The organism is Saliniramus fredricksonii (assembly GCF_900094735.1).
In the GTDB taxonomy this organism is placed as follows: domain Bacteria; phylum Pseudomonadota; class Alphaproteobacteria; order Rhizobiales; family Beijerinckiaceae; genus Saliniramus; species Saliniramus fredricksonii.
In genome coordinates this window covers 279,638-337,308 of the sequence record NZ_FMBM01000002.1, presented here as the reverse complement: position 1 = coordinate 337,308, position 57,671 = coordinate 279,638, and the positions used below count along the sequence as shown (strand labels likewise).

At 63.6% G+C, this 57,671-nt stretch carries 50 protein-coding genes (2 of these 50 running past the window's edge); 17 read left to right on the top strand and 33 right to left on the bottom strand.

All coding sequences use genetic code 11. The annotated features are described in order from the left end of the window. A protein-coding gene (gene purU / locus GA0071312_RS08180) for a formyltetrahydrofolate deformylase (RefSeq protein ID WP_074444563.1) crosses the window boundary here: on the top strand, positions 1–455 show its 3' portion. Its footprint begins 394 nt before the window's first position; only the last 455 of its 849 coding nucleotides appear in the window; the start codon falls outside the window, past its left edge; the stop codon is at positions 453–455. Here purU and GA0071312_RS20285 read toward each other — a convergent pair. The 5 genes from GA0071312_RS20285 to glpD form a co-directional block, all read right to left on the bottom strand. Continuing rightward, on the bottom strand, positions 432–1,760 hold the full coding sequence (locus tag GA0071312_RS20285) for a hypothetical protein (protein WP_238947156.1): 1,329 nt from the start codon (positions 1,758–1,760) through the stop codon (positions 432–434). The genes purU and GA0071312_RS20285 overlap by 24 nt on opposite strands. Continuing rightward, positions 1,757–2,509, bottom strand: a complete 753-nt coding sequence (locus GA0071312_RS08170; protein ID WP_074444562.1) for an ABC transporter ATP-binding protein — start codon at positions 2,507–2,509, stop codon at positions 1,757–1,759. The genes GA0071312_RS20285 and GA0071312_RS08170 overlap by 4 nt, the downstream gene beginning before the upstream one ends. Continuing rightward, positions 2,506–3,558, bottom strand: a complete 1,053-nt coding sequence (locus GA0071312_RS08165) for a FecCD family ABC transporter permease (RefSeq protein ID WP_108721848.1) — start codon at positions 3,556–3,558, stop codon at positions 2,506–2,508. Before GA0071312_RS08165 ends, GA0071312_RS08170 begins: the two co-directional genes overlap by 4 nt. Then, positions 3,555–4,628: an ABC transporter substrate-binding protein gene (locus GA0071312_RS08160; RefSeq protein WP_108721847.1), complete on the bottom strand. Its 1,074-nt coding sequence runs from the start codon at positions 4,626–4,628 to the stop codon at positions 3,555–3,557. The genes GA0071312_RS08165 and GA0071312_RS08160 overlap by 4 nt, the downstream gene beginning before the upstream one ends. A 524-nt stretch (positions 4,629–5,152) precedes the next feature. After that, a complete protein-coding gene (gene glpD, locus GA0071312_RS08155) occupies positions 5,153–6,739 on the bottom strand; it encodes a glycerol-3-phosphate dehydrogenase (protein WP_074444561.1) in 1,587 nt (528 codons plus the stop codon). Positions 6,740–6,993: 254 nt separating this feature from the next. On the opposite strand from glpD, the gene GA0071312_RS08150 reads away from it, so the two are divergent. After that, positions 6,994–7,767 (top strand): DeoR/GlpR family DNA-binding transcription regulator, encoded by a 774-nt coding sequence (locus GA0071312_RS08150; protein ID WP_074444560.1) that lies wholly within the window; start codon positions 6,994–6,996, stop codon positions 7,765–7,767. A gap of 64 nt (positions 7,768–7,831) precedes the next feature. Here the strand turns inward: GA0071312_RS08150 and arsB are convergent, their stop codons facing one another. From arsB to GA0071312_RS08125, 5 genes are all read right to left on the bottom strand, one after another. Then, on the bottom strand, positions 7,832–8,914 hold the full coding sequence (gene arsB, locus GA0071312_RS08145; protein ID WP_074444559.1) for an ACR3 family arsenite efflux transporter: 1,083 nt from the start codon (positions 8,912–8,914) through the stop codon (positions 7,832–7,834). A gap of 15 nt (positions 8,915–8,929) precedes the next feature. Then, entirely contained in the window at positions 8,930–9,310 is a 381-nt protein-coding gene (locus GA0071312_RS08140) for an ArsR/SmtB family transcription factor (RefSeq protein WP_083204434.1), read from the bottom strand. A gap of 277 nt (positions 9,311–9,587) precedes the next feature. Then, positions 9,588–12,548 carry an isoleucine--tRNA ligase gene (ileS, locus tag GA0071312_RS08135; protein WP_074444558.1) on the bottom strand — a complete coding sequence of 987 codons (2,961 nt, stop codon included), beginning with the start codon at positions 12,546–12,548 and terminating at the stop codon, positions 9,588–9,590. Positions 12,549–12,847: 299 nt separating this feature from the next. Next, positions 12,848–14,641 carry a methyl-accepting chemotaxis protein gene (locus GA0071312_RS08130; RefSeq protein ID WP_083204433.1) on the bottom strand — a complete coding sequence of 598 codons (1,794 nt, stop codon included), beginning with the start codon at positions 14,639–14,641 and terminating at the stop codon, positions 12,848–12,850. A 224-nt stretch (positions 14,642–14,865) separates the two neighbouring features. Continuing rightward, complete coding sequence (locus GA0071312_RS08125) at positions 14,866–16,347, bottom strand: MDR family MFS transporter (RefSeq protein WP_074444557.1); 1,482 nt, start codon at positions 16,345–16,347, stop codon at positions 14,866–14,868. Between the two features lie 296 nt (positions 16,348–16,643). Between GA0071312_RS08125 and GA0071312_RS08120 the strand changes: the two genes are divergently transcribed. Then, positions 16,644–18,014, top strand: a complete 1,371-nt coding sequence (locus GA0071312_RS08120) for a hypothetical protein (RefSeq protein WP_074444556.1) — start codon at positions 16,644–16,646, stop codon at positions 18,012–18,014. A 353-nt stretch (positions 18,015–18,367) separates the two neighbouring features. Here the strand turns inward: GA0071312_RS08120 and GA0071312_RS08115 are convergent, their stop codons facing one another. After that, positions 18,368–18,739 carry a hypothetical protein gene (locus GA0071312_RS08115; RefSeq protein WP_074444555.1) on the bottom strand — a complete coding sequence of 124 codons (372 nt, stop codon included), beginning with the start codon at positions 18,737–18,739 and terminating at the stop codon, positions 18,368–18,370. Positions 18,740–18,899: 160 nt separating this feature from the next. Here GA0071312_RS08115 and GA0071312_RS08110 point away from each other — a divergent pair, with 160 nt between their 5' ends. Together GA0071312_RS08110 and darG are read left to right on the top strand one after the other, a co-directional pair. Further along, positions 18,900–19,790, top strand: coding sequence for a DarT ssDNA thymidine ADP-ribosyltransferase family protein (locus GA0071312_RS08110; RefSeq protein ID WP_131817747.1), 891 nt, complete (start codon positions 18,900–18,902; stop codon positions 19,788–19,790). An 18-nt stretch (positions 19,791–19,808) separates the two neighbouring features. Beyond that, entirely contained in the window at positions 19,809–20,858 is a 1,050-nt protein-coding gene (darG, locus tag GA0071312_RS08105) for a type II toxin-antitoxin system antitoxin DNA ADP-ribosyl glycohydrolase DarG (protein WP_074444553.1), read from the top strand. On the opposite strand, the gene GA0071312_RS08100 is transcribed toward darG, so the two are convergent. Then, a complete protein-coding gene (locus tag GA0071312_RS08100; RefSeq protein WP_074444552.1) occupies positions 20,859–21,515 on the bottom strand; it encodes a DNA-3-methyladenine glycosylase family protein in 657 nt (218 codons plus the stop codon). A 59-nt stretch (positions 21,516–21,574) separates the two neighbouring features. Between GA0071312_RS08100 and gluQRS the strand changes: the two genes are divergently transcribed. Both gluQRS and GA0071312_RS08090 read left to right on the top strand, forming a co-directional pair. Then, positions 21,575–22,465, top strand: coding sequence for a tRNA glutamyl-Q(34) synthetase GluQRS (gluQRS, locus tag GA0071312_RS08095; protein WP_074444551.1), 891 nt, complete (start codon positions 21,575–21,577; stop codon positions 22,463–22,465). Between the two features lie 34 nt (positions 22,466–22,499). Continuing rightward, the gene (locus tag GA0071312_RS08090; RefSeq protein ID WP_238947155.1) at positions 22,500–23,732 is read left to right on the top strand and encodes an acetoin utilization protein AcuC; all 1,233 of its coding nucleotides are present in this window, start codon (positions 22,500–22,502) and stop codon (positions 23,730–23,732) included. On the opposite strand, the gene serB is transcribed toward GA0071312_RS08090, so the two are convergent. Then, positions 23,702–24,631 (bottom strand): phosphoserine phosphatase SerB, encoded by a 930-nt coding sequence (gene serB / locus GA0071312_RS08085; RefSeq protein WP_074444549.1) that lies wholly within the window; start codon positions 24,629–24,631, stop codon positions 23,702–23,704. The genes GA0071312_RS08090 and serB overlap by 31 nt on opposite strands. A 193-nt stretch (positions 24,632–24,824) precedes the next feature. Between serB and GA0071312_RS08080 the strand changes: the two genes are divergently transcribed. Continuing rightward, on the top strand, positions 24,825–25,067 hold the full coding sequence (locus GA0071312_RS08080) for a hypothetical protein (protein WP_074444548.1): 243 nt from the start codon (positions 24,825–24,827) through the stop codon (positions 25,065–25,067). A gap of 4 nt (positions 25,068–25,071) precedes the next feature. On the opposite strand, the gene GA0071312_RS08075 is transcribed toward GA0071312_RS08080, so the two are convergent. Together GA0071312_RS08075 and GA0071312_RS08070 are read right to left on the bottom strand one after the other, a co-directional pair. After that, complete coding sequence (locus tag GA0071312_RS08075; RefSeq protein ID WP_338056819.1) at positions 25,072–26,166, bottom strand: acyltransferase family protein; 1,095 nt, start codon at positions 26,164–26,166, stop codon at positions 25,072–25,074. 157 nt (positions 26,167–26,323) lie between these two features. Next, a complete protein-coding gene (locus GA0071312_RS08070) occupies positions 26,324–26,863 on the bottom strand; it encodes an SH3 domain-containing protein (RefSeq protein ID WP_420819968.1) in 540 nt (179 codons plus the stop codon). A gap of 271 nt (positions 26,864–27,134) precedes the next feature. On the opposite strand from GA0071312_RS08070, the gene GA0071312_RS08065 reads away from it, so the two are divergent. Together GA0071312_RS08065 and GA0071312_RS08060 are read left to right on the top strand one after the other, a co-directional pair. Beyond that, positions 27,135–28,136 carry a 2-hydroxyacid dehydrogenase gene (locus GA0071312_RS08065; protein WP_074444546.1) on the top strand — a complete coding sequence of 334 codons (1,002 nt, stop codon included), beginning with the start codon at positions 27,135–27,137 and terminating at the stop codon, positions 28,134–28,136. A gap of 73 nt (positions 28,137–28,209) precedes the next feature. Then, complete coding sequence (locus tag GA0071312_RS08060; RefSeq protein WP_074444545.1) at positions 28,210–30,747, top strand: mechanosensitive ion channel family protein; 2,538 nt, start codon at positions 28,210–28,212, stop codon at positions 30,745–30,747. A gap of 54 nt (positions 30,748–30,801) precedes the next feature. Here the strand turns inward: GA0071312_RS08060 and ppdK are convergent, their stop codons facing one another. Together ppdK and GA0071312_RS08050 are read right to left on the bottom strand one after the other, a co-directional pair. Then, positions 30,802–33,480, bottom strand: coding sequence for a pyruvate, phosphate dikinase (gene ppdK / locus GA0071312_RS08055; RefSeq protein ID WP_074444544.1), 2,679 nt, complete (start codon positions 33,478–33,480; stop codon positions 30,802–30,804). A 133-nt stretch (positions 33,481–33,613) separates the two neighbouring features. After that, entirely contained in the window at positions 33,614–34,843 is a 1,230-nt protein-coding gene (locus GA0071312_RS08050) for a hypothetical protein (protein WP_074444543.1), read from the bottom strand. 296 nt (positions 34,844–35,139) lie between these two features. Between GA0071312_RS08050 and kce the strand changes: the two genes are divergently transcribed. Next, complete coding sequence (kce, locus tag GA0071312_RS08045) at positions 35,140–36,072, top strand: 3,5-dioxohexanoate:acetyl-CoA acetone transferase (protein ID WP_074444542.1); 933 nt, start codon at positions 35,140–35,142, stop codon at positions 36,070–36,072. A gap of 51 nt (positions 36,073–36,123) precedes the next feature. Here the strand turns inward: kce and GA0071312_RS08040 are convergent, their stop codons facing one another. Next, the gene (locus tag GA0071312_RS08040; RefSeq protein ID WP_074444541.1) at positions 36,124–36,954 is read right to left on the bottom strand and encodes a sulfite exporter TauE/SafE family protein; all 831 of its coding nucleotides are present in this window, start codon (positions 36,952–36,954) and stop codon (positions 36,124–36,126) included. A 452-nt stretch (positions 36,955–37,406) separates the two neighbouring features. Between GA0071312_RS08040 and GA0071312_RS08035 the strand changes: the two genes are divergently transcribed. After that, positions 37,407–40,127, top strand: coding sequence for an FtsB/FtsL family cell division protein (locus tag GA0071312_RS08035; protein ID WP_131817746.1), 2,721 nt, complete (start codon positions 37,407–37,409; stop codon positions 40,125–40,127). A 75-nt stretch (positions 40,128–40,202) separates the two neighbouring features. Here GA0071312_RS08035 and GA0071312_RS08030 read toward each other — a convergent pair whose 3' ends face one another. The 3 genes from GA0071312_RS08030 to GA0071312_RS08020 all read right to left on the bottom strand — a co-directional run bounded on the left by GA0071312_RS08030 (position 40,203) and on the right by GA0071312_RS08020 (position 42,238). Then, entirely contained in the window at positions 40,203–40,655 is a 453-nt protein-coding gene (locus GA0071312_RS08030; RefSeq protein ID WP_074444539.1) for a PaaI family thioesterase, read from the bottom strand. Continuing rightward, complete coding sequence (gene dusA, locus GA0071312_RS08025) at positions 40,652–41,686, bottom strand: tRNA dihydrouridine(20/20a) synthase DusA (RefSeq protein WP_074444538.1); 1,035 nt, start codon at positions 41,684–41,686, stop codon at positions 40,652–40,654. The genes GA0071312_RS08030 and dusA overlap by 4 nt, the downstream gene beginning before the upstream one ends. Before the next feature lie 294 nt (positions 41,687–41,980). Beyond that, positions 41,981–42,238: a hypothetical protein gene (locus tag GA0071312_RS08020; RefSeq protein ID WP_131817745.1), complete on the bottom strand. Its 258-nt coding sequence runs from the start codon at positions 42,236–42,238 to the stop codon at positions 41,981–41,983. A 206-nt stretch (positions 42,239–42,444) separates the two neighbouring features. Here GA0071312_RS08020 and GA0071312_RS19150 point away from each other — a divergent pair. Beyond that, a protein-coding gene (locus tag GA0071312_RS19150) for an IS630 family transposase (RefSeq protein ID WP_420819944.1) occupies positions 42,445–43,505 on the top strand; the annotation gives its coding sequence in 2 pieces (ribosomal slippage) (positions 42,445–42,934 and positions 42,934–43,505; 1,062 coding nt in all). Positions 43,506–43,707: 202 nt separating this feature from the next. Here GA0071312_RS19150 and GA0071312_RS19645 read toward each other — a convergent pair. Continuing rightward, complete coding sequence (locus tag GA0071312_RS19645; protein ID WP_074444537.1) at positions 43,708–44,154, bottom strand: hypothetical protein; 447 nt, start codon at positions 44,152–44,154, stop codon at positions 43,708–43,710. Between the two features lie 257 nt (positions 44,155–44,411). On the opposite strand from GA0071312_RS19645, the gene GA0071312_RS08000 reads away from it, so the two are divergent. From GA0071312_RS08000 to GA0071312_RS07990, 3 genes are all read left to right on the top strand, one after another. After that, on the top strand, positions 44,412–44,639 hold the full coding sequence (locus GA0071312_RS08000; protein WP_074446002.1) for an AbrB/MazE/SpoVT family DNA-binding domain-containing protein: 228 nt from the start codon (positions 44,412–44,414) through the stop codon (positions 44,637–44,639). 235 nt (positions 44,640–44,874) lie between these two features. Then, positions 44,875–46,851: a type I restriction-modification system subunit M gene (locus GA0071312_RS07995; protein ID WP_238947154.1), complete on the top strand. Its 1,977-nt coding sequence runs from the start codon at positions 44,875–44,877 to the stop codon at positions 46,849–46,851. 92 nt (positions 46,852–46,943) lie between these two features. Further along, complete coding sequence (locus GA0071312_RS07990) at positions 46,944–48,287, top strand: restriction endonuclease subunit S domain-containing protein (protein ID WP_074444536.1); 1,344 nt, start codon at positions 46,944–46,946, stop codon at positions 48,285–48,287. A 31-nt stretch (positions 48,288–48,318) separates the two neighbouring features. On the opposite strand, the gene GA0071312_RS07985 is transcribed toward GA0071312_RS07990, so the two are convergent. From GA0071312_RS07985 to ftsY, 11 genes are all read right to left on the bottom strand, one after another. Beyond that, entirely contained in the window at positions 48,319–48,699 is a 381-nt protein-coding gene (locus GA0071312_RS07985; protein WP_074444535.1) for a nuclear transport factor 2 family protein, read from the bottom strand. A 136-nt stretch (positions 48,700–48,835) separates the two neighbouring features. After that, a complete protein-coding gene (locus GA0071312_RS07980; RefSeq protein WP_074444534.1) occupies positions 48,836–49,147 on the bottom strand; it encodes a hypothetical protein in 312 nt (103 codons plus the stop codon). Positions 49,148–49,178: 31 nt separating this feature from the next. After that, a complete protein-coding gene (locus tag GA0071312_RS07975; protein WP_074446000.1) occupies positions 49,179–50,225 on the bottom strand; it encodes a hypothetical protein in 1,047 nt (348 codons plus the stop codon). Between the two features lie 11 nt (positions 50,226–50,236). Further along, a complete protein-coding gene (locus GA0071312_RS07970; protein ID WP_074444533.1) occupies positions 50,237–50,644 on the bottom strand; it encodes a hypothetical protein in 408 nt (135 codons plus the stop codon). Continuing rightward, the gene (locus GA0071312_RS07965; RefSeq protein WP_074444532.1) at positions 50,641–52,149 is read right to left on the bottom strand and encodes an FAD-binding oxidoreductase; all 1,509 of its coding nucleotides are present in this window, start codon (positions 52,147–52,149) and stop codon (positions 50,641–50,643) included. Before GA0071312_RS07965 ends, GA0071312_RS07970 begins: the two co-directional genes overlap by 4 nt. A 174-nt stretch (positions 52,150–52,323) precedes the next feature. Further along, positions 52,324–53,253: a lysophospholipid acyltransferase family protein gene (locus GA0071312_RS07960; protein ID WP_108721844.1), complete on the bottom strand. Its 930-nt coding sequence runs from the start codon at positions 53,251–53,253 to the stop codon at positions 52,324–52,326. 3 nt (positions 53,254–53,256) lie between these two features. Continuing rightward, positions 53,257–53,736: a GNAT family N-acetyltransferase gene (locus GA0071312_RS07955; RefSeq protein ID WP_074444530.1), complete on the bottom strand. Its 480-nt coding sequence runs from the start codon at positions 53,734–53,736 to the stop codon at positions 53,257–53,259. Positions 53,737–53,739: 3 nt separating this feature from the next. Beyond that, positions 53,740–54,423, bottom strand: a complete 684-nt coding sequence (gene tsaB, locus GA0071312_RS07950) for a tRNA (adenosine(37)-N6)-threonylcarbamoyltransferase complex dimerization subunit type 1 TsaB (protein ID WP_074444529.1) — start codon at positions 54,421–54,423, stop codon at positions 53,740–53,742. Between the two features lie 40 nt (positions 54,424–54,463). Then, positions 54,464–55,090 carry a malonic semialdehyde reductase gene (locus tag GA0071312_RS07945; RefSeq protein WP_074444528.1) on the bottom strand — a complete coding sequence of 209 codons (627 nt, stop codon included), beginning with the start codon at positions 55,088–55,090 and terminating at the stop codon, positions 54,464–54,466. Positions 55,091–55,251: 161 nt separating this feature from the next. Continuing rightward, a complete protein-coding gene (locus GA0071312_RS07940) occupies positions 55,252–55,815 on the bottom strand; it encodes a NifU family protein (RefSeq protein WP_074444527.1) in 564 nt (187 codons plus the stop codon). A gap of 139 nt (positions 55,816–55,954) precedes the next feature. Next, entirely contained in the window at positions 55,955–57,064 is a 1,110-nt protein-coding gene (gene ftsY / locus GA0071312_RS07935; RefSeq protein WP_083204663.1) for a signal recognition particle-docking protein FtsY, read from the bottom strand. 134 nt (positions 57,065–57,198) lie between these two features. On the opposite strand from ftsY, the gene GA0071312_RS07930 reads away from it, so the two are divergent. Then, positions 57,199–57,671, top strand: partial view of an RluA family pseudouridine synthase gene (locus tag GA0071312_RS07930; protein WP_420819967.1) — the 5' portion only. Its footprint extends 175 nt past the window's final position; 473 of the gene's 648 nt are visible here — the first part of the coding sequence; it begins with the start codon at positions 57,199–57,201; the stop codon falls past the right edge of the window.

Here is a 57,671-nt window from a genome sequence, read left to right as displayed (position 1 = left end):
ACGACGTGCCCTTCCACCATCTGCCGGTACGGGCGCAGAACAAGTCCGAGCAGGAGGCAAAGCTGCGTGATCTGATCGCGGATCAGGGTATCGATCTCGTCGTGCTCGCGCGTTACATGCAGGTCTTGTCGCCGGGATTCTGCGAAACCATGCCGGGGCGGATCATCAACATCCACCACTCCTTCCTGCCCAGCTTCAAGGGTGCGGCCCCCTATAGCCAGGCGCACAAGCGCGGGGTGAAGCTGATCGGCGCAACGGCGCATTACGTCACCGCCGATCTCGACGAGGGCCCGATCATCGAGCAGGACGTCACCCGCGTTGATCATACGATGAGCGCCGACGAACTGATGGCGGCGGGCCGTGACGTCGAGTGCTCGGTCCTCGCCCGCGCCGTGCGCTATCATCTGGAGCGCCGTGTCCTTCCGAACGGCTCACGCACCGTGGTTTTCCGCTGAAATTTCCAGCAGGCCGCGCAGATTGGGCAGGAACCGGTCGAGAAACCGCGTCGTTGCCGGCATGAAGCGGCTGCCATGGTGATACATCGGATCGAGCGAGGTGACGATCATGCGCCCGGGCGTGGAGACGCGATCATCATAGGCGATCACACGACCTTCGTCGTCCGTGACGAGGACCTCGGCACCCTCCGGCGGCACGAACCAGCCATGCAGATGCCAGGTGACATCGCGATCCACCATGCCCGACATCAGCGGGTGCTCCGGCGCGGCGATGCGCAGACCGAGATCCGCCCCCGGCGTGAGCCACCACCAGAAATTCGTCTCGACCGGCGTGAACGCGACATGCGGCAACCAGAGATCGCTGCGGCTCTCTCCCATGGCGATGACGGTGCCGCCGGCTTCGAGATGCCGGGCGACCCGCTCGCGCTGCGCAATCATGCGCGTTGGCGGCGTGCGACAGGAGACCAGCAGGGTATCATCGGGGGTCAGCACCCGGTCGAGCGCCTCCGGGGCGACGACATCGTCAAAAATCGCGCGATAGCGCGCCCCTTCCAGCGCCTCGATCTGATAATAGGTCCCGGCATTGGTCGCGATCAGGCGCGGATGGGCGCCCGGCGCCCGGGATGCATCGATGCCGGGCGTGTCATGCAGCAGCCAGCGGCCATCGCAACTGACGGCACCGACCCGGGCTTCATCGCCGCTGATGCAGGCGCCGCCGGCGGCCCATGCGACGATGTTCTGCCAGATCTGCGCGCCGATCCCGTGCATCGTGGCGATCTGGGCGAGATCGTTGCCCGCATGGCTGAAGAAGGCGCCGCCGCCCGGCCTGTGCCAGACCCAGTCCACCGCGACGTCGCGCGGGCCGAGCGTATTGATCACGACGGCCCCGGGCGGCGGCGGATTGCAGCCTCGGCCATAGAAACCCGCCACGCCCCTGTTGGTCTCCAGCGACGCGATATCGATGCCGGCGAAGACCGGGTGCGGATGGCGGGCAATGAGCGCGAAATCGCTGCGCTTCGGCGCCGTCATGGCCTGGTATGGCATCAGGCCGTCGAGGAGCGGGCGCATCACATGACCGTTGAAGAACCAGCGCCCGCCGGCATCGAGAAACCGCTCCAGCGCTGGTCGCAACGCCATCGCGGCATCCTGATCGAACAGCATGCCCGTGACGAGGCCGCAATGGCGCATCAGAACCGCTTCCGACAGATCGGCCTGGGCGAGCGGCGTCACCGCGCCACGCGCTACCGCAGCGCGCAGCCCTTCCGGAATATCCACCCCTCCCGGATGCAACCAGATAACACTCATGCGACGTCCCTTCCCGTGAATGCCGGCAGCATGGCGCGCCGTGTCTCCCGTTCCGCAATGCGCGCCCAGTGCATGGGCACGCCATAGAGCCGCGACATCAGATCCGGCGTGATCATCTCCCCGACCGGCCCCTGCACGATCTCACCATCCGGCATCATCAGGGCGACATCGTCGGCGACGGCGAGGGCGTGGTTGGGATCGTGGGTGGTGAAGAGGATGGTGCGCTCCCGCGCCTGCCCCAGGCCCGCGATCAGGCTCAGCGTGCGCGCCTGGTTGCCGAGATCCAGTGCGGATGTGGGCTCGTCGAGCACCAGAGCGGGCGATCCCGTCGCCAGCGCGCGGGCGATCAGCACCATCTGACGCTGGCCGCCCGACATGCGGTCATAGCTCTGATCAGCCAGATGACAGGCCCCGACCTGAACCAGCGCGGCGCGGGCGGCATCCGCATCGGTACCATCTGGCTGGCCGAACAGGCCGCGGCGTGCGGCACGGCCCATGGTAACCACTTCGAGCCCCGACAGCCTGACCTGCGAAGCGCCGTGCTGGGGCACATAGCCGACGATGTCGGGCGCATGCCGCCGTCCCCGGTCGAGCTTCTGGAAGCCGAGGATGGCACGCAGAAGGGTTGTCTTGCCGCGTCCGTTAGGCCCGAGGATCGCCATGGTCCGGCCGCTTGCGACATTGAGCGTCAGGCGCGCGAAGAGGCGCAGATTGCCGAAGGACAGGGATGCGTCAGTGATCCCGATCATGGCTGCCCCACACGCGTGAAGTGTCGCCGCAGCAGCACGGCGAAGACCGGGGCGCCGATCAGCGCGGTCAGGACGCCGAGGGGGATCTCGGCTGCGGTCACTGTACGTGCAAGGGTATCGACGAGCACGAGATAGGTCGCCCCGAGAAGCGCCGATGCGGGGATCAGCAGGCGATGGTCCTCGCCCACGATCAGACGCGCGGCATGGGGGATGACCAGCCCGATCCAGCCGATCACGCCGGCGACGGCAACGCTCGTCCCCGTCATCAGCGTTGCGGCAACGAAGACGAACCAGCGCTCGCGATCGGGATCGACACCCAGCGACCGCGCCTCGCTTTCCTCCAGCGCGAGGAGGTTGAGGCGATAACGCAAAGCCCACAGCATCACCAGACCGATCACCATGCCCGGCACGGCGAGACCGAGGCGCGGCCAGGTTGCGGTCGAGAAGGAGCCCATCAGCCAGTAGACGATGGCCGGCAACGACGAATTCGGATCAGCGAGGAATTGCAGCACGGAGACGAGGGCGGCAAAGAACGCACCCACGATCATGCCGGCGAGGATCACGGTCAGAACCTCGGTGCGCCCGTTGATCCGCGCGAGCAGGCCGACGAGCACGAGGGCAAGCAGGCCGAAGGTGAACGACATGCCAAGCAGCACAACGCCGTGATAGCCGAGCAGGATCGCGAGCGCGCCACCGAATGCGCCGCCCTGGCTGATCCCCAGAACCTGCGGGCTGACCAGCGGATTGCGAAACACGCCCTGCAAGGCCGCGCCGCCGACGGCCAGGGCAGCGCCCGACAGCGCGGCGAGCAGCACGCGCGGGAGGCGGACCAGTTCGACGATGCGCGCATCCATCGTCTCCGGATGGCCGGTCGGATCCCAGGCTCGCAGCCACAGGATCTCGATGATCCGGGCCCAGTGCACGTCGAACCGGCCCGCGCCGATCGCATAGAGCATCGCGATCAGCAAACCGATCAGCATGACCGGGAATGCGCCGAGCGGCAGGGCCCCCGCCCCGATACCCGGCACGGAGAGGGCCCGGCTGCTCATCGGGCCGCGAACTGATCGTAATGCGCCATGCCGCCCTGCATCTCGATCCAGAGGATCTCGTCGATATCGGCATCGCTCAGCTCGTAATCGTAGAGCACGCGATAGGCTTCGCGCATTTCGGCGCGCAGATCGTAATCGAACACCTCCGGATGCAGCAGATTGGCCGTCCACATCCAGGTCAGCGGGCTCTCCTGGTTGGGCGGATCCCAGCGATAACCGCCGAGCGGCATCTTGTAGACGCGCCCTGATTGCGCGGCACTGGTGAGCGACAGGATCGGATCGTCGAGGATGCGCGCGAGTGTCAGATCGGCCTCGAAGGAATTGAGGAAGATCACTTCCGGATCCCAGGCGGCGATCTGTTCGACGCTGATATCCGACCAGCCCCCGACCAGATCATCGGCGGCATTCCGACCGCCTGCGAGCATGTGATACCAGGCATTGTAATTGTTTTCCGTTCCGGAGGCGCGCAGGTTTTCCTGAGCACGCAGCAGGTAGAGGACCGTGGGGCGCTCATCCTCCGGGATCGTCGCCGTGCGCGCCGCGATATCGGCCTCGACCGCCGCGCGCCAGTCGATGATCTGCTCGATGCGCTCCGGCTTGCCCATGGCTGTTGCGGCCATGGTCATGTATTCGCGCGTACGCGCCTCGGTCCCGTACATGATCGTCATCAGGTCAAGGCCCGCATTGGTGATCGGATCGACGTAATCCGGCCCGCGTCCGGCCCATTGGATCACGAGATCGGGATTGACCCGGGCCAGTTCCTCGACATTCGGGATGAAGTTCGGCGCCGTGATGTCCGAGGGGATCTCGCGGGCTTCAGGGAATATCCGCCCGAGAATCCCCTCCATGATGGCGGATTTCGCCGTCGGATTCATCCCCACGAGCCGTTCCGTGCCGCCATCGATCGCGATCAGGGTCGAGGCCATCGGAATCGGGATCGAGGCGATCCGCTCCGCCGGGGCGGACAGGGTTACCACGCGCTCTTCGTGATCGGTGAAGCGGATTTCGTCCGCCATGACCGGCGTGATGGCGAGCGCGCATAGCGCAGCGAGGGCGAAAGTGCTCTTCATGGCGTTTCTCACATCTGTTTCGCGGACCCGTCGAAGATACACCCGGTGATATTTGGGATCGGGAACGAACCCCCCATGGATCATCGAACCAGCCACCGGGCTGACAGAAGTGATTATTGATTCATTACTGATAGTCAACAATAAATATTATTCCATTTCTAAATTAATACAATTCTAAAGCAGAGTATATTGATTATATTCATTCCAATTTAGAGTGAACGCCGATCTGAAGGAGCCAGACCGGGTGCTCCACGTTATTGTTCGACACATCATTTCTTTCCGTCAGCCGGCATCCACCTGACGCAATGATGCCTTGGACCAAGAAGCCGGTTTGTTATTGCCATAAGCCACCGGAATCATCGGAAAACACCGCCACCATGACGCTCTCAAGCGAGCTGCCAGCGGCTATTTTCCCCAGCGGTATTTGTGCTGTGAACACTGGAAGCGCAGCCTGGCGGCGCGGGACCCGCATTGCCGATACGATGGGCACGGGTGGCAGCGGCGATCCGGGTGCCCCGTTATGCTCAACCGCACGCGGCGCGTGAGATTTCGCTGACCCTGCGCGCAACGGCCGCCTCGATCGCGACGGCAGCGTCCGCATCGAGCCGCAGGCCGAGCTTGCTGCGCCGCCACAGGATGTCGTCGGCGCTGCGGGCATATTCATGGCTGACCAGCCAGCCGATCTCGGCATCGGTGAGGGTGGCGCCGTAATCGCGCCCGAGATCTTCGCGCGCGCGCGCCTCACCGAGCAGGTTGAAGGCATCGCTACCGTAGGCGCGGACCAGCCGCAGGGCCCATTCGTGATCGAGAAAGGGATAGCGCGCGCACAGCGCCTGCGTGAGCGCATCGACTCCATCGACGGGAAAGTCGCCGCCCGGCAGCGCAACCCCCGCCGTCCAGGCCGGGCCGGCCTGCGGGTAGTGCGGCACGAGCTTGCGCAGCGCGGCCTCGGCGAGCTTGCGATAGGTGGTGATCTTGCCGCCGAAGACGTTGAGCAGGACCGGGCCCTGCGCGTCCAGTGAGAGCACGTAGTCCCGCGTTGCCGCCGTCGCCGATCTGGCGCCGTCGTCGTAGAGCGGGCGCACGCCGGAATAGGTCCAGACGATGTCGTTGCGGGTGACGGGCTTTTCGAAATATTCCGAGGCGAAGGCGCACAGATAATCCTGCTCTTCCGGCGTGCATCGCGCCTGCGAAGGATCACTCTCATGCTCCTGATCGGTGGTGCCGATCAGGGTGAAATCACGTTCATAGGGTATGGCGAAGATGATGCGCCCGTCCCGCCCCTGGAAGAAATAGCAATTGTCGTGATCGAACAGCCGGCGCGTCACGATATGGCTGCCGCGCACCAGCCGCACCCGCTCGCGGGTCGCGATGCCGAGCTGCTCGCCGATGATGCGCCCGGCCCAGGGCCCGCCGGCATTGACGAGGCCACGCGCGCTGATCGTCTCGCGGGTCCCGTCGGCATGTTCGAGATGCACCCGCCACAGCTGTGCCCCGCGCTCGGCGGAGATGACACGGGTGCGCGTCATGATCCGCGCGCCCCGCATCTGCGCATCGCGGGCGTTGAGAACGACGAGGCGCGAATCCTCGACCCAGACATCGGAATAGGCATAGGCTCGGGTGAAGCGCGCCTGCAACGCCTTGCCGGCGGTCGCGCGCGTGAGATCGACGGCGCGCGTCGGCGGCAACAGCTTGCGACCGCCCATGTGATCATAAAGGAACAATCCCAGCCGGATCAGCCAGGCCGGGCGCTGCCCCTTCAACCAGGGCATGAAACCGGCCAGAAGCCGCGATGCCGGCGTCGTCGAATCGAAACGCATATCCTTGTGGAAAGGCAGCACGAAGCGCATCGGCCAGGCGATATGCGGCATGGCGCGCAGCAATGTCTCGCGCTCGATCAGGGCCTCGCGCACCAGACGGAATTCGAAATATTCGAGATAGCGCAGCCCGCCATGGAACAGCTTGGTGGAGGAGGAGGATGTTGCCTGGGCCAGATCGCCCTGCTCGGCCAGCGCGACCGATAATCCGCGACCGCTCGCGTCACGTGCAATGCCGCAGCCATTGATGCCGCCGCCGATGACGAAGAGGTCGTAGTGTGCCGTGTCAGCCATGGATTCCTCTGGACAGGATTTGCTCTGGACAGGATTTGCGTTTGTGTTCGCTTGCGTGATTCCACGTCATCCACACTGTTCGTTTCTTTGTGATATTTTCCGTTTCTGCGCAAGTATGATTCCGATTCCAGCTTCCAATGCCGGGCGAAGGCGGGTCGCTTTTCCGGTAAGGGATGTTTTTGTTGGACAGGTGTTGCGACTTCGCCCAAGAGGGAACGCAAACGAACGTCGAAGCATTCGATTCCGGGGAGCGCATGGCCCAGACCTTCCGCCACGCTGAAATTCTGGCGATTGCCCGCGAAAGCGGGCGCGTCACCGTCGAGGATCTCGCGGCGCATTTCGGTGTCACGCTGCAGACGATCCGGCGCGACCTGACTGATCTGTGCGATGCGGGCCGGCTCGAGCGCGTTCATGGCGGGGCCGTGCTGCCATCCGGCGTGACCAATATCGGCTACGAAGACCGCCGCATTCTCAACGCACCAGCCAAGGAGTGCATCGCGACGCGGATTGCCCGCGACATCCCGCGCGGCGCGTCGCTTTTCCTGAATATCGGCACGACGACCGAGGCGGTGGCGCGGGCGCTTCGCGGTCATCGTGATCTCATGGTGGTGACCAACAATCTCAACGTGGCCAACATCCTCGCAGCCAATGACGGGATCGAGGTGATCGTCGCCGGCGGCGTCCTGCGCCGCGCCGATGCCGGTCTCGTCGGCGACATTGCGCTCGACATGCTGGGTCACTTCAAGGTCGATATCGCCGTGATCGGCACCTCCGCCCTCGACGAGGACGGCGACCTGCTCGATTTCGACGTGCGCGAGGTGCGCATCAGCCAGGCCATCATCAAGCAGGCGCGTCAGGCCTGGCTCGCGGCGGATTGCTCGAAGTTCACCCGCAGCGCGCCGGTGCGGATCGCCTCCCTCGCCGATATCGACCGGTTCATCACGGATGCCCCGCCACCGGATCGGATCGCGCGGCTCTGCGCGGAATGGCAAACACAGGTGACGATCTGCAATGATGCGCGGGCATGAGCCGGCCGGTTCCTATCCGCGCAAGGATTCCGCGCGCGAGGCTTTCTCCGGGGCGCAAATCGCGTCAAGGCTCGCTCTGTTCCGGCTTGCGCGATGCGCGGATGGGGGCTTCGTCTAGCGGGAACCAGTGGCGGGTGCGGTTGGCGAAGGCGACGAGGGAGAGCATGACCGGCACCTCCACCAGCACGCCGACCACGGTCACGAGTGCCGCGATGGAATTGAGGCCGAACAGGCCGATCGCCACCGCGACGGCGAGTTCGAAGAAATTCGACGTGCCGATCATGGCGCAAGGCGCCGCCACCTTGTGCGGCACGCCCCAGGCCTTGGCCGCCCAATAGGCCACGGCGAAGATGCCGTAGGACTGGATCAGCAGCGGGATCGCGATCATCACGATGACCAGCGGCTGGGTGAGGATCACCTCGCCCTGGAAGCCGAAGAGCAGCACCACCGTGGCCAGAAGGCCGATGATCGAAAACGGCTTCACCCCGGCGGTGAAGCGCGCCACCGCCGCCTCGGCCTCGGCGGGCGAGCGCGCGCCGCGCGTGAGATGCAGCCGCGTCAGCACCCCGGCGGTGAGCGGCACCACGATATAGAGCACGACCGAGAGGATCAGCGTGTCCCACGGCACGCTGATATCGGTAACGCCGAGCAGCAGCGCCACGATCGGCGCATAGGCGAAGATCATGATGGCGTCGTTGAGCGAGACCTGTGCGAGCGTGTAGTTCGGATCACCCTTCGTCAGCGTCGACCAGACGAAGACCATGGCCGTGCAGGGGGCCGCGCCGAGCAGGATCATGCCGGCGATATACTGCCCCGCCGTTCCGGGTTCGATGAAGGGCGCGAAAAGGAATTCGAAGAACAACACCCCAAGAGCCGCCATGGTGAAGGGCTTGATCAGCCAGTTCACGGTCAGCGTGATGACCAGCCCCTTGGGCCGCTCATGCACCCGCGCCAGCGACGAGAAATCCACCGCCACCATCATCGGATAGACCATGGCCCAGATCAGCACCGCCACGACGAAGTTGATCGAGGCGTATTCCAGCGCAGCCAGCGCATCGAACACGCCGGGAATGATTGCGCCCAGCGTGAGCCCGGCAATCAGGCAGAGCGCGACCCAGACGGAGAGATAGCGTTCGAAAAGCGACATGGAATAACGGCTTTCTTATCGGGGATCAGAGGCAGGAGCGTGGGTGTCCGCGTCATGCGCCGGTTCATCCGGGTCAACCAAGGCATCGAGAAAATCCGCCAGCGGGTCGAGGCTTCCCGGCACAAGCGAATAGCAGATGCGCGGGCGCTCGATCTCGCCGGTGATGATGCCGGCTGCCTTGAGGATGCGCAGATGCTCGGAGACGGTCGATTGCGCCAGCCCGACATCCTCGACAATGTCGCAGCCGATACAGGAACGCTTGGCCAGAAGCAGCTTGACGATTCGCACCCGCGCGGGATGCCCCAGCGCCTTGGCAATCGCGGCGATGCGGGTGTTGTCCGCATCGTGTGCAACAAGCGCGACGAGCGCGCCGGCCTCAATTGCTGGCTGGGTCATTGTAGAGGCGCTCCGTGCAGCTATTATTCGTCAATCGTCGAATGACGATTTACAGGAGCGTAGCGGCTTGTGCAATCACGGAACTACAGAGCATCACGCGCCCATCCGCCATGAGCCCCGTCATCGCGATGAGGCCCGCCATGAGCAGCGTCGGGACGGGACGAGTCACCCCGACGCCTGTGATCAGACAGGATGCATCAGCCCGCAGGCGCATGAACGGGCGGGATCGTTCCCCATTGCGGCGACCCGCCCGTCCTGCGGATTCGCGTCTATCCCCTCACGCCCCCATCGCCTTCAGCTCCCGCAGCGCCTGCGCGTCGCGGGGGGTGACGTCTGGATAGTCCGGATCGGTGCCGACATCCGGCGAGATCTTCCAGGAGCGGGCGCATTTCGTGCCCTGCGCCCGCGCGAAGACCACGGCGACGCCGGGCACGTCGTCCCAGCGATAGGCATCCGCCGGACCCTCGTCGGAACGCAGGGTGAGATCGGAGGTGATGCAGATATCGGCCAGGTTCAGCCCCTCCACCGCCGCCAGCAGCTCCGGATCGGTCACGTGGACGATCGGTGCCGCGTCGAGGTTGGAGCGGATGTTCTTGGCATTGCGCTCGATTTCGAGCGACCCGGTCACGACCCGGCGCACCCGGCGCACCCTGGCCCAGCGTTCCGCGAGCGCGGCATCGCGCCAGCCGGCGGGGACCTCGGGGAAGGTTTCGAGATGCACCGAGAGCGCGTCCGGATGGCGCGTCAGCCAGGCTTCTTCCGCCGTGAAGCACAGGATCGGCGCGATCCACGTCACCACGCAATCGAAACAGCGGTCGATTACCGTCAGCGCGCTCTTGCGGGCGAGGCTGGAGGGCGGATCGCAATAGAGCGTATCCTTGCGCACATCGAAATAGAAAGCGGAGAGATCGCTCGTCATGAAGCCGTTGAGCAGGAAGATCACGCGCTTGTAATCGAACCGGCGATAAGCCTCGCGGATCGCCTCGTCGAGCTCGGCCAGACGATGCAGCACGAAGCGCTCGAGCTCGGGCATCTGCGCCGGATCGACCGCCTCTGCGGGCTTGTAATGATGCAGCGAGCCCAGCATCCAGCGGATGGTGTTGCGCAGCTTGCGATAGGTCTCGACGAAGGTCTTGAGGATTTCCTTGCCGATGCGCAGGTCATCCGCGTAATCGGAGGCCGCGACCCACAGGCGCAGGATATCGGCGCCCGAATCCTTGATCACGTCCTGCGGCGCGACGACATTGCCCATGGATTTCGACATCTTCATCCCCTTCTCGTCGAGGACGAAGCCATGGGTCAGGACGATGTCGAAGGGCGCACGCCCGCGCGTGCCGCAGGCCTCGAGCAGGGAATGCTGGAACCAGCCGCGATGCTGGTCGGAGCCTTCCAGATACATCACCTGGTCGCGCCCGCCATCGACGATGCGATTCACCGCGAGATCGGGGCGGGTTTCCATGTTGAAGGAATGCGTCGAGCCGGAATCGAACCAGACATCGAGAATGTCATCGACCCTCTCGTACTCCGCCGGGTCATAGCCGAGCGGCGCGAGATAGAAGGCCGGATCGTTCTGATACCAGGCATCGGCGCCCTCGGCCTCGAAGCTCTCGGCGATGGCCTGGTCGAGCCTGTCATCGGCCAGGAGTTCGCCGGTCTCCTTGTGGACGAAGACGGTGATCGGCACACCCCAGGCGCGCTGGCGCGAGACCACCCAGTCGGGCCGGTTCTCGACCATGCCGGTGATGCGGTTCTCGCCCGATTCGGGCACCCATTCGGTCTTGCTGATGGCCGTGAGCGCGACCTCGCGCAGGGTCTTGCCGTCGAGGATCGCCACCGGCTTGTCCATGGCGATGAACCATTGCGGCGTGTTGCGAAACAGCAGCGGCGCCTTGGAGCGCCAGGAATGCGGATACTGGTGCTTGAGCCGCCCGCGCGCGATCAGCGCGCCCACCTCTGCGAGCTTGTCGATGACGGCCGCATTCGCCTTGCCGTCCTTGCCCTTGTGATCATAGATCTGCAATCCGGCGAAGAACGGCACATGCGGGAAGTAGCGCGAATCTTCCGCCACCGTATGCGGCACTTCGGTGGTGCCGCATTCCGCGAAAACCGCCTTGTGCTTGAGATACGTCACATAATCATCCGCGCCATGGCCGGGCGCCGTATGCACGAAGCCGGTACCAGCATCGTCGGTGACGTAATCGGCGGGCAGGACGGGGACGTCGAAATCCCAATAGCCGTTGGCCCCGTCGAGGCCGCGGAACGGGTGCGCGCAGCGCTTGATCACCTTCGGATCGACGGCAGCGACGCGCTCGAAGCTCTCGACGCGCGCGGCCTTGAAGATCTCCTCGGCCAGCGCATCGGCGACGACGTAGAGATCCCCGGCCTTCGCCCAGTTCTCCTCCGGCGCGCCGGTGACTTTATAGAGCCCGTAAGCGATATGCGCGCCATAGGCGATGGCGCGGTTGGCCGGGATCGTCCAGGGGGTGGTGGTCCAGATCACGACGGATGCATCGGCGAGCGCCGGGTCATCCGTGGCGATGACCGGGAACTTCACCCAGATCGTGTGCGATGTCTTCTCATGATATTCCACCTCCGCCTCGGCCAGCGCGGTCTTTTCGACAGCCGACCACATCACCGGCTTGGAGCCGCGATAGAGCTGGCCAGAGCGGGCGAATTTCATGATCTCGCGGGCGATCTGCGCTTCCGCGTCGTAGCTCATGGTGAGATACGGGTCGTCCCAGTCGCCGGTCACGCCGAGCCGCTTGAATTCCTGGCGCTGCACGTCGATCCATTTATCGGCGAAGACGCGGCATTCCTTGCGGAATTCCACCTTGTCGACAGCGTCCTTGTCGAGCCCCTTGGCGCGATACTGCTCCTCGATCTTCCATTCGATCGGAAGGCCATGGCAATCCCAGCCGGGGACGTAGTTCGAATCCTTGCCCAGCATCTGCTGCGAGCGCACGATCAGATCCTTCAGGATCTTGTTGAGCGCATGCCCGATATGGATGTTGCCATTGGCATAGGGCGGGCCATCATGCAGCACGAAGCGGTCGCGCTTCTCGCGCGTCCCCTGCTCGCGCAGCTTGCGATAGAGATCGATCTCGTTCCAGCGGGCGAGGAATTCCGGCTCACGCCTGGGCAGGCCGGCGCGCATCGGGAAATCCGTCTGCGGCAGGTAGAGGGTGGAAGCGTAATCGGGCGCGTCGTTGACGGGCGAGCTATCAGGCTTGTCGGACATCTGTTTCAACCTTGCGGCTCACCGGCGGATCGCGGGAGCGTCATCTTCATGAAAATCGGGCACAAAGTATCGTTCCCGGCCCCTCGCCGCCTTGCGTGAAGGCGCATCAAGCGAGGGCCGGGCCGGTAATTCGCCGCCCGTCATGGCCGTATCGACCCGTCATCATCTGGTTCCTGACGCGTGTTGTTGCCCGGCTTGTAGCAAGCCCGCGCGCGCGAATAAAGCGTCTCGAACAGCAAACCCCGCCATCACTGTCGCAATGGCGGGGTCGATGGCCGAAATCGGGGCGCTCAGGCGCCTCAGGCGGCACGGATATCGCCGAGAAAACGCTCGACTTCGCCGCTGAGCGTCTTCGCCTGCTGCGACAATTCTTCCACGGAAGCGAGCATCTTCGAAGCCGCGTCGCCGGTCTCGCGCGAAGCATCGTTCACGCCGGCGATATGGCTGGCGACCTCTCCGGTCCCCGCCGCCGCCTGCTGCACATTGGTGTTGATCTCGTGCGTGGCGCTCGCCTGCTGTTGCACCGAGGAGGAGATCGAAGAGGCGGTCTGGTTGACCTCGCTGACGGCACCGGCGATCCCGGTAATGACGCTGACGGCCTCCTGCGTCGCGCTCTGGATCGCCGTGATCTGATCCGCGATATCCTCCGTCGCGCGCTGCGTCTGGCTGGCGAGGTTCTTCACCTCGGCTGCGACGACGGCAAAGCCCTTGCCCGCATCACCGGCCCGCGCCGCCTCGATCGTGGCGTTGAGGGCGAGCAGATTGGTCTGTTCGGCGATGGCCTGGATCAGCGAGATCACGTCACCGACCTTCTGCGCGGAAGCCGAGAGCCCCTGCATCGTGGTCTCGGCCCTTGTAACCTCCGCGACGGCGCGCTCCGTGGAATGGCTGGAGCTCTCGACCTGGCGCCCGATCTCGCTGATCGAGGCGGTGAGCTCCTCCGTGGCGGCGGCGACGGATTGGACATTGGTGCTGGCTTCCTCGGTGGCCGCTGCGACGCTGGCGGAGCGCTGTGCGCCACGCTCGGCGAGGCTCGCCATGCCCTGTGCCGAATCCTGCATCTGCGTCGCGGAGCCGGAGAGGCTGCGCACGATCCCGGCAATGGTCTTCTCGAAACCGGCGATCGCCTGTTCGAGCTTCTGCCCCTTGGCGAGCCGGCTCGCCTGCTCGCGCTCCTGCTCGGCGCGCAGCGTTTCACGCTCGGCCAGCCCGTCGCGGAAATACTGCACGCTCTGGGCCATCTGCCCGATCTCGTCGCTGCGCCCCATGCCGGGGACCGCGAGATCGCTCTCGCCGCGGGTCAGCCGCGTCATCGCGCCGCTGAGATCGCCCAGCGGACGCGAGACCCGGGCGACGAGGCTCCAGATCGTGAAGCCCACACTTGCAGCCAGCATGACCAGGGCTGCAATGATCAGCATTCCGGCAAAACGTGCCTGCTCTTGCGCTGCCGCAACGGCTGCATCGGTACGCTGCGACATCTCCACGAAGAACGCATCGACCGGGGCCATGATCTCGGCCTTGAAGCGGTGATACTGGCGCGAATGCAAAAGGCGCGCCGCAAAGGCCATGTCGGGCTCGCCCTGGAGGCTGTATTCGCCGTTCTCATCCGCAAACAGGCCCTTGACCGCATTCATCGCCTGCGTTTCCAGCGCCACGAGCCCGTCTGAATTGCTCTGGGCCTGCGTCAGAAGATCGAATTCGGCCTCGGTGAAGCCCGCTTCGTGCTTGAGATCCTCCAATGCGACCGTGCGTTCCGCCGGGCGCGGCGCGGCGTCGCCGGCTGCGACGAAATCCCAGTAGCTGCGCCAGTATTCCTGCGGACGCGGCTTCTCGCCATTGCGGATGGCCAGCACGTCCCAGTATTGCGCCTCGTAAGATTCATCGCCGGTGACCGCATAGGTGCGCGCCAGCCGGGTGAGGTCGTCGGAGCTCTGACGCAGTTCGTCGGCGAGAAGATAGGACTGATATTTCTGCTGATGCGCCCGGTGCAGCTCGCCCGTGGCCGACATATAGAGATAGGCCGCGCCGGCAACGGCGAGGATCGACAGAACCAGCGAAGTCGTGATCAGGGTCGTGAGGCGTTTGATCGTCATGCCCGTTTTCTCTCGCTCACAAGGCCTGTGATCGGAAGATTTTCCGCCGCGCTGACCCTTGCAGCGGAGCGAAAGCGCCTGGGCGCATTTCTGATCACGAGCACATTACAACTCAGGATGAATTTCATGCGTAAAATAACGTTCATTCATTGATAAATACATAACCAGAAAATACCTCCTGCACCCAAGGCAACTTTTGCGGTCATTCCGCATATCAGGCCGGGTCAGGCAGCTGCGCGCGACGGCGCCTCTCCGGAGCGCAGCGGCAACTCGCGCATCCGCAGCAGAAAGCCCAACGCGCCGGCGAGGATCAGCGCCGCGAAGCCGAACGCCCAGGCGAAGGCGCCGGCGAAGCGCGCCGGATCGGCCGAGAGCGCGCCGGATCGCAGGGCGCGGGCCGCATCAGGATCGGCTGCACCGAGACCGCCGAGCACGATGGCGCCCAGCGCCGCCACCATCAGCGCACCGCCCAGTTGCCGGAAGAAGCCCATGGCGCCGGTTACCGTCCCCACCTGATGCACGGCCACCGCGTTCTGGATCGCCACCGTACAGACCGGCAGCAATGTGCCGTTACCGGCCGAGATGATCGCGATCAGGGTGGCGACCAGCCAGAAGGGCAGCGTCGTCACGAAGAATGCCAGGACCAGCATCGCCGTGATCGCCACGCTCAGGCCGATGATCGGCACGCGCTTGTAACGATCGAGCCGCGACATCAGCCGACCGGCGGTCGTCGCGCCGATCACGGTGCCGAGCATCAGCGGCAGCAGCGCGAAACCCGATTGCGCCGCGTTCAGGCCCCAGACCGTCTCATAATAGACCGGCATGTAGATTGTCAGACCGATGAACGTCCCCATGCCGAAAGCCGCCGCGAGCACGCCGGTGCGCACAACCTGGTTGGCGAAGAGCGGCAGCGGGATGAGCGGCTCGCGCGCGCGCATCAGGCGCAGCGCGAAGGCGATCCAGAAGACGAGCGAGAGGCCGATCAGCCCGATCACCTGCGGCGACAGCCACGGATGCAGATTGCCGCCCTGGCTGAGTGCGAGCAGTAGCGCCACCGTGGCGCAGACCATCAGCGCCGCACCGGGAAGGTCGAGCCTGTGCGGACGCTCGTGGCGCGGCAGGCGCGCAAGCGTCGTATAGGACATCCACAAAGCCAGCCCGCCAAGCGGCAGGTTGACCCAGAAGATCACCGACCAGTGCAGGTATTGCGCGATCACGCCCCCGATGGTCGGGCCGGCGACGCTCGCGGTGAGGAATACACCCGCGATATAGGCCTGATACTTGCCGCGCTCGCGCGGGGAGACGACATCCGCCACGATGGTCTGCGCCAGCGAGATCAGCCCGCCACCGCCCAGCCCCTGGATGGCCCGCGCCACGATCAGCCAGATCATGTTGGGCGCAAACGCGCAGGCAATCGAGCCGATGACGAAGACGCTCACGGCGGTCAGCAGCGCGAAGCGGCGCCCGTGTATATCGGAGAACTTGCCGTAGAGTGGCGTCACCGCCGTGGCCGAGATCAGATATCCCGTGATCACCCACGGGATCAGTTCGGCATTGCCGAGTTCGCGCCCGATCGTCGGCAGCGCCGTGGCGACGATGGTCTGGTCGAGGGCCCCGAGGAACATGGCCAGCACGATGCCGCCGATAATGGCGCGGATTTCACGCTCATTGAGGTTGTATTCGCGCGTCCGCGCTCCCTGATCCATGGCCTGGCCTCCCCGACCAGAACTAACGCCCTGGCCACGAAATGGGACACGCGATTTCGCCCAATGCATCTGGACGTGATGAGCGCGCGCATGCGCGTCGGCAATGGCGATCCTTGGTCCCGGCGTGGAGGCCGTGCGCGACGGGTCTGGCTTCGGGTTGCGCTCCGGGCCGGCACCCGCATGTCGAAGCCGGCATCGCGTGTCGGAAGCGTCGTCACATGCGTTGGACAATCCTGCAACTCTTTAATACATTTGGTTGAAATCTGAGCGAATCACACGCAAAAACGAGTATTTTCATGAATCGTCCGACATTTTTGCACAAGGGTGAGCCCGCGAGGTTGTTTCCGGTTCTGGCGGATTCCTCAAAGGAAGGCCGCGCGCTTTCGATCTTGCTTGCCTGCTTTGCGCATGTCCCGGAATTCGGGCGGGCGCTGATGACGTCCCTGGGCCAGCGTACGGGTACGCGGACGCGCTTTCGGGTGTTCACGGAGGTCGAATTCGCCGGTAACAGTGGCAAGAACAACCGTCCCGACGGGATCCTGATCGTCGAGAATGGCCGCAGCAGCTGGTCGGCCCTGATCGAGGCCAAGATCGGCAATGCCGAACTCACCACCGAGCAGCTGAGCGCCTATTGCGAGATCGCGAAGGCGAACGGCATCGATACGATCATCACCATCTCGAACCAGTTCGCGCCCCTGCCCACGCATCACCCGCTGAAACTGCCGGCATCCGTGCGCAAGAAGGTCGAGATCTTCCATTGGTCCTGGATGTATCTGCTGACGCAAGCGAGCCTGCTGATCGAGAACGAGGAGATCGCGGATACCACGCAGAGACTCGTCCTGCAGGAATTCATCCGCTTCCTGTCGCACGAGAGCACCGGCGCGAAGAGTTTCACCAGCATGCCCGCCGAGTGGCCCGAGATCGCGGCGAAGATCCATGCCGGCGGCGCGGTGAAGCAAGGTGCGGAAGAAGTGAAGGACGTCGTCGGCGCCTGGCATCAGGAATTGCGCGATCTGAGCCTGATCCTCACGCGCCAGCTCAAGACCGAGGTGAAGGTCCGCATCCAGCGCAAGCATGTGGCCGATCCCCTGCTGCGCCTCAAGGATGATGTCGCCACCCTGTGCAGGGAAAACCGGCTGGAGGCGTGCTTCCAGATCCCCGCAGCCGCCGCGCCGCTCGATCTCGTGGCGGATGTGAAGGCGCGCTCGATCACCACCAGCATGCGCCTGCGCGCGCCGGAGGACAAGAAGAGCACCAGGGCCAGATTGTCATGGCTTCTGCGCCAGATCGGCAAGGCCGAACTGCCGGCCACGCATATCCGGCTCTACTGGCCGGGACGGGGCGGCGCGACGCAATATGCGCTCGACGCACTGCGCGAGAATGCCGACATCGCCCTTCCCGACCGAAAGGAGATCGCGCCGCATACCTTCGAGATCATCCATGTCTGCGATCTCGGCGCGCGCTTCACGCAGCGCAAGAATTTCATCTCCGATCTGGAGAGCGCGGTGCCGGCCTTCTACGAACAGATCGGCCAATATCTCAAGGCCTGGCAACCCAGCGCACCGCGTATGCCGGAAGACCGTGCGAGCAAAAAAGACGTCGAGCCCGCAGTGATTGCCGAGGAGATGGCGCAGGAGGTCGCGGAGGGGTCGTCTGTGGAGGAGTAAGGGGTGTGGTGAGGCCGGAACAAGACCTCCCGAATGCGGTGCGCATGGCACGCACCGCCCCTGATCCATCCACTGAGGGCAGGGAAACAGGCCGCGCCCTTCATGCGAGCGCCTCCCCGCCGGACGGGGAGGGAACGCGCGCGGAGAGTACGGAAGACCGAGATCATCCGCGTCAATGCCTCTGCAAGCGGGTCACCCCGCGTTTGGCGCATCATTGCGTCAGGTGGGTACCCGCTGACGGAAAATGAAGCGTCACCCGATAACTCAGAGCGCCGGCCTGACTCCGTCAGGTCGGAACGCGCTGTACCCCCCTCGCGGCAGCCCCCGTGTTGTGGAACACGGGGGTGTGGTGATCATGCGGGCGACAGGGCCGGTTTGCGGCGGGCGTCACTCTCATAGAGGTCGTCGATATCCTCGCGGATCGCCCGCAGGCGGGTGTGGATGCCGTCGGCGAGGGTGCGCAGAGCCTGCCGGGCGTCGGCGTCCTGAAGATCGGCGAAGGTCATGTCGAGCGCGTTGAAATGCGCGCGCAAATGGCCCAGCTCGTCGATGATGGCAAGCAGCGCCTCTTGCGCGGTGGGCGGCAGGGTCATGTCGGCAGGGTGGATCGGGCGGTGCGCCTGAAACGTCTCGACCAGCGCCTTCATCCGCGTGATCTCGCGCGGCGTGCGCCCCGCGAACATGCTGCGCAGCCAATCGGCATCGTCTTGCGAAAGCGCACTCATGCCAGCCCCCTTTCGCTCAGGGGGCGGGAAACAGGCGCGCATCCGCCCTGCAAGAGCCCTTCTGCCGAACCCGGATTCGAGAATCGCGTGTGTATCCCCGCCGAACACGCCCCGGACGCTTCCGCCGCGAAGGCGGTTTTGGTATCGCTGATTGTAGCCATTGGAAAACGTAGCCTTTTCTGGTGGTCAGAGCCGGGTGGAGGTTGCGCCCTCCATCCGGTTCGCAATTTTATATAGCGTTTTTGGAACGAATCTGCAACATGGGTTGTGGTGGGATTTTCGGGCAGCGGCGACGGATGAACCTCCGCGCACTTGGTCGAATGCTATGGAATGCCGTAACTTGAAAAAACGCTTTCTCTTTCGAATGACATATTACCGAAATTTGGAGCGATATCTTGCTGATAGCGCGATATATGCAAAGCATAACCCTCATTTCCAAGGCGGATATCGGATATCATTCGATGAAATCGTTGCGCGGAGAGGAACTTCCGCTTTTCAAACGCCATGCGGATCGACCGTAAACCATTTCGTCCCCTTCTATTTTTCCCCGATCACGAAAATGGCGTTCACGATCGACGCGGGGAATGTCGAGCTCAGGGCGCCGGACGGGCAATCTCTGGGAAAGGCGTCGATGAACGATGTCGCGTTTCTCGTCGTCGAACCGCAGAGGCTGTTCAACTCGGGCAGACAATGCTGGTTCACGGATATCGCCTGCAATTCGGGGATACAGCCGGCCTACGAGGACGACCCGGCAAAGCTCGAAGAGCATATCGATTGGGCTCTTTTCGACGACAGCCCCTACATGGCGATGATCCCCGAGATCGGTTATGCGGGGGTATGCAGATATCAGTTCGACCGTGACGATCCCCCGGCGCACCAACAGCGCAGCAAGAAGCGCATGGCGGAATTTCTCGTCCGGGACTGTTTGAAGATGGAGGAGGTTTCGTGCATCGTGCTCAAGAGCGCCGAACATGAAGGGGAGGTACGGTCGTGGCTTGACGCAGCCGGTCTGCCGATCCGGCTACTGATCAAGCCCGCGTGCTATGTCTGAACCATGACCTACTGAACCATGACGATCGAATACAAAACAGGCGATATGTTTGATGAGCCGACCGAGGCCATCGTAAACACGGTCAACTGCGTTGGCGTGATGGGAAAAGGCGTGGCCCTTGAGTTCAAACGGCGCTGGCCGGAAAACTATCGCGCATACAAGCACCTGTGCGACGCGGGCGATCTTCGCCCAGGGAAGATGTTCATTTTCGACAATGGCGGTCTCATGGCGGATGGCCAACATCGCTATCTCATCAACTTCCCGACCAAGCAGCATTGGCGTGCGCAGTCAAAGCTGGATTTCATTGAGCAGGGGCTTGATGATTTCATCAGAAATATCAGAAATCTGGGGATCATGTCCGTCGCATTGCCACCGCTCGGCTGCGGAAATGGCGGGCTTGACTGGAACGACGTCCGCCCCTTGATCGAAGATAAACTCGCGCCGCTGCAAGACGTGCATTTCGTCGTGTTCGCGCCGGGATCCGAGAAAGCCCCTGCACCCGAGCAGGAAGGCATACCAACCGATCTGACCGTCGGGCGGGCGACCATGATGGTCGCTTTCTCAGAGCTTGAGAAATTTTTCGGCGGCCAGTTGACGCGGCTGACGGCCCAGAAGCTCGTCTATTTCATGCAGGTTCTCGGCGTTCCTTTCGGCCTGCAATTCGAAAAGGGACAATTTGGCCCTTACAGCAAGGAACTCCATGCGGCGTTCAAGGCCATGGAGAAGAAGGGCTTTATTCAAGGATATAGCAAAAGTGAAGAGAAAGTGATCGTCACGCATGCGACCTTCGCGGCTTCGAGCGAATTTCTGAAGAAAAATAACGTCGAGGCGAGCGCGATGATCCATGATTTATCGTTGCTGGTCGATGGTTATGAAACACCTTTTGGCATGGAACTCTTGTCCAGCGTGCACTATTTGACGATCGCAGAGGGGATTACGGATCAGCCCGCAATGTCCGAGGCGTTGGAATCCTGGAACGACCATAAGCGTGAAAAGTTCTCCCGCGCTTCCGTCAGCGCCGCCCTGAATCGTCTGAAAGAAGACGGTTACATCAAGGCTAAGCTTTGATCACCCCACATCCCCCGCATCCGCGCGCCGCGTCTGCACCCCGTAATACGCCCAGAGCACCTTCGCCGCGACGCCGCGCCAGGGGCGCCATTGGTCGGCCAGGGTGAGGAGTTCGGCGGGTTTGGGGCGGGTTTCCAGCGTGTAGGCGAGGCGGGCGGATTCCTGGAGGGCGAGATCGCCGGCGGCGAAGGCGTCGGGGTGGCCGAGGCAGAAGAGCAGGTAGATATCGGCGGTCCACGGGCCGATCCCCTTCACCGCGACGAGGGCCTCATGGGCGGCATCGGCATCGTAGCCGGCCAGATCATCGAGCGGCAGATCGCCCTGCGCGACGGCCTCGGCGACGGCGCGCAGCGTCCGGATCTTCGGCGCGGAGAGGCCGCAGACGCGCAATGCCTCGTCATCGGCCCCACGCAGGGTCGGCGCGTCGAGAGCGGGGAAGCGCTCCACGACCCGCCCCCAGATCGCCTTGGCGCTCGCGGTCGAGACCTGTTGCGAGACGACGATGGCGGCAAGGCCGGCGAAACCCGGATCGCGCTTGCGCAGGGGAGGCCCCGCACCCTGCGCCGCGACTTCGCCGATGATGCGCGCCATCACCGCATCCTGCGCGCGCAGGGCATCAAGCCCCGCCTGCATCGCCGCTTCGCTGTCGAGTATCATCCGCCCCCGCCCTGGCTTATGCTATTTGCAAACGCCCGAACGATCGAAGGTCCGCGCGCGTGACGCAACCCCTTTTCCGCTTCGCCCCGAGCCCGAACGGGCTTTTGCATCTGGGCCACGCCTATTCCGCCCTCCTCAATGCGAATCTCGCCAAGCGTTTTGGCGGGCGGCTGATCCTGCGCATCGAGGATATCGACATCACCCGCTGCGGGCCCGAATACGATGCGGCGATCATCCGCGATCTCGCATGGCTCGGGCTTCGTTTCGACGAACCCATCCGGCGGCAATCGCAGCATTTCGACGATTACCGCCTGCTGCTGCGCCGCCTGCGCGAGGCGGGGCTCGTCTATCCCTGCTTTGCGACCCGCAAGGAGATCGCGCAGGCCGTCGCCGCCCGCGAAGCCGAGACCGGGTCCCCGGCCCCGCGCGATCCGGATGGCGCGCCGCTCTATCCGCGCCGTTGCGCCGGGCTCGACCCCGCCGAGGCGCAGGCGCGAATCGAGGCCGGGGAGCCGTTCGCGCTGCGCATCGACATGGCGAAAGCGCTGGCAGAGGCCGCACGAATCGCACCGGAGGGGCTCGCTTACGCGCGCTTCGACCGCGACGGCGTGATCACCCGCGTTCCCGCCGATCCGGCGCGCTGGGGCGATGCGGTGATCATGCGCAAGGAGATCCCGACGAGCTATCACCTCGCCGTGGTGCATGACGACGCGGCCCAGGGCGTCACCCATGTGGTGCGCGGGCGCGATCTCGAAGCTGCCACGGACCTGCATGTGCTGCTGCAATGCCTCCTCGGCCTGCCCACGCCGCTCTATCATCACCATGATCTGATCCGCGACGAGGCCGGCGAGAAACTCGCCAAGAGCCGCATCTCGACGCCGATCGCGCAGTTGCGCGAAGAGGGCGCGGATCCGGCGGCCTTGCGGGCGATGCTGGGATTCGAGGCTTGATCGGCGCCCTGCGCGCGGTACATGCAGAGCAGCATTGCAACGCTCCAGCCCGGCCCTGCCTCACGTGAACGCCTCGCTCCCCCCTCCCCGCTCCGAGAATCCCCGCGATGCGCGCCGCGCGCCGCTCTTCATCGGTTCGGAGGTCTATCGCGGCTCGAGCTATGGCGCGCATCACCCCCTGCGCATCCCGCGCGTCTCCAGCGTGATGGATCTCGGGCGCGCGCTCGGCTGGATCGGGCCGCAGAACTACGTCACCAGCCCGCGCGCCAAGCCGGCGGCGCTGACGCTGTGGCATACGCCCGATTATATCGCCGCGCTCCAGCGTGCCGAGGAGGATGGCGGTGTCGACGAAGAAACCCGCAAGCGCCACAATCTCGGTGTGACGGCGAATCCGGTCTTCCCGGAAGTGTATCGCCGGCCCGCGACCTCGGCAGGCGGAACGATGCTCGCAGCCGATCTCGTCCATGCGGGCGGGGTCGTGCACGTGCCCGCCGGCGGCACACATCACGCCTTTCCCGATTACGCCAACGGCTTTTGCTATTTCAACGATCCGGTGCTGTGCCTCCTGCGCCTGCGCCAGCTCGGTTTTCAGCGCGTGGCTTATGTCGATATCGACGCGCATCATTGCGACGGCGTTGCCCATGCTTTCGAGGGGGACCGCGACGCGCTCCTCATCTCCGTCCACGAGGAACGCCGCTGGCCGTTCACGGGCGCGCTCGACGAGGATGGCGGGGGCGCGCATTTCAACCTGCCCGTGCCGCGCGGCTTCAATGACAGCGAGATGCGCGCCGTCCTGCACGAGATGATCCTGCCGCGCCTCGCGGCCTTCGCGCCGCAGGCGATCGTGATGCAATGCGGCTCGGATGCGATCGAGGAAGATCCGCTCTCGCGGCTGGCCCTGTCCAACAATGCCCATCGCGAGGCGGTGGTCGCCGTGCGCGAGATGGCGCCGCGCATGGTGGTCACGGGGGGCGGAGGCTATAATCCGTGGTCGGTGGCGCGCTGCTGGACCGGGATCTGGGGCGCGCTCAACGGGTTGATCGCGCCAGAGCGGCTCCCGGAAGAAGCCGAGACGGTTTTGCGCGCGCTCGTCTGGCGCGGCGCGCCGCGCGTGGGGCGTGATCCGCCGGAACACTGGTTCACCACGCTCCACGATTCCCCGCGCGAGGGTGAGGTCCGCGAGGATATCCGCACGCGGCTTGCCGTTCTGGCGCAGCGCCACTCCCCTGAAGCGGGTCAGATCTCGGCGAAATCCGCGCGGGCATAGCCCTGGATATAAAGCAGCGCGGTCAGATCGGCATGGTCGATCCGCGCGCCGGCGGCTTCCGCGACGGAGGGTTTGGCGTGATAGGCGACGCCGAGCCCGGCTTCGCCGAGCATGGCGAGATCGTTCGCCCCGTCTCCCACCGCGAGGGTTTCCTCAATCGCCAGCCCGTGGCGCTCGCGCAATTCGATCAGTGCGGCGTATTTCGCCTCGCGCCCGACGATCGGCTCCTCCACCGTGCCGGCCAGTGTCTCGTCGGCGATGACGAGGCGGTTGGCGCGGTGTTCGTCGAAGCCGAGCTTGCCGGCGATGGCGCTGGTGAACACCGTAAAGCCTCCGGAGACGAGAGCACACCAGGCACCATTGGCGCGCATTGTCGCAATCAGCTCGCGTCCGCCGGGCGTCAGGTCGAGCCGCTTCTCCACGATCTCGTCGATCGTGCCGAGCGCCAGCCCCTTGAGCAACGCCACACGCTCACGCAATGCCGGCTCGAAGGGAAGCTCGCCGCGCATGGCGCGCTCGGTGATCGCCGCGACTTCGGGCTTGAGGCCGACATAATCGGCGAGCTCGTCGATGCATTCCTGCGCGATCATGGTGGAATCCATATCGGCCAGAAGCAGCTTCTTGCGCCGATGCGCCAAAGGCTGAACCACCACGTCCACCGGCGCCTCGCCGAGCGCCGCGATCAGCGCGTTGCGGTAATCGTGGATGAGGATGTCTTCGCCGAGCGGCGCCACATTGGGATCGTCGAGATCACCGGGATCGAAGGCGAGATCGGTGGCCACACCCTCGGCGAGCACCCGGATCTGCGGATCAGGCAGGGCCGCGCCCGCCGCCTCGATCATCGCGGCATCGAGAATCGGCGTGGCGGGATTGCAGATCAGGGTGGCGACGAAGGACATGCGCGAAGGGCTCCGGAAGGGATCAGGACGGGATCGGCGGGACTTGCGTGAGCTGTTTCGCAATTGCCGGAGGGTTTTTCAATAGCGTTGCGGAGAAACGCTGCGACGCCTCGTCGGCGGTGACCGCTTCGTAGCCGCTTGCACCGGCAGGCGCGAGTGGTTAAGTCTGACTGGTCGAACCAGGGAGCAGGCCGTGAGCCGCACGAACAGCAGAAATCTCCGCGCCACGGTTACCGTGTTGAGCGCCCTCGTCTTCGTCGCGACGCAGGTTCTGGGCGTGGCCGTTGCTGCCGGCTGGGCGATCGCCGGGATATTCGAACTCGGCGATACCATCGGATACGTGCTGATGGGCCTGTTCTCAGGGCTCGGTCTCTACATGCTGCACGGCTTCTGGAAGCAGGCTACCCGCATAGAGCCACTCAACAAGCCGGATTGAGGCCTCACTCCGCCGGCTGGGTCCGCGCGGCGCGGCGCTCCGGTGCGATGCGCGCGAAGTGCGGTCGCACGAAGAGAAAGTTCAGCGGTGTGTTGCGCACGATCCGCTCGACGACGAGGGGCGCCACCACGGCCACGATCAGCACGATCAGAGAGATCACCCCCACATCCTCGATGATACCCAGCCGCAAGAGAATCTCGCGCGTCACGGCCATGGGCAGGAAGAAGGCGAGATAGACGGCGATGGCGTGGCGTCCGGCATAATCGAGCGGGCGACCGAGCAGCGTGCCGGCGAGCAGTGCCGAGATCAGCACCATTGCCACCGCGCCGAGCGTTCCCGCGATCAGGCTGATGACTGGCAGCGTGGCGAGCGTGCCGGTCTCGGTCAGCCCCGACGGCGTGAGGGCCAGAAAGCCGTTCACGACCGCCCAGAGCACGAGCCCGGCCAGGGCCGCAGGTTTGTGGGCAAGCGCCCAATCAGCCAGTTTGAAGATTTGCGGGGCGAGCAGGTAGCCGGCGAGAAAGTAGACATAGCGCGCGGCGAATTCATCAACGAGGATCGCGCCCGTATGGATCGGTGCGATCTCCAGCAGCGCCGCACCGCCGAGCAGGGCCCAGACCGGCACGCCGCGCAGCAGTTTCGTCACCACCGAGAAGATCGCCAGCATGTAGACGAACCACAGCGTCGAGAATGGCTGAACCATGGACCAGGCCAGATGCTCGATGAGCCCCGTCACCGAACCGTCCGCGACATCGCCGAAACGGATGATGGACTGGATGACGAGCCAGAGCACATAGAAATAGAGGAAATGCAGCACCCGCTTGTCGGCGTAGCGACGCCAGTCGCGATCGATCACGCGCGCGAGAAACAGCCCCGAGATCAGGAAGAAATCCGGCATGCGGAACGGCGCGGCAAAGGCGACGACCGGGTGCAGGAAGCCTTCCGTCCCCATCCGGTCGCCGATACCGAGCACCACATGCATCATCACCACGAGGATGATGCACATGCCCTTGGCGGTATCGACCCAGGCCACACGATCCCCGTCACCGGAAGCGTGGAGCAGTGAAACGGGTCTGTCGGTATCCATGCGCATCGTCATCGCCATCCCTCACGGAATTCGTGCAGGCGCACGCCCTTGATCCGCGCGCCCGACAACGCGCAACGCTAGCGATGAAAGGTAAAGAAATGCATTGCCGGAATGGCGCGCGCCGCCCGCTCGCGCAAGCGTGATCACGCCATGGCGGTTCGGGCCACCATCAATCGAGCATTTCGTCGGGGTAGACGCCCCAGAGCTCTTCCTGGCGCAGGAAACCGATGATCTCGCCCTGTGGCTCTGCCACGACGGCCAACCGGCACCATTCGCCATCGCAGTCGCTGATACCGGCAACGACCCCGGGCTCGATCCGTGCAAGCACCCGTGACGCCGGCTCGGGCTGCTCCAGCAAGTCGACGACACGTTCCGCAGCGCGATCCCAGGGCGCAACGATGGCCGTGCGCCTGCCCGAGAGCAGCGAATGCCAGACCCAGCCGTCTTCGCCTTCGGGATCGCGGATGCGGCGCCAGTTCTCGAATTCCGCGATGATCTCGACCGGCAGGCCGGCGCGCTGATAAACCCAGCGGGTGCCGTGGTCGGTCGACGGCCCCTCACGCATGTTGACCTTGTCAGTCTTCAGGCTCACGTAGCGCGGCAGAGGCAAGCGCGTTTCCGGCCCGATACTCGCCTGGGCGTGCACGGCGGGCGCGGCGAAGAGGCTTGCGGAAACAAGGCAGGCTGCGGTGAGGCCGGCCATCAGCATGTGTCGCGGAGCCGGGCCCGCGCGCAGTCCTGCCGATATGCGGATGGCGAGACCGATGACGATGCTCTTCATGACGCCCTTTGTCCGAATCCGGAGCTGCTGCGCTGACGCGGATTTGTGTTTGGCCATAGCTCTGCTAGAGAAACGACGAAGCGGCAGGTGCGAGCGGCGCGCTTGCCGTGAGCCGCAAATCGGATAGTGGTGAATCCCGGTTAACAGCTGATGAATATCCGCCGCGCGATCGCGGCGCCACGGTGAGGACGAGGAAGCCATGCCTCAGAGAAAGAAACCGCATGTCGTCGTCACGCGCCGCCTGCCCGGCGCGATCGAAACGCGCATGCGCGAACTCTTCGACACCCGCCTCAATATCGACGATGCGCCGATGAGTCGCGAGGCGCTCACCGAGGCCGTGGGTCAGGCGGATGTGCTGGTGCCGACCCTGACCGACACGATCGACGCCGCGCTGATCGAGAAGGCCGGCCCGGCGCTCAGGCTGATCGCGAATTTCGGCACCGGCGTCGATCATATCGACGTCGAAGCAGCTCTGGCACGCGGTATCACCGTGACCAACACGCCCGGCGTCCTCACCGAGGATACCGCCGACATGACCATGGCGCTGATTCTCGCCGTGGCACGGCGCATCGCCGAGGGCGCGCGCGTCATTCCCGATGATGTCGAATGGGCCGGCTGGTCACCGACCTGGATGCTCGGCCATCGCATTACGGGAAAGCGGCTGGGGATCGTCGGAATGGGCCGAATCGGAACAGCCGTCGCGCGCCGGGCGAAGGCATTCGGTCTTTCGATCCATTATCACAACCGCCGCCGGGTCGCGCCGTCGCTCGAGGAAGAGCTCGATTCCACCTATTGGGATTCCCTCGACCAGATGCTGGCCCGCATGGATATCGTCTCGGTCAATTGCCCGCATACGCCTGCGACCTACCACCTGCTTTCGGCCCGCCATCTCAAGCTGATGAAGCCGGAGGCGATCATCGTGAACACCGCACGCGGCGAGATCATCGACGAAGGAGCCATGGTGCGTCAGATCGAGCAGGGCGCACTGGCCGGGGCGGGGCTCGACGTGTTCGAGCACGAACCCGCCGTCAATCCGCGTCTGGTCAAGCTCGCGCGGGCGGGCAAGGTGGTGCTCTTGCCGCATATGGGCTCGGCCACGGTCGAGGGGCGCATCGACATGGGGGAAAAGGTGATCGTCAACATCCGCACCTTCCATGACGGGCACCGCCCGCCCGACCGGGTGCTGCCCAGCATGCTCTGACAGCCGCAACTGATCAGGCATCGCGCAGGCCGCCAGCGCCTTTTCGATCCGTCCGACAACGAGTACCTCCATCATGCGCCACGGTTTCTGCAGCCCTGCTCCGGGGGCGTTTCGCCTGATACGCTGCGTCGCCGCTGCAGGGCTTCTCGCCTGGCTGATGCTCGTCCTGTCAGCCCCGGTCGTCATGGCGCAAACCGTGCCATCGCCTCTGAGCCCGCCCGGCACCACGAGCCCGCGTGCTTCGTTCGAGAATTTCCTGCGCAATACGGATGCCTTCATCGCATTACACCGTGCGAATGCCCCGGTGAACGAGCAGAACACGGTATTGCGCGCCGCTGTCGAAAGCTTCGATTTCGACGCGACGCCCTATGCCGCGTCGATCTCGAAGCAGATCGAGCGGGTTCTCATGACCCGCGAAATCCTCGCGCGCGCGCAAATGCCGGCGGCGTCGACGATCCCGGATGCGCAAGCCGTGGCGGCGAATGACATTGCCCACTGGACCGTACCGGGAACCGAACTGCGGATGGCGCGGATCGATGGCGGGGGCGATGCCGGTGCATTCAGGTTCGATGCACGCACCATCGTCGATCTGGAACTGGATTATCATCAGGTTCGGGACCTGCCGCGCCGCGATGGCCGCGCGGACGCCTTTGCGGAATATCTGCGCGATTCCGACCGGTCCGGCGCCACGGAGGATACCATCGCGACGCGGCTGGGGGGCGTTCGCATGACCAGCCCGCGCAACACGCTCGAGGCGTTCATGGCCAACATGAACGCCGCCTATGCGATCGCGATGGCTGCGCAGGCCGCACATGACGCCGATCCGCCAGCGATCACCCGGGAACAGGCACGAATCGCACAGGCGAAGGCCGACAATCACCTTCGCCAGGCCAGCTCGGTCTTCGATCTCTCTCAGGTTCCTGCCGTTCTGCGCCGGGATACCGGGATCGAAGCGGCACTGTTGCTGAAGGAGGTCCTCGACCGCATGCCTCTGCCGCGGATCGATACGATACCCAACGCCGTCGATCTGGCCGATCTCGAACCGGATCAGGCCTATCGCTGGCGCTTGCCGGGTACCGCAATCGAGATCGAGCGGATGCAGACGGGGCCCGATGCCGGCAATTTCCTGTTCGACGCCAATTCGGTTGCGCTTCTGCCGGCGAATTACGAGGCGCTGAAGGATCTGCCCTATCGCGCGGAGGAAAGTCTGGCCCTGTCGGACTTTCATGCCGCGCAGGTCACGCCGGGTTTCTACGAATTCTACGCCTCCACGCCCGGCTATCTCGTGCCCAGCGCACATATCCTCGGTGAAGTGGTCGAGCGCCTGCCCGAATGGCTCTTCATCGTGATCAGTGGCCAGACCCTGTGGCAATGGGCGGGCCTCATCCTGACGCTCGGCGCCCTGGCCATGGCCTGCTGGGGCGTCTTCAGGGTAACCGATGCTCTGGCGCGCCGCTTTGCGTGGCCGCCCTTCGCCTGGCTGGCGATATCCGCACCGCTCGTATCAGCCTATTTCGTGCGAATGGCTGCCCTGTTTCTCGATGTCGATATCAACTTCACGGGAATGGCGTTGCGCTACCTGCTGTTTGCGGCGGGTATTCTGGAGCTCGCCTTCTACGTATGGGCCGTCTGGCGTTTGTTTCGCGCCATCGGCACGACGATTCTCGCCTCACCTGCCATGTCCGGGCGCGGCTTCGATGCCAGCCTCGTGCGGCTTTTGTCCGGCATCCTGGCCGTTGCGACGAGCGTTGGCGTGGCCGCTTTCGGCCTGCAGAATCTCGGTGTCGATATCGTGCCGCTCCTGGCCGGTATCGGTGTGGGTGGTCTGGCCGTCGCGCTCGCCATCCGGCCGACGCTGGAAAACCTGATCGGCGGACTGATTCTCTTCTCCGACAAGCCCGTCCGGGTCGGCGATTTCTGCACGTTCGGCGGCATGAGCGGCACCGTCGAAGATGTCGGAATCCGCTCCACCCAGATCCGCGCGATGGACCGGACACTCATCGCCGTTCCCAATGCCAAATTCGTGGATATGGAAATCATCAACTGGGCGCGCTGCGACAAGATGCTGATCAGCAGTGTCCTGGGGCTGCGCTACGAGACCAGCGATGATCAGTTGCGCTTTGTCCTGGTCAGGATTCGCGAAATGCTGCACGCCCATCCCAGGATCGACAACGACACGATCCGGGTCCGTTTCTCCGATTACGGGCCGTCCTCGCTCGATATCAGCCTGCGGGTCTATGCCCTGACACGGGACTGGAACGAGTTCCACGCGATCAAGGAAGACGTGTTTTTGCGCATCAAGCAGATCGTCGAGGGTTCCGGCACGCGCTTCGCCATCCCGTCACAGACCCTCTACATGACGAGAGATGGCGGGCTCGATGCGGAACGCGCCGCTCAAGCGGATGCGGAGGTCGCCCGCTGGCGCGAGACCGGCACCCTGCCGTTCCCGCGCCTCACGCCCGCACGCATGCGCGAACTCGAGGACACGCTTGCCTACCCGCCGGAAGGCTCATCCGAATGGGCGCAGGCCCGGGCCAGGGAAGGCCAGACGGCCGAGCCGCTCTCTACGCCGGAAACCGACACGGCTGAGAGCGGCGACCGAAAAGCATAAGCCCCCACGCTCCACAAAAGAAATGCAATCGCCGGCTCGTGCGGGCCCTGCCGCTCAAGCCAGCGAGCGCGCTTCCTTCGCCAGAGCCGCCTGGGCTGCGGCGAGGCGTGCGATCGGCACCCGATAGGGAGAGCAGGAGACGTAGTCGAGCCGCTGCTTTTCGCAGAAGGCGATCGAAGCCGGGTCGCCGCCATGCTCGCCGCAGATGCCGAGCTTGATGTCGGGCCGCGTCGCGCGTCCGCGCTCGGCGGCGAGCGCCACGAGTTCGCCCACACCGTCCTGGTCGATCGTGACAAAAGGATCGTGCTCCAGAAGCCCCTGCTGCACGTAAGTCCCCAGGAAGGAGGCGGCGTCATCGCGCGAAATCCCGAGCGTCGTCTGGGTGAGATCATTGGTGCCGAAGGAGAAGAACTCCGCCGAGGCAGCAATCTCGCCGGCACGCAGGGCCGCGCGGGGCAATTCGATCATGGTGCCGATCTGGTAGTCGATCCGCTCGCCGCTCTCGCCCATCACCGCTTCGGCGACGGCCTCGATTCGCGCCTTCACCGTATCGAGCTCGGGCTGCGACATCACAAGCGGGATCATCACCTCGGGCGAGACCTTCGCGCCGGTCTCCTTGCCGGCGGCGATGGCCGCCTCGAAAATGGCGCGGGCCTGCATCTCGGCGATCTCGGGATAGGCCACCGCCAGACGCACGCCCCTGAAGCCGAGCATCGGATTGACTTCATGCAACTCCGCCGCGCGACGACGGATCTTCTCCGGCGACACATCGAGGGAGCGGGCGACGTCGTTGATCTCGGCATCGCCATGCGGCAGGAATTCATGCAGCGGCGGGTCGAGCAGGCGGATCGTCACCGGCAGACCGCTCATGATGGCGAACAGCCGGGTGAAATCGTCGCGCTGCATGGGCAGGAGCTTGGCCAGAGCCGCACGGCGACCATGCTCGTCGTCGGACAGAATCATCTCGCGCATGGCGATGATGCGCTCGGCATCGAAGAACATGTGCTCGGTGCGGCACAGGCCGATCCCCTCCGCCCCGAAATTGCGGGCCATCTGCGCATCGCGCTCGGTCTCGGCATTGGCGCGCACCTTGAGCCGGCGCAGATTGTCGGCCCAGCCCATCAGCTTGCCGAAATCACCCGAGAGCTCCGGCTGCAACATGGCGATCTCGCCGGCGAGCACCTGGCCGTTGCCGCCATCAAGGGTGATGACCTCGCCCTCTTTGAACACGCGCCCCATCACGGTCATGGTCGCGGCCTTGTAATCGACGCGGATGGAGCCGGCGCCCGAGACGCAGGGCTTGCCCATGCCGCGCGCGACCACGGCCGCATGCGAGGTCATGCCGCCGCGCGTGGTGAGAATGCCCTCTGCCGCGTGCATGCCGTGAATATCCTCCGGCGAGGTCTCCACGCGCACGAGGATGACCTTGCGCCCGGCCTTCTTCGCCGCCTCGGCGGCGTCCGAGGAGAACACGATCGCCCCGCTCGCGGCACCGGGTGAGGCCGGCAGGCCGGTGGCGATGATGTCACGCTCGGCCGCGGGGTCGATCATCGGATGCAGGAGTTGGTCGAGCGCCTGCGGCTCGACCCGGGTGACAGCTTCCTCCTCTGCGATCACGCCCTCATCCACGAGGTCACAGGCAATCCTGAGGGCGGCGCGGGCGGTGCGCTTGCCGTTGCGGGTCTGGAGCATCCACAACTTGCCCTTCTCGACGGTGAATTCGAGATCCTGCATGTCGCGGTAATGGGTCTCCAGCACGCCGTAGATGCGCACGAGCTCGGCGAAGGCCTCGGGCATCGCCTTTTCCATCGAGGGCTTGTCGGAGTTCGAGGCCGCGCGCGCGGCTTCGGTGATATCCTGCGGCGTGCGGATGCCCGCCACCACGTCCTCGCCCTGTGCGTTGATCAGGAACTCGCCATAGAGCGCCTTCTCGCCGGTAGAGGGGTTGCGGGTGAAGGCGACACCGGTGGCGGAGGTTTCGCCCATATTGCCGAAGACCATGGCCTGGACATTGACCGCCGTCCCCCATTCGGCCGGGATCGCATTCAGTTCGCGGTACTTGATCGCGCGCGGCGTCATCCATGAGCCGAATACCGCGCCGATGGCGCCCCAGAGCTGCTCCTGCGGATCCTGCGGGAAGGGCGCGCCGCGCTCCTTGTCGACAATGCGCTTGAAGGTCTCGATCAGCGCCTGCCAGTCCTGCGCGGAGAGCTCGGTATCGAGATGGTAATCCTTGCGCTCCTTGTAATCCTCGAGCGCCTCCTCGAACAGGTGATGCTCGACGCCGAGCACGACCGAGGAATACATGGTGATGAAGCGGCGATAGGAATCCCAGGCGAAGCGCTCGTCCTGCGCGTCAGTGGCGAGCGCGCGCACGGTCTCGTCATTGAGGCCGAGATTGAGCACCGTATCCATCATGCCCGGCATCGAGGCACGCGCGCCCGAGCGCACGGAGACGAGCAGCGGCGCCTTGCCGTCGCCGAAGCCGCGCCCCGTGATGCGTCCGACTTCCGCGAGCGCCGCATTCACCGCATCGGTGAGACCGTCGGGATAGCTTTCGCCGTTCTTGTAATAATGCGTGCAGACTTCCGTCGTGATCGTGAAACCGGGCGGTACTGGCAGGCCGAGATTGGCCATTTCGGCCAGATTGGCGCCCTTGCCGCCGAGCAGGTTGCGCATGTCGGATGCACCTTCGGCCTTGCCGTCGCCGAAGGAATAAACCCATTTCGTCATCACGGACCCCTGTTGCCTGAGCGCGCGGATGCTCAAAATCCGCGCGCGCTAGGCATAGCCTCTGGCGGCAGATTTGAAAACAGGGCGCTTACGGATAGCCGGGAAACAATGACGCTGCAGCAGCAACGGGGTTTCACCGCGCGAAGAGCGGATTCACCGGACCGGCGGCTGCCGGCACGGGGCTGTTGACGGGATGGGCGGATGCGAAAGGCGTATCGGTGAAAAAGGGATTTGCGCTTTCCGGATGGCTTTTCCCGACCAGCCCAGCTGCCCGCTCCCGGTCCCGTGCCTCGTTTTCGTCACTCACACGCTGCGAGACGCCGGCGACAGGCATGCGGTGATCGGCGGTGCGCACGGGGGCGAACTGTCCGGCAGGCATCATGGCAATGGTCTGCGCCTGCATCGGAATCGGCAAGGTCGGCATGACCTGCGGGCGGGCGCGCCGGTCGAAATCGGCAAGCAGGTCGACATTCCCGGCCTGCGCTGCCGCAGCCGGTGCGGTGGGCGCGGGCGCGGACGTACCGGTCGGCTCGGCTGCCGGCTGTGTCTGCGATGCCGACTCGGAATCATCGCGGACGAGGCCCGGCACCGGTGTCACGGCGAAGGGACGGCCATCGAGCTGGCCGGTGCGCATGAAAGCCGCGATCCGCGCCGCGATTTCCGGCGGCGCCGCGCTGTTGAGCCGGTATTGCGGTGCGCGCGCCGTCTCGCCATCGCGCCATGCGTCATCCCCGGCGGCTTCGACACGCTGGTTTTCCCCGATCGCGCGCACCGGTTTATGGATCAGATCGCTGCGACCGGACAGACCCTCTGCGACGAGAGAACTGCCGGGCGGTGGTGTCGGCAGTTGCGGCAGCAATTCGCGGGGTATCGGCGGGCCGATCGGCTCGGGAAGCGGTCGCGCCGTCCTCGCGGTGACTGCGCCGGGCGCGTCATTGCGCGCGGGCGCCATTGCGGGTGCTGCCGCTTGCAGAGCCGCTTCCGGGGCGCCTTGCGGCGTTGCTTGAGGACCGGCTTGAGGACCGGCTTGCGGATTGGCTTGCGGATTGGCTTGCGGAAACCCGGGCGCCTGCGCCTGACTCGCCGGCGTGTTCTGTCCGCGCCGCGCCGTCTGGGCGTTTGCACGGTCACGCGGATCAGCTGGTGCGATCCGCGCGCGGATGCTCTCGTCCGGCACCGGCACGCCGCCATTGCGGCGCTGGTCGTTCTGCCCGCCCGTCTCCGTCTGGGTGCGGGTCTGAAGGCCATTGATATTCGAGGCGCGCACGGTTTCCTGAAAATCACGACGCGCACGTTCCAACGCCTTGTCGCCGATCTGGTCGACAGGGGTATTGAGACGGGCCGTGATCGGCACGACAGCCACGCGGGCACTCCTTGCTGTTGCTGCGCCCTGCCATGCGGGCAGGGCGCGTGATGCGTCAGACGTCCGCCAAAGCGTGAGCCGGCGGATCGATTAACTTAAGATTGTAATCAAAAACGCGGCTTTGCATACCCTACGTAGCGTCACCTGCAACGATTTTGCCGAGGATGGTTAACCCGAGGCGCATCCGGCGTGCATGGCGCCGCCACGTGCGCGTCACTGCGCATCCGCCCGGCGCGATGACGGATAGGCGCGCGCCCTTCGCTGTCGCATAATGCAAAGCCAGACCGGAGGAAACCATGGCCAAAACCGATAAAGTCATCATCACCTGCGCCGTGACCGGCGCGATTCACACACCGTCCATGTCGCCGCATCTGCCGGTGACGCCGCAGGAGATCGCGGAAGCGGCGATCGGTGCGGCGGAGGCCGGCGCTGCTATCGTGCATCTGCATGCGCGCAATCCCGAGACCGGCCAGCCGGACCAGTCGCCGGAAGCTTTCCTGCCCTTTCTGCAGGTGATCAAGCAGCGTTCCGATTGCGTGATCAACCTTACCACCGGCGGCTCGCCGACCATGCTCGCGGAGGAGCGTCTGCGCCCCGCCGCGACGCTCGCGCCGGAAGTCGCCTCGCTCAATATGGGCACGATGAATTTCGGGCTCTATCCGATGCTGGAGCGCTTCAAGGAGTTCAAGCACGATTGGGAGCGGCCCTATCTGGAAGGTTCGCGGGATCGCATCTTCCGCAACACCTTCGCCGATATCGAGACGATCCTCGCCACCTGTGACGGCAACGGCACGCGGTTCGAATTCGAATGCTACGATATCGGCCATCTCTACACGCTGGCCCATTTCCTCGATCGCGGCCTCGTCAAGCCGCCGCTCTTCGTGCAGAGCGTGTTCGGGATTCTCGGCGGGATCGGCCCGCATCCCGAGGATGTCGCCCATATGAAGCGCACCGCCGACCGGCTGTTCGGATCGAATTACAAATGGTCCGTGCTGGGTGCGGGGCGCAACCAGATGCCGATCGCGGCGATGTCGGCGGCGATGGGGGCGAATGTGCGCGTCGGGCTCGAAGACAGCCTCTGGATCCGCCCGCGCCAGCTCGCCGAGAGCAACGCCCAGCAGGTCAGGCAGGTGCGCGGCATCATCGAGAATCTCGGCCTCGAGATCGCGACGCCCGACGAAGCGCGTTCCATGCTCGCCCTGAAGGGCGGCGATGCGGTGAATTTCTGACGCACAAGGCGCCGGCGCGCCTCGGCGCCGGTGCCGCTTTCGCACAGCGTCTCAGGTCAGGATGGCATAGACGAACCGCGCGCAGACGATGGCGAGGAAGATGCCAAAGGCGACCTCCAGCTTGCGCTTGGGCCATGCATGGGCGAGATTGACGCCGATCTGCGCGGTGAGCAGGGTCGTTGGCACGACCAGGATCAGCCCGAGCAGCGAGACGAAACCGATCGCATCCGGCGGCAGGCCCTCGCGGCCCCAGCCGGCATAGATGTAGCCGAGCGCTCCGGGCACCGAGATCAGCACGCCGAGCCCGGCTGAGGTCGCCACCGCCTGGTGGATGCCGCGATTGTGCAGCGTCATGATGATGTTCGAAATCTGCCCGCCGCCGATCCCCATCAGCGCCGAGAGCAGGCCGATGAGCCCGCCATAGGCACGCAGGGCCAGCCCCTTGGGCAGATCCATGGCGACGCGCCATTTTTCATTGCCAAAGAGCAGCTTGATGGAATTCACCCCGGCCACCAGGATGAAGACCAGCATGAACACCCAGGGGTCGGCATAGCGCGCGATCAGGCTGCCCGCAACGACGCCCAGCACCACCGGCACCGCCCAGGCGCGCAGCACGCTCATATCCACCGCGCCCTTGAGGTAATGCCCGCGAAACGAGCGGATCGAGGTGGGGATGATGATGGCGAGCGAGGTGCCGACCGCGAGCGGCATGCGCACCTCGTCATCGATGCCCAGAATGCCGAAAACCTCGAACAGGATCGGCACGATCACCGCCCCGCCACCGACGCCGAAGAGCCCGGCCAGTACCCCCGTCAGCGCCCCGGCGGCAAGAAGCGCCACGGCGAGCATGGCGAGATCGGCAATCGGCAAACCGTTCATCATGGAAAGACCATCCGCAGAATGTTGTCTGGCGCTCTGTGCGCTTTTTCACGCGACGAGGCAAGCGCAGGACGGGCCAGAGCGACTTGGCGGTTTTGCAAGTGCTTGGCGGTTTTGCAAGTGCTTGGCGGTTCTTCAGGTGTTTGGCGGTTTTGCAAGTGAGGGAGATCGGGCGTGGCGTGGATTCATACGATCGGTCAATTCTTGCGGTATGGACCGATCAGGCACGACGCCCGGACCCCAGCAATTGGTGGCTCGGCATCAAGTTATCCGGGCGATCTTTGCGCCAGCCCATTGGCGTCACCTGACCAGCAAATCAATTCTATATGATGTAAAATTGATTATATAACTAAAAATTATGATTGATATATTTTAATTATAAAGATATAGGGTTCAGCTTTCTATTCTGATTTTTATGCACCCCGTTAATTCAAGCATTGCCCGGAGTTGCGAGCATGGTGAGTATCAGCCCGCTGTTTTCCCATACGTCTTCCCAGATGAATGGCTCACCTGACGCCGCACCTTTCGCCCTGTCGAAAGGGATCGGCTCCGGCGCCATCATGCCCACGGCGGCGATGCCCGGTGGCGGCGATGTCCTCGCGTTCGTTCCCTCGCCGGTACCGGGCACCGAGAGCACTGTTCTGGAAATCCTGTCCCGAACCCTCCCCGGCGCCGCTGGCCATTTGCTCTCCGGTATCCTGTCGAAAATCTCGCCGGTTCTGTTCGTCCTCAATACACGTGATACTGCAGATACCACACAGATGCTGGCCCTCGTCCGCCGTCTGGAGGCGGCAGGGATCGACCCGCGCGAAGTCGCCTTCGGCTTACTGCCCAATGGCAACCTCGGCATCTATGATCGCAATGACGACAGCGAATTCCCCCATCTGGTCGCCTTTATCGACCAGGGGACCGGTGAGGTCGTAACGCAGAGATCCGTCGAACAGCCCGCGCTGGTCCCGGATGGCTTCAATCCGTTTCCGCCGATCGGCCCGAGCGATCTGCCGCCGAGAGATCCACCGCTGCGGATACCGCCGATCGACCCCAATACCGAGATCGAGGAATCGGAAACGCCGGATGATGTGACCGCACCGGAGACACAATTCCTGCCGGACGAGGTTCCGGTCACCGACCCGAACGTGCTGTCGCCCGAGGCGCAAGAAAGAATCGATGACCTCAATGCACAGCGCCATGCGCTGAAGGAGCGCCTCGCGAATATCCAGGATCAGGTCGATCGCCTCGGTGACGAAGTCGCACAAATGGAAGCTGCGCAGCGCAGGATCGCCGAACAGGGCCGCTTGCGCCAGGAGAGCCGGAATATCATGACCGGTCTGGAGCGCGAGATCAGCGGTGGCAGTGTCAACTCCCTGATCGGCGGGCCCCTCACAGACCCGCAGCATATCGAGGCCCTCGCAGAAGCCATGTTCGCGAGAGCCGCCGCGTTCGAGGCTGAGGGCGCGTATGAAAAGGCACTCGCACTCATCGAAGCCTTCCTTGACCGCTACGAAGCCCACGCCTCCGACATTCCAGGCTCGACACCGCTGCTCGGAGGCGCGTCGCAGCGTGGATTCGAAAGGTACTTCCATCGTATCGAGGAAGAGTTGAGGGAAGCAATCAGGCGCAGCCTTGGTCACTCGAGTTTCACCGATGGGACTGATCCGATCGAGGAAGTGATCGAGAAGCACGGAATTTCAGCGCAGATCATGCTGCATGCTCTCGCTGCCGCGATGGCTCCGGAGGAGATCGCCAGCCTTCCGGACGGGATCCTTTCCGCACCCTCGACGGCGATTGCCAACGAAATGCGCAAACTGCACCCCAAGATGGCTGCAGGTCTCGTAGCCGCCCTTGGCGACCGGCTGGCGAATTTGCCGCAAATTTATCGGATCGCCCTCGCCGCTTCGCTTTCCGAAGGCGACAAGAACGACCCCGTGATCGCGCGAGCCATCGAAATGCTCGAAGCCGTCGCGTCGGGGGGCGAACTCCCGCCGGAACTGAACCCTCTCTCGCGCGATGCCGAGACATTTGTCTCCGAACAGATCGCCGCAGGCAAGCTCACGCTTGAGCAATTCTATGAGCTCAGCGCATTGAACCCACACCTCCACCCGATCGTCCTCATTCATCGAATCATGAAGATGAATCGCGGGGAAGAGGTGGAGGATTTGCGCCTTTCCGAGAGTGATGCCATCCCTGAAATCGATCGCTCAGCGGATATCCTGCCACCGGCAAACATGGTGCATTCATGGGCGGATATCAGAGCCGTTTTGGGTAGCTTCGGGATGTATCTTGCTGATACGAGCGAACTCTCGGAGGAATTCAACCTCGCGCAACATTCCGAAGCGGAAATGTGCGAAATCATCAATGCGGCAATCCCCTATCTCCGTCTCATCGCGGAGAAGTTTCCCGGCGCGTTGAACGGCCTCTCCATTTCTGTTCACGCCCCGAACCCTCCTCCCGCATACCCGGGAGACACGGGGCCGCTACTGGGCATGGGAGATACAGAATCGGGCACAATCTTCCTTTCCACAATGCTGGATTACTTCCAGCGCTTCGCAGAGCGCGATTTCGATGGGGCAACGAAATTCATGCTCACACTCTTTCACGAAATCGGGCACGCCTTTCAAGCCAAAGCGCCGGATGAAGCGCGAGACTTCACTCGCAATCTGAGCCCGGTTCTCGAAATTTACGGCGGAGCAAGCTCAAATGCAGGTGAAGATGCCATGTCGATGGACGAGGCACTGGAAAAACTGTTCCCGAACGCGCCACCAGCAGAACGGCGCAGCCTACTCTTCGAAGAATACGAGGTCCGGATAGAAGATGTTGAGCGCATGGCCCTGGAACAGGCAGGAGAAACAATAGTGGACCCCGAATATTATGATGGAACTCTGCATGTTTACCGAACTTTACCCGCCGACGTCACTGATATAGCAGGAATGACGACATCAGGATACGCTCGCACAGATGGTAACGAGGCGTTTGCAGAGCAATTTGCGCATCATCTTGCTGATAGAGGCTACCTGAATTATCCGGATACATTTCTGCCACATCATACCGAGCGAGCCCGAGCTCCGATGCCACCCAATCTGGAACATCTGATGCTGCGCACACTATTCGCGGTTCAAAACAGGGATGGTCCCGTGAGCGATAAACGCTATCCCGAATTTCTTGGAAACGACAACTAAAGCACCTGTTTGTTACGTGAGTTGCGTCAGACGCAAACCGCACATGCCTGGATTCAAAAACGAATACCGATCCCCTCAATCCGCCACGCCCTGCCGGTCGCGCATGCTCATCAGCGTGGCGGTGAGGCGGGCGGCGTGTGTGCGGGTGGCGCCTTCCTCGCAAAACACATCCGCCTCGGCGATGGTCAGGCTGCGGCCCGCCTTGATCACGCGACCCTGCGCGATCAGGCGCTCGCCCCGTGCGGGGGCGAGCAGGTTGATCTTGAACTCGGCGGTGAGCACCCCCGCACCCGCCGGCATCAGCGTCAGTCCGGCATAGCCGGCGGCGGAATCGGCAATGGTCGCGACGACGCCCGCATGCACGAAACCGTGCTGCTGAAGAATATGATCGGCAAATGGCAGCGTGATCCCGACCTCGCCCGGCGCGATGCGCGTCAGCGAAGCGCCGAGCGTCGTCATGATGCTCTGGCGGGCGAAGCTCACACGCACGCGGCTCTCGAAACCGGCATCGGCGGGGGCGAAGCTCACGCCGCATCCTCCCGCTCGCGCCGCGCCATCGCCTCGCGCACATGAGCGACCGCCGCACGCAGGGTATCGAGCCCGGCATCGGGGGCGACCGCATGGGTGGAGAGATGGCGGCGATAGAGCCGTGCGCCGGGCTTGCCGGCGAAAAGCCCGAGCATGTGGCGCGTGATCGAGGCGAGCCGCACGCCGGTTTCGCGCTGGTGGGCGATATAGGCCTCGAAGGCTTCGATCGCCGCGAACGCATCCGCGACCGGCGGCTCGGCTTCACCGAAGATCTCCGTATCCACGCGCAACAGCAGCTCCGGATCCTGATAGGCGGCACGGCCCAGCATGATGCCGTCGAGCGTCACGCCGTCACGCGCGACAAGCAGCGCACGCGCCGTGTCGATATCGCGGATACCGCCGTTTATGCTGACCGGCAGATCGGGATTGGCCGCCTTCAGCGCGAAGACGCGGTCGTAATCGAGCGGCGGGACATCGCGGTTTTCCTTGGGCGAGAGTCCCTGCAGCCAGGCCTTGCGGGCATGCACGACGACCTCGTCGACGCCCGCTTGCCGGCAGGCAAGGGTGAGCGCGTCCAGCGCCTGGCCCGGATCCTGATCATCGACGCCGATGCGGCACTTGACCGTGACGGGCAGCGACACCGCCGCCTTCATCGCCGCCACACAATCCCCCACCAGCGCCGGCTCGCGCATCAGGCAGGCGCCGAAACGCCCGTCCTGCACCCGATCAGAGGGGCAGCCCACATTCAGATTGACCGCATCATAGCCGTAATCCGCGCAGATTCGTGCGGCCTTCGCGAGTTCCGCCGGATCCGACCCGCCGAGCTGCACGGCGACGGGCTGCTCGGCCTGCGAGAAACCAAGCAGCCGCTCGCGCGGCCCGTGGATCACCGCCCCGGTCGTCACCATCTCGGTATAGAGCAAGGCGCGTCGCGACAGCACCCGGTGGAACGCGCGGCAATGCCGGTCCGTCCAGTCCATCATGGGGGCGACTGCGAACTTCGACCCGTAACAGGCGGGGTAACGCTGCATCTCGAACTCTTGTCCTTCAAGCCGTTGCTCACAAAGGCCCGCCTATTGGAAGAAGGTACCACATCGTGTGGTACTGCAGGCAGGATGTTGTACCAATGGCCTCAATCACCAGCCGGAGACGCTCCAACGGCTCCACCGCGCATATGGCGCAGATCACCATCAAGCGCAACGGCAAGATCATTCACGGCGAGAACAAGGCACTCAGCCGCAAGCAGGCGGCTTATGCATGGGCACACGAGCGAGCGGAATCATTGAAAGTGCCCGGTGCGCTGGATCAGCAGAGATGGCCGCGCTCTACGGGGCCCCAGGAATGCACCCTTCCAGCCCGGCGGGCAGCACCAGCCACGCGCCGGCTGCGTAGAGACGCTGCGTCAGATCGGGCGTATCGCTGCGCAAGGTCAGCAAAATCGGCGAAACAGACGTCACGGCGGCATCGGGAAGGCTCGCGAGAAGATCGGCGGGCGGGAACGGCACGAAAACGGCCGGCGCCTCGCCACCGAAACGCAGAACGAGCGCAAGCACCGCGATCCAGCAGACGGCCAGAACCGGCACGGCCAGGACAAACCGCCTCGAAAGCACGCGTAATTCGCCTTTATGCGCTGCCATGCGGGAGAGGGAGCGTGTGCTGCATCACCCGCGCGCATGGCCGGATGCCGCGTGTGGCGGGGAAGGCTCATACCAAACCGCATTGAAATTGACTCGGGGGATTCCCTCCGAGGCGCAAATCAGATTCAAGGTGGCGAACGGAGGAGTTCGCCATGGCTGCTTTGCCCTTGCGGGATGATTTTGACGCGGAACGCTGCCGTGCGGCGGCGCGGCGCTCGAAGGATGGGGCGCAAACGCGCCGGCTTCTGTCTATCGCGGCTATCTATGAGGGATCGAGCCGGGCGGAGGCGGCCCGGCTCGGCGGCGTGACGGCGCAGATCGTCCGCGACTGGGTTGAGCGGTTCAACCGAGAGGGACCGGAGGGGCTCGTCGACCGCAAGGCGCCGGGCAAGGCTCCTCTGCTCGGCCCCGATCATCTGGCGGCCCTGGCACGGCGGGTGGACGAAGGACCGATCCCGTCCGTCCATGGCGTGGTGCGCTGGCGGATCGTCGATCTCGCGCAATGGCTCTACGAGGAGTTCCGCATCGCAGCGAGCGAAGACACGGTGAGCCGGGCCCTGCGCAAGATGGGCTATCGCAAGCTCTCGGCGAGGCCGCGCCATCATGCGCAGGACACGCATACCATCGAGGATTTTAAAAAAGTTTCCCCGCCCGCCTGGACGAAATCGCCGCCCACCAGAGCCTCGCGCCCGATGACATAGAGGTCTGGTTCGCCGACGAGGCCCGCATCGGCCAGAAGAACAAGATCACCCGACGCTGGGCCAAGCGCGGAACCCGCCCCTCGGCGCCGCACGATCAGCGCACCGCCTCGACCTACATCTTCGGGGCGATCTGCCCGCAGGAGGGAAAAGGGGCGGCTCTCGTCCTGCCGCGCTGCGACACAAAAGCCATGAACCTTCATCTCGTGGAGATCGCCGCCGCAGTCGCCCCGGGCAAACACGCCATCCTCATTCTCGATCAGGCCGGATGGCACATGGCCAAAGGCCTCGAGATCCCGCAAAACATCACCCTCCTGCCGCTGCCGCCAAAATCGCCCGAGTTGAATCCGGTCGAAAACCTCTGGCAGTTCATGCGCGACAATCTCCTCTCCAACCGAGTCTTCGCCTCCTATGACCAACTCCTCGACCTGTGCTGCCAGGCCTGGAACGCCATCATCGACCAGCCATGGCGCATCATGGCCATCGGGCTGCGAGACTGGGCTCATCGGTTCTGATCATTGCGGGTTGGTATCACCCTCCATGAAGGCCGCGCCAGAACTCCCTTCTCCTCGGTGGAGAGGAGTTGGGGGTGAGGGGCGCATCAAAATGGAGCGCAGTGCGTGATGAAGCGTACACCCGCCATCGACGCTGGAGAATCATCGCGCCCTCCCCTCACCCCCGGCCCCTCTCCTCGGAGGGAGAGGGGAGAAGGCGCGCCTATTCCCGACGCGTTGGCTGCTCGTCATCCGCGCTGTCGCGGCTGCGGTTGCGCAGGCGCTCGACGGCGTTGCGGATCGTGCGCAGGTGGGTGTGGATGGTGGCGGCGAGGGTGCGCAGGGCGCTGCGGGCATCGCGGTCCTGGATGTCGGCGAGCGCCATGTCGAGGGCGATGAACAGGGCGCGCAGATGGCCGAGATCGTCGGTGATGTCGAGCAGCGCGATCTGCGATTCGTCCGGGAGCGCGGGCCGGGATGCGGGCGCGGATGCGGCGGGCGATGCGGCGCAATACGCTTCGAGCAAAGCCTTCATCTGCGCGATTTCGGCGGGCGAGCGACGAACCCCGTTTTTGGTGAAGACGCGCGCGAGCCAGGCGGCGTCTGCCGGGCTCAGGCCGTGGTTTTCTTCAGGGTTTGAAGAAGGGCTGTTGCCGGTAAAGGGGTTCATGCCAGCCCCCTTTCGCCTGCCGGGACCGTGACGCTTGCATGAATCACACCCGGACATACCGAGATCACTTCCGCCACGCGGGCGGTTTTGGTATCGCTGATTGCAGCCATTGGAAAACTTATCCTTTTCTGATGGTCAGAGCCGGGTGAGAGGGTGCCTCCTCTCGCTCGGCTTGCAATCAATTATAGGTTATTTGGAACGTATGTGCAACATGGGTTGTGGGGGAAATTGGGGTTGGGGTTGCGAGGGAGAGCGCGATGCACAAGCTGCAAATCATCAGCATCGGCGAACCAGCCGGCGTGATCCTCCCGGAGGAGGTCATGGCGCGCCTCGGAGCCAGCGAGGGCGACACGATTTGCCTCACCGAAGCGGGAGGTGGGGGCTACCGTTTGACGATGTGGAGCGCGGAGTTTGAGGGGCAGATGAGGGTTGCGGAGGGGATTATGGAGGAGGATTGGGAGAATTTGAGGGGGATGGGGGAGTGAGATGATCATACGGCGCCGGAGCGCTTTCGCATCTCCCGGCGACCGTGCTTTCCTTGCAACATCACGCGGATGTCGCGCTTTTACCCGTACCCTCGGCTTGCCAAAAACACCCAATTCGTAGATTGGCGCTGCTCTTAGATTGCCAAAAAACCTCTTGATTCTGGATGGACTTGAGCATCAATATGTGGAAAAGAGCCCGTAAGTTGGCGTGCCATGTTTAGAGAGGGGATTCGGCGTGGCTTTGCGTAAAACAGAGGCCCAAGCAAAACTGATTAAGCCTGCAGCGGTAATCGTACAACAGGGAAAAATTCTCGATTACATTGACGGCACTACACAGCGGAACGAAACTCCAGAAGAGTACGTGCGACAGGAAATTGCCAAATCCCTTGTCCGCGAGTATGGATACGAAAAAGCTGAAATATCTGTAGAATTTACCCTTCGATTAGGTTCGCGCAAGCCGCGCGCTGATCTTGCCATATTTGATGAAGGCGACGCGCATGTTCAGGATCGAGCGCGAACAGTTGTCGAATGCAAGTCGCAAAAAGTCAAATCAACTGACCGAAAGGAAGGGGTCGCGCAGCTTCATAGCTATATGTCCGCATGCCCCAATGTTATCTATGGCATGTGGACGAATGGTTTGGAGCGTTTCTGTTACAGGCGCGTTGATACGAATGGAAAGATCGTATTTGAGGAAATACCGGACCTGCCCGGAAAGGGGCGAACAGAGGATGAAGTAGAACGCCCACGGTTCGATCAACTTAAGGCCGCTTCGTCTGATGCCCTTCTTTTTGCCTTCCGCCGTTGTCACAATTATATCGCAGGGAACCAAGGACTACAAAAACCAGAAGCGTTTTGGGAATTGCTGAAGATAATTTTCTGCAAAATTCACGATGAGAGAAGCTCAAATGAGGTCGAGTTTTACGCTACATCAAAAGACCGCCATGGCCTAAACGGGCGTCTTAAAGTCAAAAAACGCATTGAAAACTTATTCAATGAAGTTAAAAAAGAATATATAACGATCTTCCGTGAAAATGAAACAATTGAACTAAACCCAGAAGTTTTGGCGTACATAGTTAGCCAGCTACAGATGTACTCGCTCCTTGAGAGCGATATCGACGTGAAGGGCCGGGCCTACGAAGAAATTGTGGGCTCGAATCTTCGTGGTGATCGGGGAGAGTTTTTCACCCCACGCAACATCTGCCAGATGACAGTATCAATGCTCGATCCAAGTGAGCGACAAGTTATACTCGATCCGGCATGTGGCACCGGCGGATTTCTCATCACCGCCATGAACTATGTCATCGAGAAAATCCGTGGCGCTGAGATCAGCAAGTGGGGAGACGTAGAGCGAGCCGAGAACGCTATCCGCCAGCGGGTCCAGCGGTTCGCCCAAAACTTCATCGTCGGGATGGACTTGAATCCTAACCTCGTCAAGGCGTCAAAGATGAATATGGTCATGAACAATGACGGGGCTGGCGGATTGTTTCAGGCAAACTCGCTAAAACCGGCCGCGACGTGGGATGACGACCTGCGCGAGCGCAAGATCATGGGCGAAGTCGACTTAATTTTTACGAACCCTCCATTCGGCTCAAAGATCCCAATCGATGAACCTTCGATACTCGAAGCGTACGACCTTGGCCACATCTGGTCCTATGACGCAGACACCGATCGCTGGACGCGAACCGATGCGGTGCAGAAGTCCCAGCCGCCGGAAATCCTTTTTATTGAGCGTTGTGTGAAATTCTTGAAGCCCGGCACGGGCCGGTGCGCCATAGTGCTACCCGACGGCATTCTTGGTTCACCGGGGCTCGGATATGTGCGCGAGTGGATACTTCAGAACACCCGAGTTCTTGCCAGCATCGATCTGCATCCGGACACCTTCCAGCCCCACGTCAGCGTCCAGACCAGCGTTCTGGTCCTGGAGCGCAAAACTAATGAGGAAATCGCCGTCGAATCTGCCGCCGGGCGGATGAATGACTATGAAGTCTTCATGGCCGTAGCCAACCACATCGGCCACGATAAGCGCGGCAACGTCACCTATGTCCGCGACAAGACAGGCAACGAGATTGTCGAAGAGGTTGAAGAAACCCTGAAGGAGTATGAGGAAGGGAAGCCCGTTTACAAGAAGCAACGGACGCGCCGAAAGGTCATTGACGACAACACATTGCAGATCGCACAGGCATTCAGAACATGGCTGTCCGAGCAAGACTGACCCCGCCCCGCGCCCCGCAAAGCGACTGGCCGTGGCACAACGTAAAGGCGTTGTCGCTAAAGGCATCGCTGTTATTCAACGGTGGGCGGCGAATGGAAGCCGAGAACTTCCTAGCGAGCGGTTTCGGCGTCCGCGTCGCCATTGAGGCGCAGGGATCGGGCTGGACGCGCCTTGCGAGCGTCGCCCATGCATGGCAGCCGTCTAGGCTGAAGGGAATCCAGGTGGGACCGGAGTTCGGAACACCGTTCCTCGCGGCGACGCAGGTGTATGACGTTCGCCCCGTCCCGCGGAAATGGCTGTCGCTGGACAGAACCGGCGATCATGCACAGCGGTTTGTGAAAGAAGGCACGATCCTTGTAACCTGTTCGGGCAGCGTTGGCCGGGCCACACTCGCTCACTCCCCCACTAAGGACATCCTGATTTCGCACGACTTAATCCGCATCGATGCTGTCGATCCGGACTGGTGGGGCTGGATCTATGCTTACCTGCGCGCGCCGACGGTGCGAGAAATGATGAAAGCCGCGCAGTATGGCCATATCATCAAACACCTCGAAACCCATCACTTTCACGCGCTTCCGATTGTCCACGTTGGTCCGCAGCGGCTGGGCGAATTCGATACCAAGGCAAAGTCAGTCTTGGCCAAGCGTGATCGCGCTTACGCTCTGATGCTGGAAGCTGAGGATCTTTTTCTGAAGGCATTCGGGGAATTCTCGCCAGATGACCTAGGAGAAACAGGCTTCTCGGCTCGAGCAAGCGAAGTATTTGGTACTACTCGCCGCAGGCTCGATGCATGGCACCACAACCCGTCAGCAAAGGCTATCGCTGCGCATTTAGGAAAGAGGGCAGCAGCTTGGTCGTCAATCACCGACCTCGGTTTCGACGTATGGCTGCCAACACGATTCCGCCGAATTGCGGCTGAAGATGGCGTCTACTTGCTCGACAGTTCCGACCTATTCGAAATCAACCCCGATATCACAAAGCGCATCGCAGACAAAGACTTCGGCGATCCCTACGATGGAAGGGTCAGGCAAGGCTGGATCCTCCTTTCTCGTTCCGGACAGATCTACGGCCTCAATGGTTCCGCCATGATCGCCGGGCATTGTCACGAGGATAAAGTGATCTCGGACCATATCATCCGGATCGCTCCGAACGAACCAAAATGCCGAACTGGCTACCTGCTTATGGCCATGACGCATCCAACGTTGGGTCGACCTCGGGTGAAATGCTTGCCCTATGGATCAAGCATTCCGGAAATCGAGGTCTTTGACGTTCAGGGCTTCCAAATCCCCCGTCTTGAACCGGCAATGGAAGCAGTGATCGCAGATCGCGTTGAAAAGGCGGCTCGATTGCGGGACGAAGCTGATGGAATAGAAACACAACTTGGTGCCGATGCAGACGCTATAATTTATTCATTCCTTAGGGTCATGGCAGAGTAATGAATCAACTTGGGGGGCATCTCCCCCCACCTCACCCAACCCGATTCTTCCGATACGAATCCTTCACCGCGATCTTCCCGTCCCTGAACACGAAAAGATCGCAGCCATAGGTCTCGATCTTGCCATTCGGGCCGGTGGCCTTGAAGAGCCATTCGGTGACGCCGCGGTTGCCCTGGATGAAGTGTCTGGGGGCGTTCCAGCTGGCGTCGGGGAAGTTCTGGAAGAAGGTTTCGATGGCGGCGCGGACGTCTGTCTGGCCCTCAAAACGGGCGCCGTCGGCATTGGGGCCGGTGGCGGGGAGGAAGGCGCAGTCTTCGGTCATCATGGCGAGGATGGCGTCCGGGTCATGGCGGTTCCAGGCCTCGGCGAAGGCGTCGAGAAAGGCCTCGTTGACAATATTCTGATCGGCCATGGGGCATCCTCCTCTTGTCGTTGGGTCAACCTAACCCGGGGCGCGCGCGCCGCCAAGTGTGGTCGCCAAGCATGAGCGCCAAGTGTGGTCGCCAACATGGCCGGCATCGCGGCAGCACCGGGGATGGCGACGGGGCCTACCGCGCTGCGGGAATGCAGCCTTCCAGCCCGGCGGGCAGCACCAGCCATGCGCCGGCTGCGTAGAGACGCTGCGTCAGATCGGGCGTATCGCTGCGCAAGGTCAGCGAAATCGGCGAAACAGACGTCACGGCGGCATCGGGAAGGCTCGCGAGAAGATCGGCGGGCGGGAACGGCACGAAAACGGCCGGCGCCTCGCCACCGAAACGCAGAACGAGCGCAAGCACCGCGATCCAGCAGACGGCCAGAACCGGCACGGCCAGGACAAACCGTCTCGAAAGCACGCGTAATTCGCCTTTATGCGCTGCCATGCGACCGCCCTTCCTGCGATTGTACTGCCCCTCAGTAATCATGCACATGCTCTAGTTGCAGACCGTTCTCTTCGAGATTGCGAAGAGCGCCCCCGAGCTCCCCGACCGGGATCAGGAAGAGATGACGGGTATCACCATAGCCCTGGCGCGGCAGATCGGCGAGGGCGCCTTCCTGCCCGGAGCGCTGCGAAATCGCGGTGAACATGATCTGATCATTGCCGGCGATTTCCACAAAGCGGGCCCCAGCCTGCGCCCAGTCGAACAGAATGCCCGTCAGCTTGCGATAACGGGGCGTCTCGACGAGGGCCCCCTGCTCCGTCATGCGCAGCAGGCGCACACCGTCAGCCGCTTCCAGGATACGGGGATCGAGATCCGCGACGACCATCTCGAGGGTCAGCTCGTCCTGCCCGACGGCCTCGACCGCCTGCGCGATCAGCCCGGCATAAGCCGCGCGCGCATGATGCTCCAGCCCGAGCGCGATGGCGCGTTCCCGATCCCGGAACGTCCCCTGCGATGCCGCCCGCAAGGCAGCGGCATCCGCGCGGAAGTCGTAGCGATACCACGGCACCTGTTGCAGGAATTCAGCGTAAGCCGCCGCCTGACGCGCGGAGAGCTGGTCGAGCGCACTCTGCTCGGGGCCGCGGACCCATGTCACCAGACGCCCGATACTCTCCTCATACGCCGCCTTGAGCAGCATCTCGAAGGTGAAGGATACGCCGATGATGTGAATCATCTGGCGTGTTTCGCCATCGACCTCACCCAGAGCCGCACTGGCACGCGTCAGATCGCAGACAATCCGCCAATAGCCCGTAATGGCGGACCAGTAGCCGAAATCATGCGGATCACGCCGGCTGATGATCTCGGCATAATCATCATAGGCATGCACGATATGCCATTCGGGATAGGTCATGAGCGTGCGCGTGGCGGAGCGCGTCCGCTCAGCCAGCGGCGTCGACACCTGAGAAACGGCGTCCTCCCGGCACATCGTCTCGACATAGACAACCGGGCTGGCAAAACCGAGAACGACGATCAGCAGCACCAGCATGCCGCGCATCAACAGACGACAGAGCCTGCGCATACCGGGCCCCATCATGCGCGCCGCAGCGAGATCAGACCCGCTGCGAGCGCCACTGCACCGAGTGCGATATGCGGCAGGTTCGCGGCAATTCTCAATACAGAGAGGCTGAAGCCGAGCGATTCATTGGTGAAGATCCCCAGATCCAGATACCCCCACCCGGTGAATATACCGAACACACCATCACCGAGATATGCCGCACCGAACAAGATCAGGAATATTCTTGCAGAGCGCAATGAAATCATCGCTGCAGCGAAGGCCCAGATTGCCGAGGCCAGATGCAACATGTCATCGAATATGTCCAGATTGAAGATTCCAAAGGCGAGACCATCAGGATCCGTCAGGCCGGGAATGTAATTGATCGCCGAAACGGCCAGGAGAATCACCCCGTAAGCGAGGCAGGTTTTCTTTTCGAAGCTCATACTGCACCCAGATATTGATCCCAGAGATTGTTACGCAGGCGCAAGGCGGGATCGATGCGCCGCTTGGCCTGCGCGAATGCGACGGCGCGCGGATAGGCGGCCTTGAACTGGTCGATCCGCGCATGCGGCCGGTAAGGCAGGTAGTAGCTGCCCCCCAGTTCCAGCACGCGATCGATCAGGTCACGCGTCATGCGCGCGTGATCGGCCTCGGCGCGGCGCGTGACCTCCTGCGTGAAGGACATGACTGCCGCGATCCGCGGCGTCGGCGAATGCGCAAGCCAGCTATCGGGATCCCTGTCCACGTATCGCAGCGTCACATTCAGGAATTCGACGAAGGCGTTCGGAATGACCTCACGGCAGGCGTGCAGGAACCCGTCGAAGGCCTCGAAGGGAATGAAGTATTCATGCAGAATATCGACACGGTTCGGATCCCGGTCATCGAGTGTCGCGACGGGCTCGTTCATGAGGGAGTTGCGCGTACTCTCGCCGGCAAAAAGCGGCGCGAGCCCCTTTTCCGCCCACCAGCGCAGGCGTTTCATCCCTTCGCGCCCCACCTGCATACGATACAGACGGGATGCGAGGTGAGACAGCGTTCCCGAGCCACGCGCCGCCGGGATATCCGACTGATCCTCCGTCGGTGAATAACTGACAAGCAGCGCTTCTTCGAAGAGATTGGCGCGATCGACGTTGAGCCGGCCATAGACCATCGGTTTCGCCGGATCATCCACGGCGGCGCGAAACGATGCCGGGAATTCGGCGGCCGGCATGATCTCGAAGGACGGGGCGAGGCGCTGGTTCGCCACCATCTCGACTTCGAGATCAACGATCAGCCCGATCAGCCCGTAACCACCCATGGCAAGAGCGAAGAGCTCGGCATTCTCGCTGCGCGAAGCCGTCACCAGCTCGCCATCCGGCAAGACCATGCGCAGCGACCGGACCGTCGCGCCCATCGGTCCAAAGGGCACCGGCCAGCCATGGGCATTGACCGAAAACGTCGCGGCGACCCCGAAATCGCTGTTCGACTGCATGACAGCCGGGCTGAAGCCCAGCGGATCCAATGCTGCGATGACCTCGGACCAGCGCGCGGCGCCATTGACGCGATAGATGCCCGCCGACGTATCGGCCTCGAGCCGGGCATTGTCGATTGAAATCGCGGTTCCATCGCGCGGTATGGCCTGACCACCCATGGAATGACGTGCAGCGCCGACATTGACGGGCCGCCCCTCCGCCTGCGCCTGGGCCAGTATCCTGCGAAACTCCCTGATCAGGTCGTCATCGGACTGCCGCAGTTGCATATGCCGGTGTATCGGCGTCTTTGACAGCATGCTGGCATCGTTCAGCGTGAATTCCCTGTCGCGACCAGCCTGAACGACCGGCGCGTCCAGTGAGCGGACGCCATCCGTCGACGGCAAGGCCGGCATTGCCGAACGACCGGCGATGAAGCCGACGAGGCCCACACCACCCACCACGGCAGCGCGCCGTGTGATGCTGGATTTTCTATCCATTGGAAGAATACCTACCCAGAATATAGTTCGCCTCTGGTACACGCGCCAATTGGCGACGACAAGTCGCAGCGCGCGACCTTCATGGAATTGCGTAAACGCCTGCGGGTATGCGATGTGCCAAGCGCAGCGTCGTGCAATCCGAGATATCGGGCAGCGCCATTCGTTTCGAGATTTTCACCTGCTATCAGCCGTTCGGCGATGATCAGCGCGCGAACATTCATCCTCCCGGACGTTATCTCCCGCCACATCCAGCCCCCGATTCGCCCGGCTGACCGCCGCGCGGACCTCGCGCCAGGCGGCGCGGGTCATGGCCTTGCGGTCGCTTTGTGCATCGAAGCTGCGGGGCGTGCCCCAGTGGATCACCACGTCGATGGAGCCGCCGGCGAGGATATCGGCGAGATGGGGGACCAGATCCATGGTGCCGTACCAGCACAGATCGGGCCGCTCGCGGCGCGTCAGCGGCAGGCCGTTGCGGCGGGTATAGGTGATGGCGAGCGGTTGCAGCAGGAGCGCGGGGAGAAGTGTGGGAGCGCCCTCCCCTTGCGCCTCACCTCTCCCCGGATCGAGCGCCATGCGCGCAGCCCCCACCAGCGGCGCCTTGAAGGGCAGGACGCGGTTGCCGTCGCTGGTGGTGCCCTCGGCGAAGAGCACGATCCACTCGCCGCGCCCCAGCCGGCGCGCCATGGTCTGCGCGATCTCACCGGTGGCGCGGCGGTTGTTGCGGTCGACGAAGATCGAGCGCTGCAGCCGCGCCAGCGTCCCGAAGACGGGCCAGCCGGCAATCTCGGATTTCGCGACGAAGGAAACCGGCGCGAGCGCCGAGAGCGCGACGATGTCGATCCAGGAGGAATGGTTGGAGAGAATGAGCGCCGGCACGTCGCGCGGGCGGGTGCCGCTCTCATGGATCGCCAGGCCGATCAGCGCGCAGGCGATGCGGTGAAACAGGATCGGCAGCCGGCGCGCGAGCCGGCCATGGCGGCGCAGGGAGACGCTATGGAAGGGCCAGAGCGCGAAGAAGACGAGGGTGAGAAGCAGCGCCTTGGCGAATATCTTGAGGCTGCGCGCAAGGCGGCCAAGCCCTCGCATCACTGCCCCGCCAGCCATCGCCTACAGATCCGCCGCCATCAGGATCGCGGTCGCCCGCTCGCCGTCATCGAACCGTCCGGGCCCGGCGCGGCGGCCGATCTCGCTGAAGCCGAAGCGGGCATAGAGCGCGAGTGCGGCCCGGTTGCCCTCATCCACCTCCAGATGCACGCGGATGACGCGGCGCGCGCGCAAAGTCTCCAGATGGCTGTGCAGGAGCCGGCGGGCATGGCCCTTGCCGCGCAGGGAAGGCGCGATGGCGATGGTGAGGACCTCCGCCTCGTCCCGGCGCACACGCGAAAGGCAGAAACCCTGCGGCGGGCGCGATTCACCCAGAAACAGCCCGTCGCCATAGACATCGCGCTCCACGAGCAGGCGCTCGAAATCAAAGGCGCTCCAGGGGCGGGCGAAGGCGGCGGCATGCAAAGCGGCCAGCTCGCGGGTATGCTTGATCGAGAGGGGCAGGACGCTCGCGGGCGCGGTGGCGGCAAACCAGGAAATCATCGCTCAGCGCCTCGCAATCCGGGCCGCATCCTGCGGGCGCGCATCGGGAGCGCGCAGGTAAAAAGGTTTCGGCAGAGCCTGAGCGGGATCAGCCGCCATGCCGAGACGGGCGACGAAAAGGATATCCGGCGCGTCTTCCGCATGGGCACTCGACACGCTCACGCCGGCCTGCATCGCCTCCGCAGCGATGAGGCTCGCCGCCGATCCCGTCAGCACCACCGGGCCCGATCCGAGATAGCGCACCGCCTCGCGGATGCCGATATGCGCGGGCGCGACGACGCTGCGCCCGCCCGGCGCCACGGCCTGGAAATAGACCGCCCCGTGGCGGGCATCGATCGCCGCCGCGATCAACCGGCGATCCCCCGCCGCGACGAGGGGGGCGAGCAGGGCCGAGAGCGTGGTGACGCCGACGACGGGCACATCGGCAGCCAGCCCGATGGCGCGGGCGGCGGAAATCCCCACGCGCATGCCGGTGAAGCTGCCGGGCCCGATCGTCACCGCGACGCGGTCGATGCTCTCGAAACCGCCGGGGACGGCTTCGGCGACCCGCCCGATCAGGGGCATCAGCGCTTCGGCATGGCCGCGCTCCATGGTGAGGGTCTCGACGGCGAGCGGATCAGCAGCCCCGGCATCGAGGATGCAGGCCGAGCAGGCGCCGAGCGCCGTATCGATCGCCAGAACCCGCACAATTCTCCCCCGAGCCCGCCTTCACGCGGCGCGATTGTGATCATGCGATCGCGCAGACATCCTCGAACGCGAATCGCGGCAGCCTGGGAAACAGGCTGTCAGGGTCACCATAACCGAGATTGCATAGAAAGTTCGCCTTGATTTTTCCATCCGGGAAGAAGGCTTTTTCCACGCCCGCATTGTCGAAACCGGCCATCGGACCGCAATCGAGCCCCAAAGCCCGCGCCGCCATGATCAGATAGCCACCCTGCAGCGTGCCATTCTGGAAGGCGGTTTTCTGGATCGCATCCGGCTTGCCCTCGACCCAGGAGCGCGGCGCGTCGGGGTTGTGGGGGTGGAGGAAGCCGTAATGCTCGTAGAATTCGAGATCATAGCCGATGATTGCGGTGACGGGGGCCGACATGGTCTTCTCGACATTGCCCTCCATCAGATGCGGCTTCAGCTTCGCCTTGGCCTCGGGGCTGGTGACGAAGATCAGCCTTGCGGGCGAGCAGTTCGCGCTGGTCGGACCCATCTTCACCAGATCGAACAAGGCACGCAGGGTCGCCTCGGAAACCGGCTTGTCCTGCCATTTGTAATAGGTCCGCGCTTCGCGAAACAGCTGGTCGAGAATCTGGTCGGGCACGGGCTGACCGTGGCCGGCCGGGCGCGAATCGGACTGCGTCATCGGGGGATCCTTTCGAAAACGGGTGGGGAGCGCCATCGGGACGACAGCACTGTCTTTGCGTGTACAATTATGTAAATGCATCTGATGATTGTGCGCAAATCCATGCGCATCGCGGAGGCGGCCGCGCGCGGCGACCGCTCTGGATCACGCAAAAGCGCTGATCAGATCGCTTCGACCTCGCGCACATCCGGCACGAAATGGCGCAGCAGGTTCTGGATGCCGTGCTTGAGCGTCGCCGTCGAGGAGGGGCAGCCGGCACAGGCACCCTTCATGGCAAGATAGACGGTGCCGTCGCGATAGCCGCGGAAGGTGATGTCGCCACCATCGCCGGCCACGGCGGGGCGCACCCGCGTCTCCAGCAATTCCTTGATGGTGGCGACGGTATCGGCATCGGTTTCTTCGAAGAATTCTTCGCCGCTCTCGGCATTGCCGCCGGCGAACGCCTCCTCGAGCACCGGCTGGCCGGCCATGAAATGCTCCATGATGGCGCCGAGAATCGAGGGTTTGAGATGCTGCCACTCGCCGTCGCTCTTGGTCACGGTGATGAAATCATAGCCGAAGAACACGCCGGCGACGCCCGGAATGGCGAAAAGGCGCTGCGCCAGCGGCGAGCGCGCACCCTCCTCGGCACTGCGCGCATCAAAGGTGCCCGACGGCATGACGACGCTGCCGGGCAGGAATTTCAGGGTCGCCGGGTTCGGCGTGGCTTCCGTTTGAATGAACATGGCGTCACCTCGGCTTGCCGACCGGCTCCGGTTCGGGAGCTGGGCCGGGTCATGATGGATGCGGCGAGCCGAACGCCCGCGCGCCTTTCTCCGGAGAATATGGGAAAATCCGCATGTTCGATCAAGGCTGCACCGCGCCTCAAATACGCTCCTCGGCAATTCCCGCGATTGCCTGCGCGAAATCGCGCGCGGCAAACGGTTCGAGATCATCCACACCCTCGCCGACACCGATATAATGCACCGGCAGGCCGAACCTGTCGGCCAGCGCCACGAGGATGCCGCCGCGCGCGGTTCCATCAAGCTTCGTCATGACAAGGCCGGTCACGCCGGCGGCCTTGCCGAAGATCTCGACCTGCGAGAGCGCGTTCTGGCCCACGGTGGCATCAAGCACGAGCAGAACGGCATGCGGGGCGCTTTCGTCGATCTTGCGCATGACGCGGATGATCTTTTCGAGCTCGGCCATCAGCGCGGTCTTGTTCTGCAGCCGGCCCGCCGTATCCATGAGAAGCACGTCGTGGCCATCCGTCCGCGCCTGGTTGAGCGCGTCATAGGCGAGCCCTGCCGCATCGGCGCCCTGTTCGCGGGCGAGGACCGGCGCGCCGGTGCGCTCGCCCCAGATCTTGAGTTGCTCGATCGCCGCCGCGCGGAAGGTGTCGCCGGCGGCCAGCATCACGGATTTGCCGTCTGCGGCGAATTTCGAGGCGAGCTTGCCGATCGTGGTGGTCTTGCCGGCGCCGTTGACCCCGACCATCAGGATGACGAAGGGTTTGTGCGCGGTATCGATGGTGAGCGGCTTCGCCACCGGGGCGAGCGCCTTCTCGACCTCCTCGGCCAGGATGCGCTTGACCTCTTCCGGGGCGATCTCCTTGTCGAAACGGCCTTCACCGATATTCTCGGTGATGCGCATCGCCGCCGCGACGCCGAGATCGGCCTGGACGAGCACGTCTTCGAGCTCCTCCAGCGTCTGCGCATCGAGCTTGCGCTTGGTGAAGATGCCGGTGATGCCCGCACCGATCGTGGAGGAGGTGCGCGACAGCCCCTCGGTCAGGCGCTTCCACCAGGAGCGCTTGACGGGTGCGGGTTCCGGGGCCGGTGCAAGGCGCGATTCGGGCGTCTCTTCCTCGTGCGGGGCATCGGTATCCGGATCAAGCGTGTCCGGCGCAGACTTGTCCGGCGCAGGTTTGGGCGCCTCCTTGCCGAACAGCCTCGACCAGAGCCCGCGCTTCTCGTTGTCACCATTGTCGCTCATCGACGCCTGTCCCTCTTCGCCGCGCGATGCGGCTTTTTCTTGCTGCAGCACGGATCACGCGCTAGCGCATCACCATGATACCCCCATTGACGCCAGACGTGCTCGCCGCGCGCATCCTCTATCGCGATGCCCTCATGCTCGTCATCGACAAGCCCGCGGGCCTGCCGGTGCATCCCGGCCATGGTGGCGGCGAGACGCTGGAGGATCATCTCGATGCCTTGCGTTTCGGTCTACCCGCCCGCCCGCAAATCGTCCACCGTCTCGACCGCGACACCTCCGGCTGCCTCGCCCTCGGACGCCACGCCAAGGCCCTGCGCCGGCTGAACGGGCTCTTCGCCGAGCGCCGCGTCACCAAGATCTACCATGCCTGGCTCGATGCGATCCCCGCCGATCAGAACGGTATCATCGATTGCCCGATTGCGCCCATCGATCCGCTCACGCCCTGGCGCGTCATCGCTGATCCGGAAGGCCTGCGCCCGGGCGCCCAGCCGGCACAGACGCGCTGGCAGGTTCTGGAGAAGCGCGATTCGCGCGCCCTCGTGGAGCTTCGTCCCGTCACCGGGCGCACGCATCAGCTGCGGGTGCATTGCGCCCATGCCGGCTGGCC

What these genes read in the sequence shown, in the direction of transcription:
- GA0071312_RS20285 (WP_238947156.1), bottom strand. Translation starts at nt 1,760, where the DNA reads ATGAGTGTTATCTGGTTGCATCCGGGAGGGGTGGATATTCCGGAAGGG.
- GA0071312_RS08170 (WP_074444562.1), bottom strand. Translation starts at nt 2,509, where the DNA reads ATGATCGGGATCACTGACGCATCCCTGTCCTTCGGCAATCTGCGCCTC.
- GA0071312_RS08165 (WP_108721848.1), bottom strand. Translation starts at nt 3,558, where the DNA reads ATGAGCAGCCGGGCCCTCTCCGTGCCGGGTATCGGGGCGGGGGCCCTG.
- GA0071312_RS08160 (WP_108721847.1), bottom strand. Translation starts at nt 4,628, where the DNA reads ATGAAGAGCACTTTCGCCCTCGCTGCGCTATGCGCGCTCGCCATCACG.
- glpD (WP_074444561.1), bottom strand. Translation starts at nt 6,739, where the DNA reads ATGGCTGACACGGCACACTACGACCTCTTCGTCATCGGCGGCGGCATC.
- GA0071312_RS08150 (WP_074444560.1), top strand. Translation starts at nt 6,994, where the DNA reads ATGGCCCAGACCTTCCGCCACGCTGAAATTCTGGCGATTGCCCGCGAA.
- arsB (WP_074444559.1), bottom strand. Translation starts at nt 8,914, where the DNA reads ATGTCGCTTTTCGAACGCTATCTCTCCGTCTGGGTCGCGCTCTGCCTG.
- GA0071312_RS08140 (WP_083204434.1), bottom strand. Translation starts at nt 9,310, where the DNA reads ATGACCCAGCCAGCAATTGAGGCCGGCGCGCTCGTCGCGCTTGTTGCA.
- ileS (WP_074444558.1), bottom strand. Translation starts at nt 12,548, where the DNA reads ATGTCCGACAAGCCTGATAGCTCGCCCGTCAACGACGCGCCCGATTAC.
- GA0071312_RS08130 (WP_083204433.1), bottom strand. Translation starts at nt 14,641, where the DNA reads ATGACGATCAAACGCCTCACGACCCTGATCACGACTTCGCTGGTTCTG.
- GA0071312_RS08125 (WP_074444557.1), bottom strand. Translation starts at nt 16,347, where the DNA reads ATGGATCAGGGAGCGCGGACGCGCGAATACAACCTCAATGAGCGTGAA.
- GA0071312_RS08120 (WP_074444556.1), top strand. Translation starts at nt 16,644, where the DNA reads ATGAATCGTCCGACATTTTTGCACAAGGGTGAGCCCGCGAGGTTGTTT.
- GA0071312_RS08115 (WP_074444555.1), bottom strand. Translation starts at nt 18,739, where the DNA reads ATGAGTGCGCTTTCGCAAGACGATGCCGATTGGCTGCGCAGCATGTTC.
- darG (WP_074444553.1), top strand. Translation starts at nt 19,809, where the DNA reads ATGACGATCGAATACAAAACAGGCGATATGTTTGATGAGCCGACCGAG.
- GA0071312_RS08100 (WP_074444552.1), bottom strand. Translation starts at nt 21,515, where the DNA reads ATGATACTCGACAGCGAAGCGGCGATGCAGGCGGGGCTTGATGCCCTG.
- serB (WP_074444549.1), bottom strand. Translation starts at nt 24,631, where the DNA reads ATGTCCTTCGTCGCCACCCTGATCTGCAATCCCGCCACGCCGATTCTC.
- GA0071312_RS08075 (WP_338056819.1), bottom strand. Translation starts at nt 26,166, where the DNA reads ATGACGATGCGCATGGATACCGACAGACCCGTTTCACTGCTCCACGCT.
- GA0071312_RS08070 (WP_420819968.1), bottom strand. Translation starts at nt 26,863, where the DNA reads ATGCTGATGGCCGGCCTCACCGCAGCCTGCCTTGTTTCCGCAAGCCTC.
- GA0071312_RS08065 (WP_074444546.1), top strand. Translation starts at nt 27,135, where the DNA reads ATGCCTCAGAGAAAGAAACCGCATGTCGTCGTCACGCGCCGCCTGCCC.
- GA0071312_RS08060 (WP_074444545.1), top strand. Translation starts at nt 28,210, where the DNA reads ATGCGCCACGGTTTCTGCAGCCCTGCTCCGGGGGCGTTTCGCCTGATA.
- ppdK (WP_074444544.1), bottom strand. Translation starts at nt 33,480, where the DNA reads ATGACGAAATGGGTTTATTCCTTCGGCGACGGCAAGGCCGAAGGTGCA.
- kce (WP_074444542.1), top strand. Translation starts at nt 35,140, where the DNA reads ATGGCCAAAACCGATAAAGTCATCATCACCTGCGCCGTGACCGGCGCG.
- GA0071312_RS08040 (WP_074444541.1), bottom strand. Translation starts at nt 36,954, where the DNA reads ATGATGAACGGTTTGCCGATTGCCGATCTCGCCATGCTCGCCGTGGCG.
- GA0071312_RS08035 (WP_131817746.1), top strand. Translation starts at nt 37,407, where the DNA reads ATGGTGAGTATCAGCCCGCTGTTTTCCCATACGTCTTCCCAGATGAAT.
- dusA (WP_074444538.1), bottom strand. Translation starts at nt 41,686, where the DNA reads ATGCAGCGTTACCCCGCCTGTTACGGGTCGAAGTTCGCAGTCGCCCCC.
- GA0071312_RS19645 (WP_074444537.1), bottom strand. Translation starts at nt 44,154, where the DNA reads ATGAACCCCTTTACCGGCAACAGCCCTTCTTCAAACCCTGAAGAAAAC.
- GA0071312_RS08000 (WP_074446002.1), top strand. Translation starts at nt 44,412, where the DNA reads ATGCACAAGCTGCAAATCATCAGCATCGGCGAACCAGCCGGCGTGATC.
- GA0071312_RS07990 (WP_074444536.1), top strand. Translation starts at nt 46,944, where the DNA reads ATGGAAGCCGAGAACTTCCTAGCGAGCGGTTTCGGCGTCCGCGTCGCC.
- GA0071312_RS07985 (WP_074444535.1), bottom strand. Translation starts at nt 48,699, where the DNA reads ATGGCCGATCAGAATATTGTCAACGAGGCCTTTCTCGACGCCTTCGCC.
- GA0071312_RS07980 (WP_074444534.1), bottom strand. Translation starts at nt 49,147, where the DNA reads ATGGCAGCGCATAAAGGCGAATTACGCGTGCTTTCGAGACGGTTTGTC.
- GA0071312_RS07975 (WP_074446000.1), bottom strand. Translation starts at nt 50,225, where the DNA reads ATGCGCAGGCTCTGTCGTCTGTTGATGCGCGGCATGCTGGTGCTGCTG.
- GA0071312_RS07970 (WP_074444533.1), bottom strand. Translation starts at nt 50,644, where the DNA reads ATGAGCTTCGAAAAGAAAACCTGCCTCGCTTACGGGGTGATTCTCCTG.
- GA0071312_RS07965 (WP_074444532.1), bottom strand. Translation starts at nt 52,149, where the DNA reads ATGGATAGAAAATCCAGCATCACACGGCGCGCTGCCGTGGTGGGTGGT.
- GA0071312_RS07960 (WP_108721844.1), bottom strand. Translation starts at nt 53,253, where the DNA reads ATGGCTGGCGGGGCAGTGATGCGAGGGCTTGGCCGCCTTGCGCGCAGC.
- GA0071312_RS07955 (WP_074444530.1), bottom strand. Translation starts at nt 53,736, where the DNA reads ATGATTTCCTGGTTTGCCGCCACCGCGCCCGCGAGCGTCCTGCCCCTC.
- GA0071312_RS07945 (WP_074444528.1), bottom strand. Translation starts at nt 55,090, where the DNA reads ATGACGCAGTCCGATTCGCGCCCGGCCGGCCACGGTCAGCCCGTGCCC.
- GA0071312_RS07940 (WP_074444527.1), bottom strand. Translation starts at nt 55,815, where the DNA reads ATGTTCATTCAAACGGAAGCCACGCCGAACCCGGCGACCCTGAAATTC.
- ftsY (WP_083204663.1), bottom strand. Translation starts at nt 57,064, where the DNA reads ATGAGCGACAATGGTGACAACGAGAAGCGCGGGCTCTGGTCGAGGCTG.